The sequence below is a fragment of the Bacteroides sp. A1C1 genome (genome assembly GCF_004328515.1).
In the GTDB taxonomy this organism is placed as follows: Bacteria; Bacteroidota; Bacteroidia; order Bacteroidales; family Bacteroidaceae; genus Bacteroides; species Bacteroides uniformis.
The window spans coordinates 3575630-3633300 of sequence record NZ_CP036491.1 but is presented as its reverse complement, the minus strand read 5'-3'; the positions used below and the strand labels follow the sequence as shown (position 1 = coordinate 3633300).

Sequence of the window (57671 nt, the reverse complement as noted above, 5' to 3'; positions counted from 1 at the left end):
AAATGTACCCTTCATGCTTTTGGCTGCGGCATGCAGGTTGCGGGCACGGGAATAGTACCCCAGGCCCTGCCAATATTTCATCACTTCGTCCTCGGACGCAGCAGCCAGCGACGCCACATCCGGGAAGCGTTTTATGAAACGCAAAAAGTACTCATAACCCTGCGCCACTCTTGTCTGTTGTAAGATGATTTCAGAAATCCATATCAGATAAGGGTCCGTGGTATTTCGCCACGGAAGGTCGCGTTTGTTCTCCGCATACCAATCCAACAATGTTCCGCTAAAAATATTCATGCTGCAAAAATACTTCATTTTCAGCCTAACAAAGCTTAATGCCAAGACTTTTTTAGAAAATTGTCCGAAATATATTTTTTAGAGCCACGGAAAAGCTATATATTTGCAGTCCAAAAAATTAGGAAAACTATAGTAATAATATTTTTTTTAAAGAAAAATGACTAAAGCTGATATTGTAAACGAAATTACAAAGAACACCGGAATTGATAAGACAACCGTACTTACAACCGTTGAAGCATTCATGGACGCAGTAAAGGCATCTTTATCCAAAGATGAAAATGTTTACCTCCGCGGGTTTGGTAGTTTTGTAGTGAAGAAAAGAGCTCAGAAAACTGCACGCAACATCTCCAAGAACACTACAATAATCATTCCGGAACATAACATTCCGGCATTTAAGCCTGCAAAAACGTTCACCCTCTCAGTGAAGAAATAATAAACAATAGTATTAACCCATAAAAATTTTGAAGCTATGCCAAGCGGAAAGAAGAAAAAAAGACATAAAATGTCTACGCACAAGCGTAAAAAAAGACTAAGAAAGAACAGACATAAAAGCAAAAAGTAATTTTTAGTCTGAAGGACAAAATAAAGAACAAACTTGTGAAGCAAAATGTCTCGCGGGTTTGTTCTTTGTTTAAGTAGTAAATAGAATCATTTAAAAGCCAATTATTGTGACAAGCGAACTCGTTGTAGACGTACAGCCCAAAGAGGTATCCATTGCACTGCTTGAAGACAAGCAGCTGGTGGAACTCCAGAGCGAAGGAAGAAACATCTCCTTCTCGGTGGGCAACATGTATTTGGGACGCGTCAAAAAATTGATGCCCGGCCTGAATGCCTGCTTCGTGGACGTGGGTTACGAGAAAGATGCTTTTCTTCATTATCTGGACCTAGGTCCTCAATTTAACTCGTTAGAGAAGTACGTAAAGCAAACTTTAAGCGACAAGAAGAAGCTGAATCCCATTACCAAAGCAACCATACTTCCCGACCTTGAAAAGGACGGAACGGTTTCCAACACACTCAAGGTGGGACAAGAAGTAGTGGTGCAAATTGTCAAGGAACCTATCTCTACCAAAGGGCCGCGACTGACTTCCGAACTTTCCTTTGCCGGAAGATACCTCGTGCTGATTCCCTTCAATGACAAGGTTTCCGTATCACAAAAAATTAAATCGAGCGAAGAGCGCGCACGCCTCAAGCAACTGCTGATGAGTATCAAGCCGAAAAACTTCGGCGTCATCGTCCGCACCGTAGCCGAAGGAAAACGTGTTGCCGAACTCGACGGAGAGCTTAAAGTATTACTGAAACATTGGGAAGATGCCATTACAAAAGTACAGAAGGCCACCAAATTTCCGACACTGATTTACGAAGAAACCAGCCGTGCCGTAGGACTGTTGCGCGACTTGTTCAATCCTTCCTTCGAAAACATCCACGTGAACAACGAGGCTGTGTACCACGAAATCAAGGATTACGTAACCCTCATCGCCCCTGAACGGGCAGGAATCGTGAAGCTGTACAAAGGTCAACTCCCCATTTACGACAATTTTGGTATCACCAAACAAATCAAGTCGTCATTCGGCAAGACCATTTCATACAAAAGTGGTGCCTACCTGATTATTGAGCATACTGAGGCGCTTCACGTAGTAGACGTGAACAGCGGTAACCGCACCAAGAATGCCAACGGGCAGGAGGCCAACGCACTGGAAGTGAATCTGGGTGCAGCCGACGAACTGGCACGCCAGCTCAGACTAAGGGATATGGGTGGTATCATCGTGGTGGACTTCATCGACATGAATGAAGCCGAAAACCGACAGAAGCTTTACGAACGTATGTGTGCCAACATGCAGAAAGACAGAGCACGTCACAACATCCTGCCGCTCAGTAAATTCGGACTGATGCAGATTACACGCCAGCGTGTACGCCCGGCTATGGATGTAAATACGACGGAAACCTGCCCCACCTGCTTCGGTAAAGGCACCATCAAATCGTCCATCCTCTTTACGGACACCTTAGAGAGTAAGATTGACTACCTGGTCAACAAATTGAAGATAAAGAAATTCTCGTTACACATCCACCCGTACATCGCAGCCTACGTCAATCAGGGACTCGTCTCCCTGAAACGGAAGTGGCAGATGAAGTACGGATTCGGTATCAAGATTATTCCAAACCAGAAATTAGCATTCCTGGAATATGTATTCTACGACCTGCAAGGGGAAGAGATAGACATGAAGGAAGAAATCGAAATCAAATAAAAAAGACGGCGAAGGGTATTTATCTTCGCCGTCTTTTTTATCTCTTGCTTTGGGGGAGCTCTCCCCAAACATGCCTTCCGCTATAAAGCCAAACGATAGATTTCCCTGCAATCAGTCATGGTCAGCTTCACGTAGTTGCCAAGCAGTTCGCCTTTATTGCGCTGCAGACTGACGAGCATACGGTCTATATCGGGATGCTCGATGCCCAACTCCTTAAAGCTAACCGGCAAGCCCATGTAACGGAAAAAGTGTTTCAGGCGGGCGGTACCAGCCAAAGCCATCTCTTCCAAATCTTCGGACTTGGGTATATCAAAAACGCGGTGGGCAAACTGGGCTATCTTTGCCGGATTATGTTCTGCCATAAAAGCCATCCAGGCAGGGAAGATTACAGCTAAGCCGGCACCGTGGGCTACATTATAGATAGCACTGATTTCATGTTCCAGTGCATGGGATGCCCAGTCTTCCTCACGCCCTACCCCACAAGTTCCGTTATGCGCCACAGTGCCACACCACATAATGTTGGCACGCGCGGCATAGTTGTCCGGTTGCTGTTTCACCCGGTAAGCTTCTTTAATGATAGCTGTCAAGGTGCCTTCGCAAAGCCGGTCGCTGATTTCCACATCCGGTGTATTTGTGAAATAACGCTCCATGATGTGAGCCATCATGTCGGCAATACCACAAGCCGTCTGATAAGCTGGGAGAGTGTAGGTCAGTTCAGGATTCATGATGGAAAATACGGGACGCAAATGCTCGGGGGCACAGAGCCCCAGTTTTTGGAGTGTCTCTGTCTTGGTAATTACCGTATTGCCCGAACCTTCGCTTCCGGCAGCCGGGATAGTCAGCACCACGGCTACTTTCAACGCTTTCTCCACCTTGGCACGACCGATAAAGAAATCCCAAAAGTCACCATCATAGAGGGCTCCGGCAGCAATGGCCTTTGCCGTATCTATGACCGAACCACCTCCCACAGGAAGCATCATATCCACCTGCTCACGACAGCAAAGCTGAATACCTTCGTATACCTTCCCGTCAATGGGATTGGGCTGGACACCTCCCATTTCGCAATAAGCCACACCGGCTTCCTGCAAGGATTGCTTCACTCTATCCAGCAGACCACTCCGTACAACAGAACCGCCTCCATATACTATCATCACTTTTTGTGCACCATACTTACGCGCCAATGCACCGACTTGCACTTCAGTATTCTTGCCAAAGACAAACTCTGTAGGACTATAAAAAACAAAATTATTCATTGTATACCTTATTTAATGTATCGACTGTATCTTTCAAAGAAGCGTCCGAACGCTCCCCACTTCATCAGTCCTTTCTCAAAAACAAAAATACCCAGCAATGCACAAGAGATGCCCAGCATCACATCAATCAGATAATGGTGTCCCGAATAGACAGCCGTCCACCAGATACCGACCATAATCACCGCAAACAACGCTATCAACCACTTTTTGCTGCGGTCCATAACCGCGTAAGCCAAAGCCACCACCATATAGGCGGCATGGAGCGAGGGCACTGCTGCAAATACATTGGCATTCCTTCCGTAAATGGAGTTGAAGATGGAACATCCCAGCAATTCGTCAAAGCGCCCTAAGCCTGCCACATTGCCCGGAGTGTCGAGTATCGGCTCGAAACCATAATTCATGGCATACCAGGGCGGAGCAGCGGGATGGATGTAATAGCCGGCAAAACCGATGAGATTAACCAGCAGGAACACCATCGCAAAACGAAGATATACCTTACGGTCACCCTTCAGATAGAGCCACAACCCGAATGCAATGGGAACCGGTACCCAACAGAGGTAGAATATCCCGGCAAAGAAATCGGCAACAGGACAATGGTTCAAAGCAAAATACTCACAAGGGATAAGGACAGCACCGTCTACAGACAAGCCAAAAAGGGATTTTTCTGCCTCATAAAGTCCTTTTACATCAATGGGATTCACCTGGTAATTGGGATATACGCGCATCCAGTCATACGAAATGCCGAATATGAAAAACGGCAACAGCGCCACTGCCAACTTACGGGTTATCTGTCCGGCAAAGAACAATACCAAAAATACACCCGCCATCAGGAAATGTTCCGGACGAAGCCCGATACAGACCGCTGTCAGAATCAGGAAAAACGCTGTGATGACAATCACCAGCACCGCCTCTCTCACAGAGGGAAACAAACTATTTTTCATTCCTTGTCTTTCAGTAGTTTATAGCAATGCGCCAAGCGGGCAAATGCCGTCAAATTCGCCAATATTGCAATCACTGCCATAGGCACAATCAGTATCAGCATCGGGTCGAATAAAGTACAATCACCAAAGATACCGCAGAACATGGCACCGAGGGCAGTCAGCACAACGCGTTCGGGGCGCTGCATGAAACCCACTTTACACTCCAGCCCCAAACCTTCGGCACGGGCACGCACGTAACTCACCATCAGCGAACCTATCAGCGCAATGAATGTAATGATGGAGCCCCACAAATAGCCTTGCAGCATCAGGTAATAGAAGATGCCGAACAATGTCACGAGCTCGCTGTAACGGTCGAGTACGGAGTCGTAGAGCGCACCGAAAGTAGAACTCATTTTACCCACGCGTGCCACACGTCCGTCCATCATGTCAAACAACCCGGCAAAGAGCACAATACCGCCTCCCCAGCCTACATAGGCCAGTTCACCACTCTTGTACACCCCGGCATACACAAACAAGGCAGCCGCCACGATATTCAGCACCAGCCCCGTAGTCGTAATAAAGTTAGGCGTAATGCCAATTCTAATCATACCATGCACCACAGGATTGATAATCTTGTATATCACCTGCTGCAACCAATCTCTATAATTCATATTCGTCTTTTTTGTTCTCTAAATAATGTTTCAGAAAGCCTTTTATATTGTGATTACGATAAACGAAAAAACGTTGCAGATGGTAGTTCCAAAAAAAAGCTACCAGCACTGCTACTATTATCTTTGACAGAATAAATACATTGTCTATATAATATCCCAACAGCCCATTGACCCATGTCATGCCCGTAAGCCACTCGGTCAGTGCAAAAGTGCCCCAGGTATTCAGTATAATGCTGCCTCCCCAGACAAAGAGATATTTCACGGCAACATGCGTTTTCTTACAGTCTTCGGCATGGAACACCCATCCGTAATTAATGGCACAGTTTACAATGCCTCCTACCACGGAACCCGTGAATGTGGCATAAAGATAAAAAACAGCAAAAGCCTTTACCAGAAGGATAGTCACCAGAAAATCGACAAAGCTTGCGAATTGCGCAGAAATCTGGGCCTTGAAGAAGATCCAGACAGAATGGCGCCACGACACACCTTTGCCATTTGATTTCAACTGATTATCCATCTTGCCACAATCAAAATTATAAATCCGTAGACTCCGGACAGAATATCGTCCATCATTACCCCGATTCCACCCGGCAGACTTTCCATACGGCGAATGCCCAAGGGCTTGAATATATCAAACAAGCGGAACAAGACAAACGCTCCCAACGCATACCATACGTGTCCGGCAGGCGCTGCAAGCAAAGCAATCCACACACCGACCATTTCATCGACCACCACGCGCGAAGGGTCTTCGCCCCAAGATACCTCCAGGCGGTTGGCAGCCCAGATACCGGCAAGTGTAAATACCAAAATCAATGCTACTGTCAGCCACAAAAGGCAGACACTTGAAACCAGATAAGACAACCCGAACCAGATAAGCGTAGCCAGCAAAGCTCCCGCAGTGCCGGGTGCAAAAGGAGAAAAGCCCGAGCCAAAGCCCGTACCGATAATGACTGGGAGGAGGGAGGGTTTCTTCATCAAAAAAGTAATGAGGTGATAAATGCGATAAAAACGGTAAAGTGATAAATGCAATAAAGTAATAAAAGTGATAAAGTGGTAAAGTGCTATCACTCTATCACCTTACCACCTTATTTTTATCACCTTATCACTGTTTTTTTAATCCAGATAACTCGGTGCTGTCTCACCCACCATATTGCGGAGAGTCTCTTTCACCATGCGCCATTGCTGGAACAAATCGTGTACCGGCTCATGCTCGAAATCGTGCATCGGGCTCTTGCAGAAGAAGGACAGCCACGTCTGGATGCCGCACATACCTGCACGCAATGCCAAATCACTGAAAATAACCAAGTCGAGCGCGATGGGAGCAGCAAGAATGGAGTCACGGCACAGGAAGTTAACCTTGATTTCCATCGGATAGCCCATCCAGCCGAAAATATCGATGTTGTCCCATGCTTCCTTGTTATCCTTACGAGGAGGATAGTAGTTAATGCGTACCTTATGATAAACATCACCGTACAAGTCAGGATATTTCTCCGGTTCGAAGATATTGTCGATAACAGACAGCTTGCTGACCTCTTTTGTCTTGAAGTTCTCCGGTTGGTCGAGTACCTCGCCGTCACGGTTACCCAGAATATTCGTAGAGAACCAGCCGCTTACACCCAACATACGGGTCTTGAACATCGGAGCAAGCACCGTCTTCATCAAAGTCTGGCCACTCTTGAAGTCCTTACCGGAAATGGGCACATTCATTTTCTTGGAGAATTCCCACATGGCTGGAGTATCCACACACAGATTAGGAGCACCCATAATAAACGGAGCGCCTTCTGCAATGGCAGCGTATGCATAGCACATACTCGGAGAGATGACTTCAGTATTGTTTTCCTTCATTGCCTGTTCCAAAGCAGCGAGAGATTCGTGCTCCTTGGACAGCGGAATATATATTTCGGTACTTGCAGCCCACAGCACAGCAATACGCTCGCAGTTATTGGCTGCCTTGAAGTTACGGATATCCTCACGCAACTGCTCTGTCATTTCCCAGCGAGTAGCAGCCTTCTTAATATGCGTACCGTTCAAACGTTTTGCAAAATTGTGGTCGAATGCAGCAGGCATCGGCTTGATGGCTTGCAGTTCGTCTTTTACCAAATTCAAGTCTTTCTCTTTCAAAACCTCGGCATACATAGCAGCTTCGTAGGCGTTGTCCGGGAAAATGTCCCAACCGCCGAAAACGATATCATTCAAATCAGCCAAAGGCACTATGTCTTTGATAAGTTTTTCCTTGCCATCCTGCATGCGCATAGCAGCCATTTGTGTGATTGAGCCTATAGCTTTTGCCAAGCCCTTGCGAGCAGCTAATGTACCGGTAATCATGGTGGTTGCAACCGCACCACCTACTCCGACTACCAGCACGCCCAAGCGTCCGGTTGCCGGCTTAATGTTTTCTTTCATTGCCATTGTATTATTTAGAGTTTAAAAAATTGCTCAAATTTAGGGTATTTTACTCAATTGGGATTAGTCATTTTATCCGATTTAATGTCCTATTAGTAAGATTTAAGTTAAAATGTCATGTGTAGACTGATTCTGAGCCCGGATTTGTCTACATCCGGTAAATTTCGGTAAGTCAGACGCCATACATAATCGACACGCAACACCTTGAAAATATTTTCAATGCCTACACCTGCCTCTACGTATGGCGTATGTCCCATGGTGGTACTTCCAGCAGGAAAACGGAACAAATCCTGCTGAAAAGCCGGATTATTCTTATCACTCAAATTCCCATACAAGCCGCGGCAGGAAAGTACTTCACGCCATTTCAACTTTTTCAACAAAGGAATACGGTTGAAGAGCCAGCCGTTCAAGTAATAGGTCACATCCCAGGAAGCGTATTCATCGTTCATGAATTCCATGGCATTCATCAGTGAATAGGACTCGGGCTGTATGGTATAGGACAAGTTCGCGTTGGGAATGACGAGCAAAGGGAAAGGAACCTTGTTCCATACTTTCCCGGCCTTCAGGATAACGTCCGTATAACCGAATGCCGAGAACCAGAAACGCTTTTGAAAACCCGCTTCCGTATAGTGATAGGTATAGTCTCCTCCCAGTACCCCTTTGGCAGCCATGGTATGTGTAAGCGAAAAGACCGGAGCATCCAGCGAAACGGGGAAACGGTTCCATTGGGTCTGGAAGAATTTCTCGTTGGGAGCATAGCGCAGCTTCAATTCCAGTTCACTGGTCGAAATACTTTTTACATACGTATTATGGTCGTCCTGCTTGACGAAAGGAATCAGATGGGATGATTCATCTTTACGCAGACGCGTCGTCATCTGTACGGAAAAACCGGAATGGAACTCATTGGTATAGGTCAGTTCCGCCTTCCGCTGATAACCGATACGGTCATCCTTCTGACGTTTCAAAGCAAGAAAAACATTGTCCTGACTGGTATAAAGATAGTGTTGTCCATATTGATTGACATCTGACAAGTAACGGAGCTTCAACGAATGTATAGGAAATTCATTGGCATATTCCTTCTTCCTATGAAAAGAATACTCCAGTTCGGCGAGTCCCTTTACACGATGGTCGCGAAAACCGTATGCCATATAGCCCCTGCCGAACAAATGCGGATTGAGCCATGCCGTCGTCATACCGCCGGCACGCAAGCGCACCCCTTCCAATGTATTTCCGCTGATAGTGGTATTCATCATACCGATATAGAACAAAGGTTCTTTTTCCTTCGGAGCGGGAATATACCCCGTGAACAGCACCTTCAACACTTTCTCCGTCCAGAAATAAACGGGATAGCTGCGCAACTGGGCCATCATCTTGTCCACCGAAGTCTCTTTCTTGCTGACCTCCACCTGGCGGTTGGCATCCCAATATGCTTCCGAATAGCCGGAAGCCGATGTCTCTTCAATCACCTTTTCCGGTTTTCGGAAAGCCTGCAGAGCCTTGTCATCCGGTTCATACTGATAATTTCTGTAATACACATCCCGCTTGGCATAAATACCGTCACTATTGTCCACCAACTTGAACTCCGTAGTGATACTCTCATTGAGCAACTGCCTCGTACCGTCCTCCGCGCGGTCAAAATTCTGTTCAATCTTCATGTAGTCCACAAAGTTCAGATTTATTTTCTGAGGAAAGTTCATGACGGCACGCTTTACAAAATAGGTACTGTCCAGCATGACGTACAAATGTCCCGTAAAACCGAACGACTCGGAGTTGAAAGGGACAAATGTCAAGTCAACACAAGGCTTTCCGGCAACGGTAAGCGTATCCATCAGATAATATTTGTAGAAAGACGGCCCAAGGGAGGATAGCGGACTGACAAACTTATTGGTGAACAAGGTGATGTTGTTCTCATAAAGGTCTACATCGGTCATGGTGACACTGATAGCCTGCTCCATACCCTGCTGGGAAAGCATCTCGTCCACTCCTGCCTGCCTGCGGGCGGTGACCCACTGTTTCCGGCTATGCGGAGACTTGCGGTAATAGTCTGTGGCAAGCAACTCACGGTTGGAGATGGCCAGTACCGGCCTGCCGGTAACGGCAGAGGTATCGACATAATCCGTCAGGAACTTGAACTTACGGTAAAGCCACTTCTGTTGCTTCAAGCTGTCGAAGTTATTGATAGCAAAAGTCATCTTTTCATAGCGGTCACGTTTCCAGAAGTCGCGTTCGTCGGGCGAGTAGTCATCCCGATGCTCTATCATCTTGCGTACAAACTCCACTGCGGGATTATCCTTTTTCTTATACCGTTCACGCTTCGGCTTCACCACCACCTCATCCAGTGCATAAGTGGCTGGCGAAAGGGCTATATTGAACTTAGAAGACTTTGCAGGATGAATCAGCCGGACATATTCATTATATCCCACGGCCGAAATGACCAGCGTGGCCTCCGGGCGATAGGTCTTGAAGGAAAAACGGCCGTTATTGTCCGTCATCCCTCCCTCCGTAGTTCCTTTCAGATAAACTGACGTATAAGGCAATGGCTCCTTCGTCAACGAATCGGTGACAACGCCTTGCACCATATATTGTGCTCTCAATGGAAGAGTAACCAGCTGGATAAGCAGAAATACCCTAAAAAACAACTTCATACCTTGTTTTACCTAATTTGGATGGCAAAGGTACGGAAGAAAACTTTTTCTTAAAGTTCGGTTTTACGGAATAAATGTTCTAAAAAACTCCTTTTGTATAAAACACTTCCCGTTAAAAGCCGTTGTATAGCGAAACGACGCTCCAGAAAGCATCGGAACAACCAATATATAACCTAAACAACTTGATTATGGAATGGATTTTCAACCAGCTCAGGGAACGCCCCGAACTTGCCATTTTCCTCACTATATTCCTGGGATTCTGGCTGGGGAAACTGCGTATCGGTAAGTTTACGCTGGGCACAGTGACCAGTGTACTGCTTGTAGGCGTACTGGTAGGGCAACTGAACATAGCCGTACCGGGTCCGATAAAGTCGGTATTTTTTCTGCTTTTCCTTTTTGCCGTGGGCTATAAAGTGGGTCCCCAGTTCTTCCGCGGACTGAAAAAGGACGGATTGCCCCAAGTGGGCTTTGCCGTACTGATGTGTGTATCCGTACTGTTAGTGACCTGGCTGCTGGCCCTGATGATGGGCTACAATGCCGGTGAAGCTGCCGGACTGCTGGCCGGTTCGCAAACCATCTCCGCCGTCATCGGAGTGGCAGAAGACACCATGGCCAATATGGGACTGGACGAGGCCCAACGACAAAGTTACGTCAACATCATTCCCGTATCCTACGCCGTCACCTACATTTTCGGTACGGCAGGCTCGGCATGGGTCCTATCATCCATCGGTCCCAAGATGCTGGGCGGGCTGGAAAAGGTGAAAGCCGCCTGCAAGGAGCTGGAGGCGAAGATGGGCAGCTCTCTGGCTGACGAACCGGGATTCATGCCGGCGGCACGCCCCGTCACTTTCCGTGCCTACCGGGTCGAAAACGAGTGGTTCAAGAATGGAAAGCGGGTGATTGACCTGGAAGTCTACTTCCGGCAGCACGACAAACGTCTATTTGTGGAACGCCTCCGCAAATCCGGAGTTGTGGTGGAAGTCAGCATGAACATACAGATAGAGCCGGGAGACGAAGTAGTGCTAAGCGGACGCCGCGAATACATCATAGGCGAAGAAAGCTGGATAGGGCCGGAAGTACAAGATGCCCAGCTCCTGGATTTTCCTGCCGAAAAGTTACCGGTTACAATCACACGCAAGACGGTTGCCGGCAAGACGGTTGCAGCTATCCGAAGGGAAAAGTTCATGCACGGTGTCAGTATCCGGAGCATCAAGCGCGCCGGAATATCCATTCCCGTGCTGGCACAAACGGTAGTAGATGCCGGCGACGTCATCGAAGTGGTAGGTACCAGGCAGGAAGTGGAAGCAGCAGCCAAACGTCTAGGGTATATAGACCGTCCTACCAACCAGACGGATATGATATTCGTAGGCCTGGGTATCCTTGTCGGAGGTTTGTTCGGAGCACTTTCCGTCCATATCGGCGGCATCCCCATCAGCTTGAGCACAAGCGGCGGCGCATTGATTGCGGGCTTGTTCTTCGGCTGGCTCCGCAGTAAGCACCCCACCTTCGGGCGCATTCCCGAACCTTCACAATGGGTGTTGAACAATGTCGGTCTGAACATGTTCATCGCGGTAGTGGGCATTTCGGCAGGTCCCAGTTTCGTGCAGGGCTTCCACGACGTAGGTATCAGCCTGTTTCTGGTGGGAGCAGCAGCCACCACCCTGCCGCTGATTATCGGCTTGCTGCTGGCAAGGTATGTTTTCAAGTTCCATCCGGCACTGGCTTTGGGCGTCTGCGCAGGGGCACGTACCACTACGGCCGCTTTAGGCGCGGTGCAGGATGCCGTTGAGAGCGAAACGCCTGCTCTGGGATACACCGTGACCTATGCCGTGGGCAATACCTTATTAATAATATGGGGTGTAGTCATCGTTTTGCTAATATAAGACGATTCTGTACCAATGCTTACTAATCCAGAGCATTCAAAGAATTATTGCCGGAAATGCAAGCGACTATATACCCATTCACTAATAGCTATTCATCCGACAGCTGTCGGACGATAATTCAACAGTTGTCGGACGATGATTCAACAACTGTCGGACGAAAAGGAAACATATATCGGACGATTAATTTCAAGCAAGGAAAGAAATAGTATGCCACATGAACAAAGATTATTCACCGAATGACTGAAAACAATAAATAACGAACCTAAACTTGAGCTTATGGATACAAAACTTTTAGAAAAGAAAATGGAATCTATCAGTCCTTTCGAACTGAAGAACCGCCTGATAGACATGGCAGACGAAAGTCTGAAGAAAACCGCCCGTACCATGCTGAACGCAGGGCGCGGCAACCCCAACTGGATTGCAACCGCTCCACGCGAGGCCTTTTTCCTATTGGGAAGCTTCGGCTTGGAAGAGTGCCGTCGCATCATGGATTTGCCCGAGGGCATTGCAGGCATCCCCGAAAAAAAAGGCATTGCCTCCCACTTCGAAGCCTTCCTGAAAAAGAACAATAACGTACCGGGCGCCAAATTGCTGGAACAAACCTACAACTACCTGCTGATGCAGCATGCCGCCGACCCCGACAGCCTTGTACACGAATGGGCCGAAAGCATTGTAGGCGATCAGTATCCCGTGCCCGACCGCATCCTTCATTTTACGGAAATCCTTGTGCAAGATTACCTTTCGCAAGAGATGTGCGACAACCGTCCTCCCCGGGGTGCCTATGACCTGTTTGCCACCGAAGGTGGAACAGCCGCCATGTGCTACATCTTCGACTCCCTGCAGGAAAACTTCCTGCTGAACAAAGGGGACGGCATCGTCCTCATGGTTCCTGCCTTTACCCCCTATATTGAAATCCCACAACTCAGCCGCTACCAGTTTCGAGTGACCAAAATACATGCCAACCGCATGAATAGCGAAGGGATGCACCTCTGGCAGTACAGCGACGAAGACATAGACCGCTTGAAAAGCCCTAAAATCAAGGCCCTCTTTGTCACCAATCCCAGTAATCCGCCCAGCTACACACTCAGTCCGGATACAATGGCGCGCATCGTGAGCATCGTCAGAAATGACAACCCTAATCTGATGATTATTACAGACGACGTATACGGTACATTCAGTCCGCACTTCCGTTCGTTCATGGCAGAAATTCCCTACAATACGCTTTGCGTCTATTCATTCTCCAAATACTTCGGTGCCACCGGATGGCGCAATGCGGTCATTGCCCTGCACGAATTCAACCTGTTCGACAAGCTGATAGCCAAACTGCCGAAAGAGAAACGGGAGATTCTGCACCACCGCTACTCCACCCTCACTCTGGAACCTGAAAGACTGAAGTTTATCGACCGTATGGTTGCCGACAGCCGTCAGGTGGCACTGAACCATACCGCCGGACTGTCATTGCCACAACAGATGCAGATGGGCCTTTTCGCCGCCTTTGCCCTGCTGGACAAGGAAAACAAATACAAGCAAAAGATGCAGGAGATTATCCACCGCCGATTGCATGCCCTTTGGGAGAATACCGGTTTCACGCTGACGGAAGACCCGTTGCGCGTAGGTTATTATACAGAAATCGACATGCTGGTTTGGGCAAAGAAGTTCTATGGGGACGACTTTGTAGAATATCTGAAACGCACCTACAGCCCGCTGAACGTAGTCTTCCGCCTTGCCAAAGAAACCTCTCTGGTGCTGCTGAACGGCGGTGGTTTTGACGGCCCCGAATGGAGCGTGCGCGCCTCACTCGCCAATCTGGACGAGAAAGACTATGCAACCATCGGCCAAGGCATCAAAAAGATACTGGAGGAGTATGCAAAAGAATTCTTTAAAAATGGAAAGGCGAAAGGTAAAAATTGAAAATTGAAAGGTGAAAGGTAAAACTTTCAAATTTCAATTAAATAGTATACGGAAGCGGGTCAATCCATCGTTGTAGGTACGTAGGGAGAACGTGCAACCATGACGGCTCAAAACTTCCCGGATAAACACCAGGCCAATTCCCTGCCCGTTCGGCTTGGTGGAAAAGAAGGGACTGAAGAGTTTAGCTTCGGTCTCTTTACTTATCCCCGGACCATTGTCAACGACTTCGACAGAAGCGGGGGCAGTGGTCCTTACTATTATCTCACCTTGCTGTCCGTTTTCTCCGGCGTCCCCCTCTATACTTTCGGCGGCATTCTTGATGATATTCACAAGCACCTGCTCAAAAAGAGAAGCATCCATACGCACCATTCCCACCTCCGGGTCGCATTCCAGACGTAGCTCTATATTGCGGTCATTGCACATTCCTTCCATGAAACGCTTGCACATGGACACCAACTCATTCAGCTGGACGGGTGCCAGGGTAGGTTCGGGTATCTTTACCACATCTGCAAAACGGGTAATGAAACGGCTCATCGAGAAACAACGCTCCGTACAGACGCGCATCACGTCGCAGATGTCCTCCATATCATCTTCTGTAGAAAGTGCCTGCTCCACTGTATCGAGTGTGGAAGTGATGCCCGCAGTGGTATTGTTCACTTCATGAGCTATCATGCGGATTACCTTTTCATAGGCACGCTTCTCGGCACGCATCACTTCTTCTGTCATACGCTCTATCAAGAAAAAAGGATGTTTGAACCCTCTGTCAATAAAAGAAGAATGGGTGCATTTATAAATATTCGCGTCATTGAGACGGACCACTGCCGTCTCGTCTTTGGGAATGGACGAAAGTTCGGCAGCCAACGGGGAGTCCATCTGGTCCAGCCGCTTTGCCATCGCCTCCTCCATACGGACACCGAGCATCTTTACCGCCATCGGATTCAGTTGCGACACTTCATCGTCCATTGTCAGGATAACAACCCCCATTGGAGATGCCTGAATCAACAAATCCAAGAAGTGATTCTGCTCGCGCATGCGCAACCGTTCATTCTTGAGCTGCTCCATCATTCGGTTAAAGATATTCACAATGCGGTCTGCTTCGTACTGCCCTACCCGGCTGAGACGACTACTGAAATCCTGCTCGCGCAGCAACTCCATACCGCTGCCTATGGTGTTCATCGGCTTCACTATCTTATTATAGAATACTATCAGATAGATAAGGATAAACCCGATGATCCCCTCCAATACGTACAGATACAAAAGCGGCTTCCCACTCAGCAAATATACCAGCATTCCACCCAGACCGAGCAGAAAAAGGACAAGTATGAAGAAAAAGAATTTTATGCGCACGGGACTTGAATATTATATTTTTCTAAACGTCTGTAAAGCGCAGCGCGGCTGATGCCTAATGACACTGCCACTTGACTGAGATTCCCTTTATGCTGTTCCAACGCCTGCAAGATAGTCTGCCGCTCTATTTCATCCAAGGTCATACCTGCAAAAGAACTACCTTCGGCAGCTTTGGCCGGTTCGTCGTGACGCAGATATTGGGCATCGAAATCCGCGGCATCCAGCACCGGCTTGCCGCTGACCAGAATGGTACGCTCCACCAGATTCTTCAACTCACGAATGTTGCCCGGATAAGGCAGGCGGGAAAGGAAATTCAGAGCGTCGGCCGAGAAATCCGTACGCGGCAAGCCGTTCACCTCTGCCTGACGGTCGGCAAAGTGACGTGCCAGCAAAGGAATATCTTCACGGCGCTCCCGCAAGGAGGGCAGTTTTACGGTAATCAGGTTGATACGGTAAAAAAGGTCTTCACGGAAAGTACGTTCGGACACCATCTTGCGGAGGTCTGCATTAGTGGCGGACACAACGCGCACATCGACTTTGCGGGGACGGCTATCGCCCAGCACTTCGAATGTCTGGTCTTGAAGCACGCGCAGCAGTTTCACCTGGCAGGAAGGGTCGAGGTCACCAATCTCGTCGAGGAAGATAGTACCTTTATTTGCCATTTCAAAACGCCCTATACGGTCGGCGCTGGCATCGGTAAACGCCCCTTTCTTATGGCCGAACATCTCGCTCTCGAACAAGCTCTGCGAGATACCGCCGAGGTTCACCTTGACAAAGGGCTGCTTCACGCGTTGGCTGTTGATATGGATGGCTTCGGCAATCAGCTCCTTGCCCGTTCCGCTTTCGCCCGTAATCAGCACCGAAGCATTGGTACGGGCTATGCGAGCCACTGTGTTCAGCACTTCCATCAGCCCTTTGGACTTACCTATAATATGGCTGCGATTCAATGCGGTAGTCTGCTCTTCCGGCACCTCTTTCGGGGCGGCCGTAAGCTCAAGGGCCGTCTCGATGCGCTGCAAAAGAGCAGCATTGTTCCAAGGCTTAGTTATGAAATCGAATGCGCCGGCCTGCATACCCTGCACGGCAAGCTGGATACTTCCCCATGCCGTCATCAAAATAACGGGCACATCGGGACGGAACACCTTTACCTGCTTCAATAAGGTAAGTCCCTCTTCTCCGGTAGTGGAAAGAGTGAAGTTCATATCCATCAAAATCAAAGCGGGAGCTTCGGCCCTAACTATATCCATAGCTTCGCGAGGACCCGGAGCCGTTTTCACCTCATATCCGGCACGCTTCAGCATAAAGCTGAGGGAAGAGCGCACAGCACTATCGTCGTCTATTATCAGTATCATAAAAATTGTAGTTTGTTTCCCGCAAAAATAAGTAAAAAAGCAGAGTTATGAATGATAAGTTATAAGTTATTTACCTATAATATCGCATATACGGTACTTTTACCGGCAAATAATTCATAACTTATCACTTGCAACCCGTCGACTTATCCTCTTACCACCTCTTCAAAATCAGCTTCCAATTCCGTATCGCGTTCAAAATCCCAAAGGGTCAAGCTGCGGAGCTGATAGAAGTAATACCAATAGTAGTACAGCTCTGAAATATGCTTTTGACGGGCTTCGTCTTTAGAGTTCTGTGCATCGTTCAGGTCCAGGGTGCTGATTTTACCTATCATAAAGGTCTCTACACTAGTCTTGTAACGCTTCTCAGCAATGACATCCGCCTCTTCGGCTATGTCCAGCTGTTGCGCCTGGTTGTTGAAGTTAGCCACCAGCAAAAAGATGTCCTGGTTAAAGTCCATCTGTTCCTGACGGATTCTGGACAAGACCACTTCACGGTTGCTCTTTGCCACCCTTACCTTGCCGCGGCGCTTGCCCCAGTCAAGGATAGGAATCTTGACGCCTACCTGCACAATCTGATTGTCAAGCAAGTCCCGGTAGGCTGAAGAGAATTCATGGTTCTGCCCCGTATAGCCCACACTGGCAAAGAGGTCGATGCTGCGCAAGTTTCCGCGTGCCGTTGCCACTTCATAATCAGCTTCGAGCTGGCGGCGGCGAATGTTCTGTGCAAAGGAGTTGCGTTCCAGTGCCTTGTTCAGCACGCGGTCATAGTCCATCTTTATATCAGGAACAGTGGCGGGCAACACCGGGTTCAAGCTTTCCTGCTCGGACACCCCGAGGAAAGAACGGAGCTGGAACATTTTTGCATTCAGGTTGCTCTCTGCCTCAGTCATGTCCGCCTTGCCCTGCAATGAATTCAGTTTAAGCTGCAGCAAATCATTCTCGGATATCTGTCCCATCTTACGTTTGGCTATGGCCACTTCATAAAGGCGGTCGGCATTCGTCTTGTTCTGCATGGCGGTAGCGAGCGATTCTTTGGCCAGCAGCAACTCAAAGAAATAAGTGATGGTTTTCATCGTCACCTCTTCCGTAGCTGAAATGAACTCGGCCTTTGCCTCGGCATAGCGTACGGGCTCTATACGGCGGTTCCACTTCAAGGTATTCACTCCGAAGACCGGTTGCGTCAACTCCAGACTCACGGGGACTGACATGAACTGCTTCGCTCCTCCGGAACCCAGTTGTTTGAGATAATCCAGCGAAGAAGTCAGTGACAGCTTACCCCCCGTAAACCAAATGTTCTGGTCTACCGAAAGCTGGCCGGACAGCCCCAGTGTATTGTTGCGGACAAAGCTATAGGAGCCGTCGGAATTCTGGTAGGTACTGTAGGACTTGTTATAGTTGGGTAGTGTACCGGTGAAATTCACTTCCGGCAACAAGTCCGCACGGAATGTACGGTATTCCCAATACGCGGTTTTCAATTCATTCAATGCCACAGCAGCATCCACAGACTGCGTACGGGCCAGTACAATGGCCTCCGACAGCGTAATATTGCGTTCATGTCCCAAAGTATCATTCTGCGCCATGGTTGCCAACGGCATCAAAAAACAAACTGCAAGTAAAATATTCTTTTTCATGTTCAATCTTTAAAATTGTCGCAAACAGAAAAGCAAAGAGTGTGCCAAGTGGCCGGGAAGGTTTCATAGAGGGGTAAGTGTTCATTTTCGGACAGTGGGGATGTCCGTTAGCGGACGATATTAGGAAAACAACCGGTCTCTATCTAAAGTCTGAAAAAATCCTTCTAAAGTTCAATTATCCATGAATTAATTGATGAAAAATTTCTTTATTAAGGAAGAATTCTCTTTCTTTGTGCTGCTTTATACCTTTATTAAAAAGGATACAATACTAACATTAATTTATATAGTTATGAAGATTTCACACATTGAGCATCTGGGCATTGCCGTTAAGAGCATTGAAGAAGCCCTTCCGTACTACGAAAACGTTTTAGGTTTGAAATGCTACAACATCGAAACCGTGGAAGATCAAAAAGTTAGAACCGCTTTCCTGAAAGTGGGCGATGTAAAGATCGAATTGTTGGAACCTACTTCTCCCGAAAGCACAATTGCCAAGTTCATCGAAAAGAACAACGGTAACGGTGGCATGCATCATCTGGCATTTGCCGTTGAAGACGGAGTGGCCGGTGCGCTTGCAGAAGTCGAAGAAAAAGGTATCCGCCTTATAGACAAAGCTCCCCGCAAAGGTGCAGAAGGTCTGAACATTGCATTCCTGCATCCGAAGTCAACTCTCGGTGTCCTGACCGAGCTTTGCGAGAAACCGGAATAAGCAAGACTGTAAAATCATCAAATCATAAATTGTATAAACACTTAAAGAATATAAATTCATGAGTAATCAACTTGAAAAGATTAAAGAGCTTATAGACCGCCGCGCTGCAGCACGTCTCGGTGGTGGTGAAAAAGCGATTGCAAAGCAACACGAGAAGGGTAAATATACAGCTCGTGAGCGTATAGCCATGCTTCTTGACGAAGGCAGTTTCGAAGAAATGGACATGTTCGTAGAACATAGATGCACGAACTTCGGCATGGAAAAGAAACACTACCCCGGTGACGGTGTGGTAACCGGTTGCGGTACAATCGAGGGCCGTCTGGTTTATGTCTTCGCACAGGACTTCACAGTTTCTGCCGGTTCACTGTCCGAAACCATGTCTCTGAAAATCTGTAAGATTATGGACCAAGCCATGAAAATGGGTGCTCCGTGTATCGGTATCAACGACTCGGGCGGTGCACGTATTCAGGAAGGTATTAATGCCTTGGCTGGCTACGCTGAAATCTTCCAACGTAACATACTTGCTTCGGGTGTCATTCCGCAGATTTCCGGTATTTTCGGTCCTTGTGCCGGTGGTGCCGTTTACTCTCCTGCATTGACTGACTTTACGCTGATGATGGAAGGTACATCCTACATGTTCCTTACCGGTCCGAAGGTAGTAAAGACTGTAACCGGAGAAGACGTAAGCCAGGAAAACCTGGGTGGCGCGAGCGTTCACTCCACCAAATCTGGTGTTACTCATTTTACTGCACAGACAGAAGAAGAAGGTTTGGCTCTTATCCGCAAACTGTTGAGCTACATTCCCCAGAACAACCTGGAAGAAGCTCCCTATGTAGACTGTACAGACCCTATCGACCGTCTGGAAGATTCCCTGAACGACATCATTCCTGATAACCCGAACAAGCCGTACGATATGTACGAGGTAATTGGCGCTATCATAGATAATGGTGAGTTCCTCGAAATCCAAAAAGATTATTCAAAGAATATCATTATCGGTTTCGCACGTTTCAACGGACAGTCCGTAGGTATCGTTGCCAACCAGCCGAAGTATCTGGCAGGTGTGCTCGACAGCAACGCATCCCGCAAGGGCGCACGCTTCGTCCGTTTCTGCGACGCCTTCAATATTCCTATCGTATCATTGGTAGACGTACCGGGATTCCTTCCGGGAACCGGCCAGGAGTACAACGGCGTCATCCTGCACGGTGCCAAACTGCTGTATGCATACGGTGAAGCTACTGTACCCAAAGTTACCATCACACTGCGTAAGTCCTACGGTGGTTCGCACATCGTGATGAGCTGTAAGCAGCTGCGTGGCGACATGAATTATGCTTGGCCTACTGCTGAAATCGCTGTAATGGGTGGTGCAGGTGCTGTAGAAGTATTATATGCCCGCGAAGCCAAAGAGCAGGAAAATCCGGCTCAATTCCTGGCTGAAAAAGAGGCTGAATACACCAAGTTGTTTGCCAATCCTTATAATGCAGCTAAATATGGCTACATCGATGATGTTATCGAACCGCGTAACACACGTTTCCGCATCATCCGTGCCCTGCAACAGTTGCAAACCAAAAAATTGACTAACCCGGCTAAGAAGCATGGTAATATTCCCTTGTAATCAAGCTTTTCACACTAAAACAAGAACGATTATGAATAAAACAAAAATCGGAATATTCCTTTCATTGATGCTGGTGTTGGGCTTTTGCTCTTCTTGCAAAGAACAGAAATCGAACAACAAACTGCTGCTGAATGAAGTGCTGGTCAACAACGAGAGCAACTATCAGGATGACTACGGTGTGCACAGCGCATGGATTGAAATATTCAACAGATCATACGGCAGCGCCGACCTTGCAGGTTGCTATCTGAAATTCAGCAGCCAGCCGGGTGATACTGCCAGTTATTTCATTCCCAAAGGTGACGTTCTGACACTCATAAAACCACGTCAGCATGCACTTTTCTGGGCTGATGGAGAACCAAGACGCGGTACATTTCATACGAACTTCAAACTGGATGCCACAAATGCCAACTGGATTGGGTTGTATGATTCCGGCAAGAAATTGCTTGATCAAGTCATAGTGCCTGCCGGTACTTTAAAAGCCAACCAATCCTATGCCCGTGTCAGTGATGCAGCCGACCAATGGGAAGTAAAGGGTGGAAGCGAAGATAAATATGTCACTCCGAGTACCAACAACAAGACTATCGACAGCAATGCCAAAATGGAAAAATTCGAAGAGCATGACAGCGTAGGTATCGGTATGGCTATTTCTGCCATGAGCGTTGTATTCTGCGGGCTGATATTACTCTACATCTCCTTCAAGATTATAGGTAAAATATCAGTTAACCTCAGCAAACGCAATGCCATGAAAGCTAAAGGTATTACTGATAAACAAGAAGCAAAAGAGAAACAACTGGGGCAGGCTCCGGGAGAAGTTTTTGCTGCCATTTCAATGGCCATGCACGAATTCCAAAGCGATGTACACGATGTGGAAGACACGATACTTACCATTACCCGTGTAAAACGCAGTTACTCACCGTGGAGTTCAAAGATTTATACGTTGCGTGAGACTCCTCACAAAAAGTAAGTCACCCATAATAAAATAAAACGATGAAAGAATATAAATATAAAATTAACGGTAACATATATAAAGTTGCCATTGGAGATATTGAAGACAACATCGCTCACGTAGAAGTGAACGGTACTCCCTACAAAGTTGAAATGGAAAAAGCACCGAAGGTAGTCGTTAAACCGGTAGCACGTCCGGCAGCCACATCCGCTCCTGCTGCTCCTGCTACTCCGGTAGTAAAACCGGCCGCTGCTTCTACCGGCAAGTCAGGTGTAAAATCTCCGCTTCCCGGTGTAATCCTCGATATCAAAGTAAATGTCGGCGATACAGTAAAGAAGGGACAAGTTATCATCATTCTGGAAGCCATGAAGATGGAAAACAATATCAATGCTGATAAAGACGGTAAGATTACAGCCATCAATGTAAACAAAGGGGACTCTGTTCTCGAAGGTACTGACCTCGTAATTATTGAATAATATGGGAGAATTTATCACATTTTTAGGAAACAACCTTGCCGACTTCTGGACTTATACAGGTTTTGCCAATGCAACGGTAGGACATGTGGTAATGCTTCTGGTAGGTTTGTTTTTCATATACTTGGCTGTAGCCAAGGAATTTGAGCCGATGCTATTAATTCCTATCGGTTTCGGTATGCTGATTGGTAATATACCTTTCAATATGGAGGCTGGATTGAAAGTCGGTATCTATGAAGAAGGTTCCGTACTTAATATTCTGTACCAGGGAGTAACCTCCGGTTGGTACCCGCCACTCATATTCCTGGGGATCGGTGCCATGACGGATTTCTCCGCTTTGATATCGAACCCCAAATTAATGTTGGTTGGTGCAGCAGCCCAATTCGGTATATTCGGTGCTTATATGATTGCCCTTGCCATAGGATTTGACCCGATGCAGGCTGGTGCAATCGGTATCATTGGTGGTGCCGATGGTCCGACTGCCATCTTCCTCTCTTCCAAACTGGCTCCTAACTTAATGGGTGCCATTGCGGTATCAGCCTATTCATATATGGCATTAGTACCGGTGATACAGCCGCCTATTATGCGTTGGCTGACCAGTAAAAATGAACGTCTTATCCGTATGAAACCTCCCCGTGTGGTTTCACATACGGAAAAAGTAATGTTCCCGATTATCGGTTTGTTACTAACCACATTCCTTGTACCATCCGGTCTGCCTTTGCTGGGTATGCTGTTCTTCGGTAATTTACTGAAAGAAAGTGGAGTTACACGTCGTCTGGCAAACACAGCCAGTGGTCCGCTGATTGATACCATTACTATTCTGCTTGGTTTGACAGTAGGTGCTTCTACGCAAGCATCCGAGTTCTTAACCCTTGATTCAATCAAGATATTCGGTCTGGGCGCCTTATCATTTGTCATTGCCACAGCATCCGGCGTCATCTTCGTGAAGATTTTCAACCTCTTCCTGAAGAAGGGCAACAAGATTAATCCGTTGATCGGTAATGCCGGTGTATCTGCCGTACCCGACTCTGCACGTATCTCCCAAGTAGTAGGTCTGGAATACGATCCTACCAACTATCTGCTGATGCATGCCATGGGCCCGAACGTTGCCGGTGTAATCGGTTCCGCTGTAGCAGCAGGTATCCTGCTGGGATTCTTAATGTAATACATTTATTCATTCCGTTATCCGGATTGAATTCCGAACTATTTTAAAGCCCCTCCATCATTTTTGGAGGGGCTTTTTCGTTAATCTATCTAAAACAGATTACGATTATTTCGTAAATACATTCTTTTTAGTAACTTGCAGTCAGTTTAACCTCATATAAATAATATACTGTATGCGAAAGCTTTTTATCTCCTTATGTTTCAGTGCATGCTGTTCACTTCTGGCGGCACAGACCACAAACCCCATTCAAGAGGCGATGGCCAACTACGATTATGAAACAGCCTTGATGTTGATCGATCAAGAAACCCCGACCGTCCCCCTGCTCTACCAAAAAGGGAAAGCGCTGAAAGGACTGGGCAATAACCTTGAAGCTCTGAGCGTATTTCAAGAAGTCGTAGCTCAGGATTCTCTCAATCCCCGGGCATACATTGAAGCTGCCGAATGCTGCAAATCACTTGCCAAATATAGCGAGGCACTGGATTACTACCAGAATGCGCTCCACATAAATCCGGACAATAAATACGCACGCATCCAGTATATCAGTCTGCTGATGAACATGAAGAGATACCGTGAGTCTCTAAAGGAAAGTAACCTGCTGGCAGAAAGGGACAGTTCCGCCTATGTACTACACCTTAGAGCCGAAAGTATGGGGCAAGTCTATGACAACACAGAAATCATGCATGTGATAGATGCCTATCTGGACATACAGAAAAGATATCCCAATGATTACCTGTCTGCTGCCAAACTCGGCAACATCTATGTAGCAGGCCACCAGTATGAAGACGCCATAAACATAACGGAGAAATACCGTTCCATAGACTCCACCAACGTCCTTGTGAACCGCATCAATGCCCAAGCCTATTGCCTGAACAAAGATTACCCCAAAGCAATAGAAAGATATGAACAACTGTTACAGGAAAAAGACAGTTCTTTCCAAACCTGCTTCTACGCCGGAATCAGCTATTATGCCCTCGAAGACTTCTACCCAGCACACGACCTGCTGGAAAGGGCTCTTAAAGATGACAATACCAACATCAACGTTCTCTATTATCTGGGACGCGCCTGCTCCAAGACATCATGGAAAGAGGATGGAGTGACTTATCTGGAAACTGCCGTAAGCCTCGCCATGCCCAGCGACAGTGTCATGTCCCGCCTATATGTGGGGCTTGCGGACTGCTACAAGATGGCATTTCAATACACCGACCAGGCGAATACCCTTCTGACGCAATACGAAAAATACGACCGGCAGAAACACAAACTGCTCTACGACGCAGCCTTTATCTATTATTACTATCTGAAAGATGCGTCCAAAGCAGAGAGATACCTAACGGCCTACCTGAAAACCCGTCCGAAAAACAGCAAGGACAAAGTGCAGGAAGTAGATGCGGACGGAGTTCCCATCATCGGAGAAGACAACCGATACAATGCCGCCGAAAACTGGCTGAAGGACATCAGAGAAAAGCGCAAGAAAGAGGACTTCTTCAAGGGAAAGGTCGATACCGCCAGCGTAACCCCCATCAAATAGCCCCAATGAAAACGTTTGCATAATATAATAAGGTACAGTAACGGAGAAAGATTAACTTTCTCCGTTATTTGTTTTAAATTAGCGCAAAAATTAACCGTAAAGTTACTATCATGAAAAAAGTATTCTTAATCTTGGGAACACTCTTACTCTCCCTCAGTACGTATGCAGCTATGAATGTGAACAAAATCGACCCTCCGTTTTGGTACACCGGCATGCAGAACCCGGAACTCCAGTTGATGGTCTATGGCGAAGGCATCGGCAACGCAGCAGTATCCGTCAATTATCCCGGCGTCTCATTGAGCAGCACCGTCAAGCTGGAAAGCAACAACTACCTCCTGGTCTATCTGAAACTGGACAAGGATGTAAAACCCGGCAAATTCAACCTCACCTTCACTGAAGGAAAAAAGAAACTCGTAAAGAAATATGAACTGAAGGCACGCAACAAGAAAGGTTGCGAACATAAAGGTTTCGACGCCTCCGACGCACTGTACCTGCTGATGCCCGACCGCTTTGCCAATGGCAACCCGGGCAATGACCAGATTGCGAGCATGGCCGAGTACAAGGTAGACCGCAATGACCCCAATGCACGCCACGGCGGTGACCTTGCCGGCATCGAACAACACCTGGACTACTTCTCCGACCTCGGCGTCACAGCCCTCTGGTTTACTCCGGTACTGGAAAACAACATGACCGGCGGTTCCTATCACGGCTATGCCACCACAGACTACTACAAGGTGGACCCGCGCTTCGGTACTAACGAAGAATACAAGCTACTGATTGAAAAAGCCCATGCACGCGGCATCAAAATCGTAATGGACATGATTTTCAACCACTGCGGCGTAGAGCATGTATGGATTAAGGACATGCCCTCCAAAGACTGGTTCAACAACCCCGACCACGAAAACAACTTCGTGCAGACCTCCTTCAAACTGACCCCGCACGTAGACCCTTATACTTCCCAGTACGATGCCGACCAGATGAACGACGGCTGGTTTGTACCTTCCATGCCCGACCTCAACCAGAAGAACCCTCACGTTTACCGCTACCTGGTACAGAACAGTTTCTGGTGGATTGAATTCGCCAACATCGACGGCATCCGCATGGACACTTACCCGTATGCCGACTATGATGCCATGAGCAACTGGATGAAAGAGCTCAACGAAGAATATCCCAACTACAACACCGTGGGCGAGACCTGGGTTACCGAACCCGCCTACACCGCCTGGTGGCAGAAGGATTCCAAGCTATCAGCCCCCAAGAACAGTAACCTCAAGACCGTTATGGACTTCAGCTTCTTTGACAAGATAAACACCGCCAAGAATGAACAGACCGAAACTTGGTTCAAGGGACTGGACCGCATATACAATAACTTCGTATACGACTTCCTCTACCCCAACCCCGCTTCCGTACTGGCATTCATCGAAAACCACGACACCGACCGCTTCCTGGGCGAGGGCAACAACCTTCCGATGCTGAAGCAAGCCTCTACCCTGCTGCTTACCACCCGCCGCATTCCGCAACTCTACTACGGAACGGAAGTCATGATGAATGGCGTGAAGAGCAAGAGCGACGGCTATGTCCGCAAGGACTTCCCCGGCGGATGGACCGGTGACGCAACAAACGCACTGACCCCAGCCGGACGTACCAAGATACAGAACGAGTGCTACGACTTCTACAAGACCATCCTGAACTGGCGTAAAGGAAACGATGTGATTGCCAAAGGCAGCATGGTGCAGTTCATGGTACAGAATGGTGTTTATGCCTACGCACGCCAGTACGAAGGCAAGACGATATTCGTGATGCTGAACGGTACAGATGCAGAAACCACCGTTCCTTTGAAATTCTACAAGGAAATCCTAAAAGACAGCAAGCAGGGAAAAGATATTCTTAGCGGCAAGGCCATCACCTTCGGTGAAGAGCTGAAGATGGGCCCCAGAGAATCATTAGTGATAGAATTATAACGCGCACTCCACACAGAGAGCTCATTCTTGCAAATATCCCTTGCAGATAGCTAGCAGACACCTCGCCTGCCAGCTATCTGCAAGGGATTTTTAGTATGGAATAGGTGTCACGGGGATATGCCTTTCACCGGCCTCAAATATAGCTAATCTGTTAGTTCATAACGGTGAACACTTTGTTCCAGTATAGAGAAACAAAGTGTTCTTACGTATTGGAACGAAGTGTTTTTGCATATTGGAACGAAGTGTTCTCTTTATTGAAACAAACTGTTCAGTTAAGGGAAACAGACTGTTGTACACGTTGAAACATCCGCTTCTGAAATAACCGGCGAACTTAACCATCCCACAACACCGGCCTATATATAACAAATCAGCCCTTGCAACATCAATATTGCAAGGGCTGACACTATATTCGGATTATCTTTCGATTAGTCCAGTTGAGCCAATTTGTTCTCTGAACCAAGCACGTTGATGATTTTATGCTTGTACAGTTTTTCCATATTATCACGAGCCGGGCCCAGATACTTACGCGGGTCGAATTCTGCCGGTTTTTCAGCAAATGTCTTGCGGATAGCAGCTGTCATAGCCAGACGTGAGTCAGAGTCGATGTTGATTTTGCAAACAGCAGACTTGGCAGCCTTACGCAACTGTTCTTCGGGAATACCGATAGCAGCTTCCAATTTGCCACCATACTTGTTGATAGTATCAACTTCTTCCTGAGGAACTGAAGAAGAACCGTGAAGAACGATGGGGAATCCCGGGAGTTTCTCCATTACAGCATCCAGAACGGCAAATTCCAGAGGAGGAGGAACCAGACGACCGGTAGCAGGGTCAACGTGGCATTGTTCGGGTTTGAACTTGTATGCACCGTGAGAAGTACCGATTGAGATAGCCAGTGAATCGCAACCTGTACGGGTAGCGAAGTCAATAACTTCTTCAGGATTAGTATATGTATGGTGTTCTGCAGAAACTTCATCTTCTACACCGGCCAATACACCGAGTTCGCCTTCTACAGTTACGTCGAACTGATGAGCATAATCAACTACCTTCTTAGTCAGTGCAACGTTTTCTTCGTACGGAAGGTGTGAACCGTCAATCATTACTGAAGAGAAACCGGAGTCGATACAGCTCTTGCAAGTTTCGAATGTATCTCCATGGTCGAGGTGAAGAACAATTTCAGGATGTTTGCAACCCAATTCCTTAGCGTACTCAACAGCACCCTGAGCCATGTAACGCAACAGCGTAGCGTTGGCATACTGACGGGCACCCTTAGATACCTGAAGAATAACCGGAGACTTTGTTTCAACTGCAGCCTTGATGATAGCCTGCATCTGTTCCATATTGTTGAAGTTGAATGCCGGAATAGCATATCCACCTTTGATAGCCTTAGCAAACATCTCTCTTGTGTTTACCAGTCCTAAATCTTTGTAATTAACCATTTTGTTTAAATTTTATTGTTAGTGAATTAAAATTCTACGCAAAAGTAATCATTATCCTTTAAAGTAAAGAACTTGAGAGGAATAAAATATCCGGCTCATCCTACCAAATCCATTCTATTTTAAAGCTATTGGCTTCATTTAACAGATTATTGTAATCTCTATATTACAAACTCTTTGCATTTATCTCTGCCAGCCATACTTTTGCCATCTATACTTCTATCAACAAAAAAGCCGGAGAACATGTTTGCTCTCCGGCATCTGTTTACACATTATTATGTAATACTAATTTTTCAGATAGATGATGGTCGGCAAATGGTCACTGTAACCGTTCAGCCAAGTCCTGCCTCCATGCGTACGCAAGGGGGAACCTTTGTATTTGCCATCCTGCTGAATCAGATAATCGCGGATGAAAACTTCATTGTGATCATAGCGCAACCCTTTCTTAGCCTTCAGCAACGGTTTCGAAATGACAATCTGGTCAAACAAGTTCCACTTGCCCCGATAGAGCAATGTCCCCACTCCCTTGTCTTCCAGTGTCTCCCACCAGGGATTGTAGAATTCGCCTTTCTTCACCTGCTTCGGATATTTGCGTGCACCCAGCACCTCCATGCTTTCATCCATCGGGTCGTCATTCATATCCCCCATCACTATGAGCTTCAGCTTCTTGTCGCTACGCATCAGAGAGTCCTTCAAGGCCTTTACCTGCCTGGCTGCATGCACACGCACCGGTGACTTTGCCCCACGGGAGGGCCAGTGGTTCACTATCACGCAGACACGCTCTCCCGCCAGTTGCCCGTCCACAATCAGGAAGCCGCGCGTCAAGTGCACCGTATCCCCCTCAAAAGGAGTGGAAAGCACCAACTTTGAGTGGGTAACGCTGAACTGCTTCGGGTCGTACAACAAGGCACAGTCGATGCCCCGTCTGTCCGGTCCTTCATAATGCACGAACTCATAATTGGAAATGGCCGGCTGCTTCACGAGGTCTTCCAGCACCCGGCTGTTCTCCACCTCTGCCACACCGATGAATGCCGGACCTTCCGGCACTAAATCACGCGAAAGGGAACCCAACACTTTGGAAAGGTTCTGCAGTTTAGACTCATACTTCTTTGCCGTCCATTGGTAACTGCCGTCGGGCAGGAACTCATGGTCGTTCTTACCGGCATCATGAACCGTATCGAACAGGTTTTCAAGATTATAGAACGCAACGCTATACAGTTTCCGTTCCGCATTTTGTGCCCCCAGCGTTGCCACGCACAGCCAGAAAGAGCATAAGACAAGTAGTTTCCTCATAAATTCACAAGATTATTAAGTACTGCAAAAGTCAGAAATAAAATGCGATAAACCTACTAAATGAAAATAAATCTGATTTTATTTTGTAGAGTCTCCAACTTGCACTATCTTTGCGCTCTGAAAAGAAGACCATTACACTATTTATTACCAAAATAGTAACAGAATATAAATTTTTAAAAGAAAATATCAAAATGAAAAAAGGTATTCATCCCGAAAATTACCGTCCGGTAGTATTTAAAGATATGTCAAATGGTGATGTATTCTTGTCTCGTTCCACTTGCAACACGAAAGAGACTATCGAATTCGAAGGTGAAACTTATCCGCTGGTAAAGCTGGAAATCTCCAGCACTTCTCACCCGTTCTACACTGGTAAGTCCAAGCTGGTTGACACCGCCGGTCGTGTTGATAAGTTCATGAGCCGCTACGGTAACCGTAAGAAATAATCAGTTTCAAGCAAACTGAAAAAAGGGAATCTTTCACTGAAAGGTTCCCTTTTTTGTTTCCGCCTCCCACTGCAGGACCGATAAATAGGGAATCTCCTATCACAGAATAGGGAAAAAAACGAGAAAGGAGAAAAACACTTCCCTATTTTTGTATCATCAAAACCGAAAACATATACTAATCATGAAACGACTCGCCACCCTATTCATCCTGACAATCCTTGTCGCAACGGCAGGATTTGCCAAGCCTAAAAAGTACAAAGATTTAAGCGGAAACATCGCTGTCAAAGGAGAATTGACAAAAGAGTACCGGCAATCTCCCGCCGGTACACCGGTCATTATCCGCCGGGTTGTCAAAATGAAGAATCCCGGTGAAAGCAGCAACAACATTTGCTATGCTGTCGAAATGAACGGCATACAAGAGACCATTCCTTTGAATGAGATGGGGCACATTGCCATATCCGCTCCGCAAACCGACCGGGAATTCTGGCAGCAGATATACTTGAAAAACCATCTTTACGAATATTTCAGCGACCGCGGCTACAAGCACAAACTGCGCCAGGAAATCGACGAAGAGTGCCTGGAGTATCTCGACAAACTGAATGAGATAGCCTATCAGGAAGATTACATCGTTTCGTACGTGCAGGGAGTGTTCTCCAAGTTGAACGCCACCACCATTGACAGCAATCGCGGGGAGAGTCTGAACATACGTATCATCCAGTCGCCCGAACCAGATGCCTTCATGCTTCCCAACGGCTCCATGGTTATCAGTACGGGCCTCCTCTGCACTCTTGATTCCGAAGACGAACTGGCCGCCGTCATCGCATGTGAGCTGGGACATTTCGTCCTCGACCATCAGGTAAACAACATTTACCGTGCCGAGCGGCGTGCCAAGCGTGCAGCTTTTTGGGCAGATGTCTTTGCCACTACCGCCAGTGCAGCCCTCGATGTGGCCTACTGGGACGATAATGAAGATGCTTATGCCGTCAGTCTGGTGGCAGATATCGGAGCCATCGCTTCCCTTTTGAGCATTCCGGCAACGGACCGGTTGGGGATGAAATACAAAACTTCCCAGGAAATCTCTTCAGACCGCCTTGCGCGCCAACTTCTGGCATTCAAGGGATATAATCCCGACGGAATCGCATCGGCCCTCGGTAAAATTATAGGGTATTACAACCTGCACCAACGCAACAAGGACATTCCTCGCTACGGCAGCATCGGCAACCTGCAAAAGCGTATAGAAAAGGCCGGTGAATCCCATAGCCTGAGTGCCCGCCCCTACCTACGGACCACCAGCGATGTCGTTTCTTTCAACGCAAGTATGAACTACGCCAACAAGCGCTATAAGGAAACTGCCCGGCTGATACGCAAGAACATTGACAACAGACTAGCCACAGACAATGACTACATCATCCTGGTAAAAGCGGAAATGGCACTGTCTAATACGGAAGAAGTGAACAACCGCTGCCTCGCCATGCTTGATAAAGCCCAGGAGATGGCAGGAACAAGCCCCAATCTGGACATATATAAACAAAAAATACTATTATTGATGCGCATGAACAAACAAGCCCAAGCCGCCGATATACTGAAAGAATATATCACCTTGCTTTCGGCCTACGAAGGCCAGGGCATAGAAGGAACCGAAAAGGAATGGACCAATAAAGAGATAGGTTGGGCAAACCAAATGCTGGACAGGATAAGCAGAATATAGAGAAAGGAATAACTAAGAATGAAGAATTTGACTGCGCGATGATGCCGCATGACAAATTCTTCATTCTTCTTATTTTAGTTATTCATTCAAATTACTGTTTGCGGAACGGCGGCTTCACAACCACAGCTTTCAGCTTACGTCCCCGCATGTCAATGCAGATTTCCGTACCGACTTTGCTGTACTCGGGTCTGATATACCCCATTCCGATACCAATCTTGCGGGTAGGCGACATAGTTCCGGAGGTAACCACACCGATGGCAGTACCGTCTGTACTATACAGCTCGTAACCATGACGGGGGATACCGCGGTCTATCATTTCAAATCCCACCAACTTACGGGTAGTGCCTTCCGCTTTCTGTTTTTCCAGCATCGGGCGATTGGTGAAGTTCTTTCCCTCCACAAACTTGGTAATCCATCCTAAACCCGCTTCAATGGGCGAAGTGGTGTCATCCAAATCATTGCCATACAAACAGAAGCCCATTTCCAGACGAAGCGTATCGCGCGCACCCAGACCAACTGGCTTAATGCCGAACTCCGCGCCTGCCTCGAACACGGCATCCCAAATCTTCATGGCAGCCTCCGGATAGAAGTAAAGCTCAAAACCACCCGCACCGGTATATCCGGTATTGGAGATAATGACATCCTTTTCTCCGGCAAACTCACCGTGGGTAAAAGTATAGTAAGGAAGGTCGGAAAGATTAATGGAAGTCAGCTTCTGCAAAGCCTGAATAGCCTTCGGTCCTTGCACAGCAAGCTGTGCCATGTGCTCGGAAGCATTTTCCAATTCAGCGCCTTCCGTGTTATGAGACACACACCAGTTCCAGTCTTTCTCAATGTTCGACGCATTCACGACAAGCAGGTATTTCTCCGGCTCATAATGATAGACCAGAAGGTCGTCCACAATGCCTCCATTTTCATTTGGGAAGCAGGTATACTGTACTTTCCCCGGTGTGAGGGCAGCTATGTTATTGGAAGTCACTTTCTGCAGAAAGTCCAAAGCATGGGGACCTTTCACCCAAAATTCTCCCATGTGTGAGACGTCGAATACACCGACACCCTGACATACTGTAAGATGCTCGTCAATGATGCCGGAATACTCGATAGGCATATTATATCCCGCAAACTCGTGCATCTTGGCACCCAGCGAGATGTGTTTTTCGGTAAACGGAGTGGTTTTCATGGAACTATTAGAGTTATGAGTTATGAATTATCTATTTGCTTGCTACGAGCTCGGCAATCTTGACGATGACGTTCATGGCTTTCTCCATGTTCTGGATAGGCACGAACTCATAGCGGCCGTGGAAGTTCAAGCCACCGGCAAAGATATTGGGACAAGGCAGGCCCTTGAAAGAGAGCTGGGCACCGTCCGTACCTCCGCGAATGGCTTTTACACGAGGCTCTACACCTACCGCCTTCATGGCGGCAAAAGCGGTGTCGATGATATGCATCACCGGTTCAATCTGCTCGCGCATATTATAGTATTGGTCGCGAAGTTCCAGAGTAGCGGTACCCGGACCGTATTCTTCATTGATTTTTGCCACAAGACGTTCCATCTCCTTCTTGCGCTCTTCAAAGCGGGTGCGGTCGTGGTCACGGATAATGTAAGAGACTGTTGTCTGCTCCACCTCGCCGGTAATGCCTATCAGATGATAGAAACCTTCGTAACCTTCGGTATGCTCCGGAGCCTCGTCAGCCGGAAGCATGGACATGAAACGGTTGGCAACGCGGATAGAGTTAATCATCTTATTCTTGGCATAGCCCGGATGCACATTCCGTCCCTTGAAGCTTATCTTGGCAGAGGCCGCATTGAAGTTCTCGAATTCAAGTTCACCCACTTCTCCGCCATCCATGGTATAGGCCCATTCGCAACCGAACTGCGCTACATTGAACTTATGGGCGCCCAAACCGATTTCCTCATCCGGATTAAAGCCGATACGAATTTTACCGTGCTTGATTCCGGGGTGCTCCTTCAGATATACCACCGCCGATACAATTTCGGCAATACCGGCTTTATCATCGGCACCAAGCAAGGTCTTGCCGTCGGTCACAATCAAATCTTCCCCTTGATGGTCGAGCAGTTCGGGGAACTGGGCAGGAGAAAGAACCACATTCTCTTCGGCGCAAAGAACAATGTCCTTACCGTCATAATTCTGCACGATACGCGGAGAAACATTCTTGCCACTCATATCGGGGCTTGTATCCATGTGGGCAATAAAGCCGATGACGGGCAACGGCTTGTCTGTATTGGCAGGAAGAGTGGCGAACAGATAACCATTTTCGTCCAACGTGATTTCTTCCAGACCCAAAGATTCCAATTCTTCTTTCAGATACCGGGCAAACACCATTTGCCCCGGAGTACTCGGAGTAATCTCAGTCTCTTCACTGGACTGAGTATCGAAGCTTACGTACTTTAAAAAACGTTCTACTAAAGTCATGATGAATAATGATTAGTGATTAATGGTTAGTGATTAATGGTCAGTGATTAGTAATTGGCGAAAAGCATTATCCGAATGGCATTAATCATTAATCACTAATCATTAACCACTATTTTGTGCTGTAAAGATAAAAAAAGGGGCGTGAACTGCCAAGCAATTCACGCCCCTTTTTTATTCCTTAAGGACAAAATGTCAATCAAAAATGGCTGCTACCATCAAAACAATGCGTACATATCTTACACTTAGGCAATCCGATAGCTTCAACCAGAGTTTCCAACGTATTGAACTTCAAGGATGAAAGTCCGAAACGCTCGCGGATAACGTCCACCATCTTTTCGTATTCGGGTGAGCCGGTAGTGGCATACTTATCGAGATTCTTATTCTCGTCACCCTCCAGTTCCTTGATGACACGACGGGTAATCAGTTCCATGTCGCTTTTGGAAGCCGTGAATCCTACAAACGGGCAGCTATATATCAATGGAGGACAAGCAATCCGGATATGCACCTCCTTGGCACCATACTCATACAGCACCTTCACATTGTCGTGCAACTGAGTCCCCCGGACAATAGAGTCATCACAGAACAGCAGACGCTTACCCTCGAGCATGGCACGATTGGGAATCAGCTTCATCTTTGCCACCAGCGAACGCAATTCCTGCTTGCTGGGAGTAAAACTACGAGGCCAAGTCGGAGTATATTTGGAAATGGCACGATGATAAGGAACTCCTTTACCTTCGGCATACCCAAGCGCCATACCTACACCCGAATCAGGAATACCGCAGGCACAATCCACCTCTGATTTATCTGTCTGTGCCATCTTGAAACCAGAGGCAAAACGCACTTCCTCCACATTCTTACCTTCGTAGCAGGAAGTGGGGAAACCGTAATATACCCATAGGAAGGAACAAATCTGCATTCCCTCATCAGGCTTGCGCATCTGTTCCACACCATCGGCACGCAGGCGAACAATCTCTCCGGGTCCCAAATAACGGTCTATCTCATAACCAAGATTCGGAAAGCTGCTCGACTCACTTGTGGCGGCATACGCTCCGTCTTTCTTGCCAATCACAATCGGAGTACGTCCCCAGCGGTCGCGAGCGGCAATGATGCCGTCTTCCGTCAATAACAGCATGGAGCAGGAACCTTTGATATGCTTATACACATTTTCAATTCCTTCGACAAATGTCTTTCCTTGTATAATAAGGAGGGCGATAAGTTCCGTCTGATTGGTTTTGCCCGAACTGAGTTCGGCGAAGTGCATGTTTTGGGCCAACAGTTTTGTTTCCAGTTCTTGCAGATTTACTATTTTGGCTACCGTTACAATGGCAAAGCGACCAAGGTGGGAGTTGAGGATAAGGGGTTGAGGGTCTGTATCGCTGATGATTCCTATTCCGGAATTTCCTTTGAACTTGTCCAGTTCATCCTCAAACTTCGTGCGGAAATAAGTGCTTTCCAGATTGTGAATGGAACGGGTAAACTGCTCCGTTTCTGCATCGTATGTAGCCAACCCACCACGTTTTGTCCCTAAATGTGAATTATAATCTGTGCCGTAAAACAAATCCGCCACACAGCTTGTTGCTTTGGCGACTGTTCCGAAAAAACCTCCCATAAGTTCTGTTTTGTTATTGGTTTCTAAAATTAACGGATGCAAAGGTATGAAGAATTTGCGAAATTCGGGCAGATTTGAAATGAATAAAAAAGGCAATATATTTCTTGCCCACAATAGAAGTTATATTATTGGAAACATATACTTTTGTGATCGAAACCAAACAACTGTATAATGGGAGAAACCGCAAATATTATAATAGCCGATACTCTTCAAGGTCTGGGGACGGACGCATACAGTGGCTATCTTGCACACGCCCTCTGTCTGTCAGGAATCTGCCGATTGAAGTACAATGGAGAGGAGCGCGAGCTACGTGCCGGCGACCTGATGATTGTCCGCAAAGGAAAACTGGTAGAGAAAATTCAACCTTCAGAAGATTTTCGCGTAAAGGTCATCTATATCGCATCGGGCTTTGTGGTGCTGAGTACACCACAGAACAACTACGGCATGAAAGGGCAACTTTCCCTATTTCTCAATCCTATCATGTCCCTGACTACCGAACAGCAAGAGCTATGTCTCCGGGATTTTGAACAAGTGGAATACAGACTCCGGAATACAGACCATCATTTCCATCGCGATATGCTTATCGCCTCCACACAGATGTTGATACTCGACTTCTTCGATTTCCACTCCCATCTATATGGCGAGGACAATATCTCTGTACAAAATGCTTCCATCATGAGCCGTTTCCTCAACATGCTGGAGAACGGAACTTTCCGCGAGCATCGTGAAGTGACCTATTATGCCGACTGCCTATGTGTCACCTCCAAATATCTTTCGGAAGTTTCCAAGAAAGTAAGCGGTTATACAGCAAACTACTGGATAAACCGTTATACCACACTCGACATCTCGCGTTTGCTGCGCGACAAATCACTAACGTTCGTCCGTATTTCCGATATGTTCGGTTTTTCCTCTCCTGCTTATTTTAGCCGTTACGTACAACAACATCTGGGTGTAAATCCGACAAAATACAGAGGTTAATGATTATAGTTTTTGATTGTTTGCCCGTTTCAGATCTATTAGCGAAATATGCTCATTACGATAGCGGGCATTGGGGTTCTTCTCCGTTCCGTCAGGAAAAGAGCCATCTTCCTGCTTTATGAACTGAATAGCCTTCTGCGGACAATTCTGTATGCAGGCAAAACAGAACTCGCAGTCACCGGACGTCTTCACTCCTCTCGACGTCAGCTCATAATTGCCGCGCGGACAAACGTAGGTGCAGATGCCACAGTCAATACAAGCATCAGTCACGGTAAAGAACTTCTCGCTTTTCATCAGGAAGCCCACCTCGGGGTCGAGTCCACTCCGCTGCATAAAACCTTGGTGCTGTTGCCGTTCCTCCTCCGTCACCGGTTCGTGCCAATGCTGCCGACTGTTGATATCTGCCGTTATCTTCTGCAAGTTCTCGGGGATGTGCTTGTCTATCTTGAGTTGCTCGTTCATGTCGAAGTTGGGTAGCCAGTTATCCACCATGATGATAGTGTTGATATAGTCGAACGCATTGTCGGCTTTACGGGATATACGGTCCCAAATCTCTACCGCATCGCACTTCCTTGCACCATAGGTGAGGACAGCAAACTTGTATTCTGCCTTCAGTTTTGCTTTCTGAATGAACTGCCGTACCATATAGGGAGGCATATGACCGTAGATGGGATAAACGATGCCGATTTCATCTGCCTCAAATTCATACTTCCCCCGTTTCACCATCTGAGGGATACTCAACAATTCTGCGTTCTCTCCAGCCAACTGACGGGCGATGTAAAGACTGTTACCCGTTCCGGTAAAATAAAAGATGATACGCTTACTCCTTTTTGTTTCGCAGGATGCCAACGAGAGTAGGCCGGAAGATGCGATAGCACCGCTCATCACGGCAAATCCCATACGCTTTAAAGCCTCCCGACGACTGATTTTCTTATCCGTATTCATATCTCTGATTTTTAATGATTATGCAATCTGTTATCTGAGTGCAAAAATAAAGGTTTCCCCAAAGAACGGACTTACCAAAAACTCGGGTCTTGATGCTATTTTTACGGTATAAGAATGAGCTTACCCTAACACAAAAAAAGCCCCGCAAAGATTGGACTTCTGCGGGGCCTCACTAATGCCTAATAAAAACTCTTTCTACCCTAAATTATCTCCACTTCTTCACAGCTTTCTTGTCAGCCGGAGTCGCTTCAATCAAGCTCAATGCAAAACCACCGCTACGCGCTTCCTTCACGGACATTTTGGTCTTGCTGGTTACGATACCCTTCTTTATCTGATAAGAAGTAGGGTTCTCCTTGTAATCAGCATCTTTACCGTCGGCATAGAGAGTGGCTACGTATTGCTTGCCCGGTTCAAGGAAGTCGAGCGTAAAGTTGGCTGTACGTGCATTCTCGTCTGTAATACCTCCAACAAACCAGTTGCCGGTTCCTTTTGCCTTACGGGCCACGGTAATGTAATCACCCGGTTCTGCTTCAATGTACTTGCTGTCGTCCCAGTCTACTGCCACATCCTTGATGAATTGGAAAGCATCCATGTGCTTTTCGTAGTTCTCAACCAAGTCGGCAGCCATCTGCAACGGGCTGTATAAAGTTACATACAGAGCGAGTTGCTTAGCAAGTGTAGTCTGCACTTGTCCGTGGGGCAAATCGCCCATAAAGTCAAGTTTGGTATCGAAGATACCCGGTGTATAATCCATCGGACCGCCAATCAAGCGGTTGAATGGAAGCAATGTGGTATGGAACGGTTTGCTACCGCCGAATGCCTCATATTCAGTTCCTCGTGCAGATTCGTTGCCAATCAAGTTAGGATAAGTACGGCACAAACCGGTAGGGCGTACAGCTTCGTGCGCATTTACACAAATTTTGTAGTCGGCTGCCTTCTTCACGGCATAGAGGTAGTGGTTGTTCAGCCATTGCCCATAATGATGTTCACCACGGGGAATCATATTACCTACATATCCGCTCTTCACGGCATTGTAGCCATTATCCACCATAAACTGATAGGCCTTGTCCATGTGACGTTCGTAGTTGCGCACCGAACCGGATGTCTCATGATGCATCATCAGCTTCACGCCTTTGCTCTTGGCATATTCATTCAGCATCTTCACGTCGAAATCGGGATAAGGGGTCACAAAATCGAATACATAATCCTTGGATTTGCCAAACCAGTCTTCCCAGCCTTCATTCCAGCCTTCTACCAATACTTGGTCCAGACCGTGCTCAGCTGCGAAGTCGATGTACTTTTTTACATTTTCGTTAGTGGCACCGTGACGGCCGTTGGGCTTCATTTTGGAGTAGTCCACTTCACCCAGTTTGATGGAGGGAAGGTCGTCTGTATATGCCCAGGTGCTCTTACCTGCAATCATTTCCCACCATACACCTACGTATTTCACGGGCTTAATCCAGGAAACGTCCTCGTAAGCACAAGGTTCGTTCAAGTTCAGCGTGATTTTAGAGGCAAGGATGTCACGAGCATCGTCGCTTACGATAACCGTACGCCACGGTGACGTGCAGGGAGCTTGCAGATAACCTTTATCGCCTACTGCATCGGGAGTAAGCCAAGATTCAAAAACAAAATTCTTATCATCCAGATTCAAGTGCATGCAAGAGTAATCCACTAAAGCAGCTTCGTGCAAGTTGATGTACAAACCATCAGCAGTCTTCATCTGCAAAGAAGTCTGAACACCGGTGGGCGAAAACGGGGTTTGCGAAGAGTTAGGCGTAATGGCCCCTTTCATCAGCCCGCGAATTTCAGAAAGTTTGGATTCTGTGTAATCATATTCCTGCGTATCGTAGTCGCCCGGAATCCAGAAGGCTGTATGGTCGCCAGTCATGGCAAACTGAGTACGCTCCTCCTTAATCACGAAATAGTTCAAGTTCTTCTGCAAAGGGAACTCATAACGGAAGCCCATACCATCGTCGAACAAACGGAAGCGGATAATGATGTTCCTATCCTGCGCCTTTTGGTTGAGCGTCACAGCCAGCTCATTATAGTGGTTACGGATTTGCTTTACTTCACCCCATACCGGTTCCCAAGTCTCGTCGAAAGTGGAAGTCTTTGCATCCTCCATCGTGAAGCCATTCATCAGACCGGGGTCGTTCTTCAGTTCGAGTCCTAATTTGGAAGGGTTAATCACCGGCTTTCCTTTGTAAGAAAGTTCGTAAACGGGTTCGCCTTGCGCATTTACCGAAAAATTCAATTGAAGTTGTCCGTTGGGAGAGGTAATACTCTCTGCCATTGCTACGCCGCTCACCAACAAAACGAGCAGGAAGCAGGCTAATTTTGTACAGATTGCTTTCATGTTTCTCATGCTATATTTATAAAATTATGTTCCAGATGCAAATATAGGCAGGAAAGAAATACACTCTGACGCAATTAAACTAAAATGATAGATGATTTGTCGGCAAACGTTTGCATGAAAACCAACTTCCCTTGAACAATATCCTGCCTACAAACAAAATAGAAGGAGAAGTATCGCTACGAAAACTTCGCCCTCCATATTTTTACAACTTTAATCGTGCACTGGAATTATCCCAAAGGATTTTCACCTTGGTCCCCGTCATTGCCTCCCGAAGGATTGGAGTTATCCCCTCCACCATTGCTACTTCCATCCGTATAGTCCGTATCGGGAACCACCATCTTGGTGACGCTCATATTGCCCAACATTTGACTAAAAGCTTTCCCCGGAAAAAACAGAATACGTTTACGGACAATGTTACTGGCCGAAACGCCAGCCTCCGTATCAGCACTCTTCCCTACAAAAGAAGGGCGGAACAATCCGAAATCACCTAAACGAACAGTCTTTCCATCGTCTATTTCTTCCGACATGATGTCCACCAGTCCTGTAGCCACTAAGTCCACCGTCTTTCTGTGAATACCAAGAATACGGCTCACTTTGGCACACAACTTATCAAAATCCAATTCACCCGCTCCTACGGATTTAGCTACATACTTTACATTTTTGTCCTTGTCAAAACCAAAGATTCTCTTTGCCACTACATACTGAAGTCCCATAATTTTTAATGTTTTAGAAAGTTAATATAATAATGTAATAAATAGGCCGAAGCCTTTTCCTCTCTTTCAAGAAGTGGAGATCCATCGTGAGGCCTCAACGATAAACTTTCATTCTCTTGAATTCGATGTTGCAAAGTTAGGGTGTGAATGACGGGAATACAAGGAAATGACATCTACAACCAATTTCGTTAAAACTCTAAAAAACAACAAATTAAGAACAGCCCTTCTCTACAAGTGAAGAAAGAAAGGCAGGAAGAGAATGAGAAGGAATGGATACAATCTCTACAGCCAATGAAAATAAATCGCTGATTATCAAGACAAGGTTCTAGAGAGGTCTCTACAATATGGCATTTGAACGGTTAAGACCTCAATTTCAAGAGTGGCTCAAGTTTCACAAGTTATTACCGTATCCAAAAATACAGACAAACCAGTCATCCTTCCAAAGCCCCTTCTACTCGTTTACTAAAATCTCCCGGACATTTTACTAAATCTCCGGCAACGATTTACTAAATCTTCCTCCAAGATTTAGTAAATCGCTTCTGCCCCATCACGAACTATCCGGAACCAAGATTGGCAATCACTCATATCAAATATCAAAATTATATACATCCCACCAATAACTACTTCCCCCAGTACAGAATCGCTTTATGAAATTTCGGGCTATGATTTACTGAAATTCCTTTGTCTTCACTACCTTTGCAGCCAAAACCAACCCCAGAAAACCTATGACTAGATTACTGATAGCTATATTCCTTGGCGGCGGTACCGGCAGCGTACTGCGCTACTGCGTGCAGATGATGCTCCACGAGCGCATAGTCCCCTACTCTTTCCCATGGGCTACATTCACAGTCAATATCCTCGGAAGTTTCCTCATCGGGCTATTCTATACCTTATCCGCCCGTTTCAACCTTTCTACTGAGGTACGGCTGTTGCTGACTACCGGTCTGTGCGGAGGATTCACCACCTTCTCCACTTTCAGCAATGACGGACTGATTCTGATAAAGCAAGAATTCTACGGAATGTTTGCCTTATATACCTTATTAAGTATCACATTAGGAGTCCTGGCAGCCTTCGCCGGCGGCGCCTTCGGACGCTGTATATAACCCAAACACCCCTATGAAACCCAGCAAGCCTTTTGTCATGCCTCCCGTACGCATCATCCCTCCTACCTTAGAGGGACAAAGTGAAAGTTCCAAATCATTGGAAGAATGGCTGAATACGGAAGAAACTGTCAGAGACCTTCACTTCGGTAAACGGACAGAGGAACACATGGAGTATTCCTACAAAAGCATCACCAACTGTACTTTCAGTCATATCCAATTCAGCGCCTGCAAACTGAAATCCTGCCATTTCACTGATGTACGTTTTGAACATTGCGACCTTTCCAACATCTCATTTGCCGAAAGTTCTCTGTTCAGAGTGGAATTCATATCCTGCAAACTGGTGGGAACCAATCTGCCGGAAACAATATTGAACCATCTGACAATGAAGGACTGCAATGCCAGATACCTCAATCTTTCCATGAGTAAAATCAATCAAGCCCGCTTCACCTCTTGTGACTTGCGCAACAGCGACGTCAACGACTGCAAACTTGCCTCCATCGCCTTTGAAAACTGTGAGCTGGTAGAATCCGAGTTTTCACACACCCCTCTAAGAGGAATCGACTTGAGCGACTCGCACATAGGAGGTATACGCCTCAACCTGCCCGACATACGGGGAGCCATCGTCAATACTTCCCAAGCCATGGAGTTGACTGCTCTTTTAGGCATTACAATAAAGGATTAAAAACGAAAAACAATTCCTTGTTTTCATTTGTTAGTAAGATAGTTTATAATTAAAATTGACTGAATATGAAAATAGAGAAGATTATCGGACGTGAAATCCTCGATTCAAGAGGTAACCCAACTGTAGAAGTAGACGTAACCTTGGAATCCGGCTTCATAGGCCGTGCATCTGTCCCGTCAGGAGCATCCACGGGAGAACACGAAGCATTGGAACTGCGTGACGGTGACAAAAAACGTTACGGAGGCAAAGGTGTCCTGAAAGCCGTGGACAATATCAATAATATCATTGCTCCCAAGCTCATCGGTATGTCCGCCCTCGACCAGATGGGTATCGACCATGCCATGCTTGCACTGGACGGAACCAAAACGAAAGCCAATCTGGGTGCCAATGCCATCCTCGGCGTATCTCTTGCTGTAGCCAAGGCTGCCGCCGCTTACCTTGACATCCCACTCTACCGATATATCGGTGGTACAAATACCTATGTGATGCCTGTACCGATGATGAACATCATCAACGGCGGTTCGCATAGTGACGCTCCCATTGCTTTCCAGGAATTCATGATACGCCCCGTAGGTGCCACTTCCTTCCGCGAAGGTTTGCGTATGGGTGCCGAAGTGTTCCACGCACTGAAGAAAGTCCTGAAAGACCGTGGCCTCAGCACAGCAGTAGGCGATGAAGGAGGTTTTGCTCCTAATCTGGAGGGTACAGAAGATGCCTTGAACTCCATCATTGCCGCCATCAAGGCTGCCGGATACGAACCGGGCAAAGATGTAATGATTGCCATGGACTGCGCTTCTTCCGAGTTCTACCATGATGGCATCTACGATTATACCAAATTCGAAGGTGAAAAAGGCAAGAAACGTACTGCCGACGAACAGATTGACTATCTGGAAGAGTTAATCAACAAGTATCCCATCGACTCTATCGAAGACGGCATGAGCGAGAACGACTGGGACGGCTGGAAAAAACTGACCGACCGTATCGGCAACCGTTGCCAGTTGGTAGGAGACGATTTGTTCGTCACCAATGTGGACTTCCTTGCAATGGGCATCGAAAAAGGCTGTGCCAACTCCATATTGATTAAAGTAAACCAGATAGGTTCGCTGACCGAAACACTGAATGCCATCGAAATGGCACACCGCCACGGATATACTACCGTAACTTCCCATCGTTCCGGTGAAACGGAAGATGCGACTATCGCAGACATAGCCGTAGCTACCAACAGCGGACAAATCAAGACCGGTTCGCTGAGCCGCTCAGACCGTATGGCAAAGTACAACCAACTGCTTCGCATCGAAGAAGAACTGGGAAGCAATGCGGTGTATGGATATAAGAAAGTTATAAGTAATAAGTGATGAGTTATTTGCCGGAAGGCGGGGCTTATAAAGAAGAAAGCAGAAGGGGCGAACCGTCACGGTCCGCCCCTTCTCTTTTTAACCTTAAATCAACAATCAATCTACTACCTTAAAGAAAACTTCTTCTCCACTTTGGCTATCCGGTGCCACCCAAAGAGCAAAGTCTCCGGCTTCCACCGTCTTCACCATATCTATATTCCAGAAAGCAAGTTCACTTATCGGAAGTTCAAACGATACATTTTTCTTCTCACCCGGCTTCAATGTGACGCGAGCAAAGCGTTTCAGCTCTTTCACCGGACGGGTCACCGAAGCAAACTTGTCCTGCACGTAAAGCTGGGCTACCTCGGTACCTTCATACTTTCCGGTATTCTCAAGATCGAAAGTCACAGTCAGCACATCTTCCTTCTTCAGATTGGCAGACGAGAGTTTCACATTATCATATTTGAACGTCGTATACGACAGACCGTAGCCAAACGGATACAGCGGATCGAAACCTGCATCCATATAGAAAGAAGTACATCCCAACGAAGTCTGCCCCGCTTCCAACGGAATGTCATTCAGCAAAACCTCATTCCGCGTAGCCGGACGTCCGGAACTGTTATGAGCATAATAAACCGGTATCTGTCCTACCATCTTCGGGAAAGTCACCGGAGTCTTGCCACTTGGCACAGCCTTACCCCACAGCAAGTCGACCAATGCCGGTCCTCCCATGGTTCCGGGATGGAACGAATAAAGTACAGCTGACGAGAGTTCGACTTCCTTTCCTATGGTCAACGGACGCCCTGCCATTACGACAGTAACCACCGGTTTTCCTGTTTTCGCCAAAGCGGCAATCAGTTCGCTTTGCGCACCTTGCAGGTTCAGGTCGGCCAGGCAATGCGCCTCTCCTGAAAGAATAGCCTCTTCGCCTACAAACGCCAAAATAACATCAGCACGTGCAGCGGCAGCAGCGGCTTTGGCAACACCTGCCATATTCTTGTCACGGCTATAAGTCAGACCCGGCTCGTATATCACCTGCACTTTGTCCCCCACCAGTTCCTTGATAGCCTTCAACGGTGTCACGGTTTTTGTCTTGTCACCATCAAATACCCAGGTACCCAATTGGTCATAAGGTGCATTTGCCATCGGACCTACCACAGCAACCGCCTTTACCGAAGATTGCAAAGGCAATGTCTCCTTTTCGTTCTTCAACAAGATGGCCGATTCCACAGCAGCTTGCTTGGCAGCCTCCAGATGAGAAGGAGCATAAAGTTCCTCTATCCGTTTCTCATCCACATAAGGATTATCAAACAGTCCCAACCGGAATTTGATACGCAGAATATTCCGCACGGCATCGTCTATAGCAGACTTCTTGACCTTACCTTCTTTTATCAATTCCGGCAATTCCTTGACAAACGTATAGCTGACCATCTCCATATCCACACCAGCATTCACCGCCTTCATTGCTGCCTCTTTAGAATCGGCAGCAAAGCCATGTGCCATCATTTCGGCTACCGAAGCCCAGTCTGACACTACTATTCCATCAAATCCCCATTCACCACGAAGCACATCTTTCAAAATAAAAGTGTTTCCGGTAGACGGTGCTCCGTCATTGTCATTAAACGAAGTCATGAAAGTGGCTGCTCCTGCCTTGGCCACAGCTTCAAAAGGAGGAAGGTATACATCCCTCAAACGACGCTCCGGAATGAAAGTGGAATTATAATCACGCCCGCCCTCGGCAGCACCATAACCTACAAAATGTTTAGGACATGCGGCTATGGAAGTCGGACTGTTCAGCGAATCTCCTTGGAAACCTTCGACCATAGCAACACCCATCACTGAAGTCAAATAAGTATCTTCGCCACATCCTTCGGCCATACGCCCCCAACGGGGATCGCGAGCCACATCTATCATCGGCGCAAATGTCCAGCGGATACCCACGGCAGAAGCCTCCACAGCCGCTACCCGTGCACCATCCTTAGCCACCTGCGGGTTGAAAGATGCCGCTTGTCCCAAAGGAATAGGGAATATGGTCTTGAAACCGTGGATCACATCACGCGCCATCAGCAAGGGGATGCCCAAGCGGGACTCCTCCATTGCCACACGCTGCAAGGCATTGACACGCACCGGATCTACTTCATTCAGGATAGACCCGACTTCACCTTTCTTTATCAATCCGCTCATATCCTCTATGTTACCATAAGAAGAAATCTGGTTCATCTGCCCAATTTTTTCTTCCAATGTCATACGGGACAACAGCGCTTCTATTTTCTGCTCGATGACTGCGTCATTTTTTGTATCCTGCACTTGAGTACAAGATATAAAAGGAAGCAGCAACAAACAAGCAGAGAGCATTTTCATTGTTTTCATCTTTAATCTATTACTTGAAATGGAATATTTGCTGTTGAGACAAAGCCCGTATTATCAAGTACATATACGTACAAACGATATTCTCCGGGAACTTTAATTGTAGTCTCATACACATTTTTATCTGACATAGCCACCTCACCGACTCTTTCCGGACGCGGTTCATAAGAACCTCCAAAGCCCAGCACTGTAGCTTCTTTAAGCACTTCCCAAACATAAGTCAGAGAATCATTTTCCTTGTCTATGGCCGCAACCTCTGCTTTCAATGAAGCACCTGCCTTGATGCGGACATTATCAATAGCACTCTTCCCATTGACAGTCATCATACCCAGAATTACCGGAGCCGTTTCATCCAGTTCCTTACCAGTCCACACTCTTTGCATAGCCTCTACCATAGGAGTCTTTTCTCCTTTCAGAGGCAGCATATCCACCGTGTCTTCTACAAACATACTGAACCAGGTAGGCGTACGTTCTTCTTTTTGTCCCCACAAGAATACAAAAGAGCCCAAGCAACGGGGATTGGCAGAAATATATTGCGTATAACGCTCTTCGTACACCTGCCGTTTTTCTTCACTGGTCTGCTCTATGGGTGCTTTCCACTCGGTAGAAGCTGTTTCCCACCAACCGGTCGGTCCCCACTCGGTAATCATAAATGCACCCTTGTAGTCCGACTTGTCAACAACCATCTGCACCTCTCCCATCGGACCATATACATTGATGCCCACATAATCGAGAGATGGAGCATACTTTGCCACAGAATCCAATGCCGACGGATTGTAGGAAATCACTGTCGAAACCAGATGACGCTTGTCTATCGACTTAATCAGCTGTGCCAGTTCTTCCACAAAATTCCATGCAGCAGCTATATTGGCATTTCCCAACTCAATTTCATTGCCAATACCCCAAGCCAGCAAACTCGTATCATTCTTGAACGTTTCTGCCAACAAGCGGACTTCTTCGCGCATCTTGTTCTTATATTCATCATCGTAATAGCGTATGGAGTCTTTGGTCATGCCTATTCCCTGCATTACGTACATGTTGTGCTCCGAAGCCAATGCCAGGTTTTTCTTTATCTCCTCCACATTACCTCCCCAGGTTCTGAAGGCATTGGCACCACTCTGGGCGGCAATGTCCAACCGATATGTGCCGCCTACGCCTTTAATATAGGTTTCTTTTCCGTCGATATAGAGCGCATAACTATCACCCATTCCTATTATCTTAATGCCGTTCTCTACAGAAGGAGAGCAAGCAAAAAAGAAAAGAGAGAACAAACAACAAACCTTATTAAATATTTTTTCCATTCTCCTAAATTTTAATGACTACTTTTTCTGAAACACACGTATATAATCTATAACACATGTAACAGGTAGTGCAGACTCATCAACTCCCTGCATACCACCCCAGCTACCTCCCCAGGCAAGGTTAAAAATAATATAATATGGTTTATCATATGGCCAATTGACCACCCCTTTATTATCATTATCATAAGTGAGTTGAACTTTACCATCCACATAAGTGGTAATATTTTGTGCAGTCCATTCTATGGCGTAAGTATGGAATTCTCCTTCAGCTTTCTCAATCGTCATAGCATGAGTCACTTGTGTGCCGTTAGTATGATTATGTCCTTCAGCATGAAGACTGGAAGACACTTCATTAGGTACCACACCTACTTCTTCCATAATATCTATTTCGCCACATTTTGGCCATCCCTCCTTATTCCAATCTACATTACAAGGCATCATCCAAAATGCCGGCCAAGTCCCCTTACCCTTAGGCAACATCATGCGAGCTTCAATGTATCCATACTGCCAGCCCTCCGATTCATGGGCATAGACACGACCGGAATATATCTTTCCATCATCTCCTTTAAAACAATGAATACGCAACTTCCCATCTGACAATTCTGTCACCCGCTTGCCATTGACTACTCCATCCACATAATTTTGGAGTTCATTGTTTACCCAACCTGCATTCTGCACTTCATGTCTCCAATGAGTGGCATTGAGCTCTGTACCTTCAGTAAACTCATCATGCCAAACTAATTCATATCCTTCACGTTCTGGTATGGCAGTAATTCCAGCACCCTCTTGAATGACAAAAAACATTCGTTTTTGTCCCTCTCCTGTCACCGCTATTGTAGCCGTACGGCTTGTCAAACTAGTATTGGCGGTATAAGCAACAATCACGCGTGCTTTATCGCGACTCACAGTCACCCAATCCGCATCAGATTGGACAGTCCAATCATCACTTTCATACACCGTCACCTCAGCATTACCTGCTCCTGAAGTACAAAGTACCTCTTGTACAGAAAATCTGATTCCACCTTTCTGCTTTACCTGCACATATTCACTTTGGGTGCCGGAAGTCACAGTTATCCTTCCATAACGCTCGGCATCCTTGTTCTCCTTTACGGTTACTTTAATTACTCCTTCCTTGCTTTCCCCATTTTCCAGAGTAAGGCTTATCCATCCATCTGTAGAATGAGCAGTCCATCCCTCGCTTGTCGTTGTTACCTTTATCTCATAAGTGTCTTCTAAAGCCATAGCATCCAAGACTGACGGTAATACAGACAGCTTCACTTCATTCGGAGTTTCGGGTATATCCGGTGTTCCAGAAGGTATTGAACCTTCATCTCCACCACCACAGGCCAGTAACAAGCCAGCCATACATAAAAGAGAAAATAGAGACATATTTTTCATTATATGTATTTTAGACAAAAGCCACTTCTCTCCGGTAAGTTCATGCCAGAAAGAAGTAGCTTTCGTATACAGTTAATTACTTCTTAATTATAGTGATATTAGCAATTACGAAATCAACACCAGCTTCACAACCACCAAAATCATAAATCAATTTTACAGGAGACGCAGCACCTTTAGCAAACTTACAATCTGCAAACTTAATAACCTGCAATTTTCCAGCCTTCAATTGAACATCATTCTTATAAAAGGCCTGATTATCATCGTCATCTATTTGACAAAGTTTCACTGTCACACGGCTATCTGCAGTTGCCATTACCACACAAGAGAAATCAAACACATCATCAGCTGAAAAACCAAGTGATGTTGTATTAAACACATTCTGTGCCTGCCACTCTGCAGCAGTAGCAGAGTTAGACGTAATAGTATATATACGACCATTAGCCTCGAATCCAGGATCACCAATCTGAGCCCAGCCTGCATCTGCCCACCAGAAAGACATTTCAAAAGCTTGAGTATCGTCTATGGCTTTCCAAATATTATCAGCTGAATTATAATCCAACGGAATGACATTTGCATCATTATGCTCTGTTATAAAAAAGTTCTTAACAGTAAATACTGTACCTTCTGGTGCACCCGCAAAGTCAAAAGCCACTTTGAGATTTCCATCAAATCCGACACAGCCAGTTAAGGCTATTACATTATTTCCCTTATGTAACGGGAATATATTTTCGGTAAAGAACGTACCATCATCACCTTCTTTCTGTGGCTTGACCGTCGCACCAACGCCATCCACACTCGAATTAATCACAACAGAGAAGTCGTAAGTCTTACCTGCCGACAGTACGATACCCGTATTTTCAACCTGCATCTGCGCCTGCCATCTCTCAGAACCACAGCCATTCATTGTAAAAGTAATGCCCGTTGCCACATCTCCTTCATTGTCCGGATCTGCTATCTGAGTCCAACTGCCATCTGCAAACCAAAAACGAAGCGTTGCTGACGTACCCTCAAAGAGATTTGTTCCTGCCGTAAAACCAAGCCATTCAGTCGGATCATCTGTAGGAGCATTAGGATCTACCCAATTTTCAGTTACTTCGATATTATGAGAAAGTACCTTTTGATCGCAAGCAGAAAATGCATACAAATAAACCGGATAACTACCTTTCTTCTTAAATTGGCAAGTGATGGAAGCGCCAACGGCAAACTCTTCCAATTTCTTACCATCAGTACTGATAAAATAACGAATATCATCCAAGTCTTGTGAAGAGTTAGTAATAGTATAAGTATTATCCGCTCCTTCACTAACTGTCAGCGACAAAGCATCTTGAGAAACGACAGAGCCTCCCAAACTATGGTCATCACTGTCCATTGGGGCACAAGACGATATCCCCATAATAGCCATGCTCAATGCAAAAAAGCCATATAATAGATTCTTTTTCATAATGATTCCTTTATTGATAGATGATTAATAACCTTCATTCTGTTTCAATTCAAATTCAGTTCCCTTAGTAGCATCAATATCACCTTGCGGAATAGCCACGTATTTATTGTGAGATTTCCAAGTACGCGCACTATTTATTCCCGGTACATTGTCTACGTTCAACACCTCTGTGATACCCCAACGAACTACATCATAATAACGGTGTCCTTCACCAACAAATTCATAATGATTCTCATTGATAATATTCTGTTTGTTCACTGCAACACGGTGGTTAGTATCACCAAACGCGCGGTCACGAACCATATCTAAGCATTGCTGTGCAGAAATACCTTTCTGTTCAGCCACACCTTCCACTCCTACAAGTTCAGCATATGCCAATAAAGTCTCGGCATAACGGAAAATACGCAAATTATTACAATAATTTAAAGCTATAGTACCCGTCGGTTTATGATAACCCTTGCGAGCCGCATATTTTGCCAACCAGAATCCCGTATCCTGAAAACGAATAACATAAGAACCACCTGACGCAATTTCCACTTTGTCACCCACATTACCACCAGTACCTTTACCACGATAATCACGGATAGAGGCCTCGCGACGAGTATCACCAGCAGCAAACATTTCATAGGTTTCTTCACGCACCGGTCCAAATCCCCATCCATCTTCGTAAGTATTAGTAGGATCACTCAAAGTACTTGGTGAAATGTAAGCCGGAAGATTGGTACCACCAGTAGCCCACTGATTTCCCCAGTCCTTACCTTCACCAATGTGATTGGCTTCAAAAATAGATTCTTTGTTGAATTCGCCTTCATCTACCCAAATATCAGCATACTTAGAAGTCAATTCAAACTCACCACTGGCAATAATCTCAGCCAATCCACTGGCTGCTTCCGCATATTTAGCATTATCTTTCTGATACATGACAACACGAGCTTTCAACATCAAGGCAGCAGCAAGACTAGCACGTCCGCTATTCGCTCCACCATTTGTAGAATACTTCACTCCAGCTTCTTTAAAGCTAGCGATAGAAGCGTCCACATCCTTGATAATTTGAGCATATACCTCATCCGGACTCAGTTGCGGACCAACATAGGGAGGTTCATACAATGTTTCCTGGAAAGGCACAGAACCAAAACTTCTCCACAACATATAGAGATAATAGGCACGCAGGAAAAATCCTTCACCACGGTACTGTGAAATAAGTTTCAACTCTGCAGGGTTGTTTGTCGTAGCAGTCTCACAAAGTCCCAAAGCACTATTTACTCGAGTAATGCCAGAAGTATAAATATTCCAAGTACCATGCAATGTGCTATTACCCGTAGTAGTAAACATCGACACATTCAAGTTCATACCTGACATACCATCTTGAGCATCACCACCACCTTTCCAAAGATCATCGCTTTGAATGTCACCAATATAAACAGATGATTCATAAGAACCGCCTGCGTATGAATCCAACAAGAGGATTTGATAAGCTGCTGCTAGACCAGAGTTAATATTCATCGGGTCACCCGCTGCTCCAGCAGCCCCCTTTGACGCCGGATCAGGATTTAAGAAACTATCGCCGCAAGAGGTCAAGGTCATGCCTGATGCCAAAACTGCCGCTACTATATAGAATTTAAACTTGTTCATAATCTGATTAATTTTAATGTTTAGAATGTGATGTTAGCTCCTACTGTGATTGTACGAGATTGTGGATAGATACCCTTGTCTACACCCAACGTGGTATAACCACCAGATGCCAGTTCAGGATCAAATCCTTCATAACCGGTAATGGTAATCAAGTTCTCAGCTCCCACATAAAGACGCAAGCGCTGAATAGAAGCTTTGCGAGTAAGAGTTGCAGGAAGCGTATAACCAATCTGAGCATTCTTCAAACGGAGATAAGAACCGTCGTGAATATAAAGGTCAGAAGAAGTCCAGTTTCCATTAGGATTGGCAGAAGTCATCCGAGGAATACGATTCGAAGTACCCTCCCCATGCCAACGGTCCATAATCCAAGAAGGACGGTTCATAGCTGGAACATCACCACGTTGCGCAAAATCAAATACATCATTACCCAAAGTCCCTTGGAAAGAAAGACTCAAATCGAAGCCTTTCCACTCTGCACCAAGCGAGAAACCGAAGGTCCAATCAGGCATACCTTTACCAATTTTAGTACGGTCTTGGTCATTGATAACACCATCACTAGTAACATCCACGAAACGAACATCACCTGGTTGTGCATTAGGTTGCAAGAGCTCGCCATCTTTATTCACATAACTGTTCACTTCATCCCAATTCTGGAAAATACCATCTGTCTTACGACCGTAAAAATAAGGCCATACCTCTCCGTTCTTGGCATGTACATAATCACCTACACCAGAAGCACCTGCACTCTCGTAATTCTGTTCACCAGAAGCATTACCCAAATCCAACAGTTTGTTTTTCGAATAAGACCAGTTAGTATTAACCCAATAAGAGAAATCTTTGATATTATCCTTCCAGCCGAGTTCCATTTCAATACCCCAGTTCTCCATAGAGCCTAAATTACCCCAAGGTTTGCTTTGACCAATATAAGTAGGAACCGGCATTTCTGCTAACATATCCGTTGTCTTTTTATAGTAATAGTCAAATCCAAAACTCAAACGCTGATTGAGGAAACGCATGTCTATACCAAAGTCTGTTTGTGTGGAGGTTTCCCATTTGATATCAGGATTAGCAGCAGCAGCCGGAGAAGTACCATATATCATCGCGCCACCATTTTCACCAGGTTTCGTAAAATCATTCATATTAGGTTTATAACTTCCACCAAAATAATAGTTTTGGCCACCACTCATCAAGGCACGATAACGGAAATCACCGATAGACTCATTACCATTCTGCCCCCATGAAAAACGGAATTTCAAAACATCAAACCACTCAGGTTTCATTTTTGCCAAATAAGGTTCATTCCAAACATTCCAACCTAATGAGAAGGACGGAAATACACCCCACTTATTGTTGGCACCGAAATGTGAAGAACCATCACGACGAACTGTCACCTGTAACATATAACGTTCAGCAAAGTTATAATCTATACGTCCGAAATAAGAGGCAATAGAAGTATGAGTTGCATCACCTATTCCACCCCATAAAATAGATTCTGTTTCAGCAGCTGTAGCAGATCCGATATTAGCATGAATAGGATTCAAATCAAACAAATCAAAATCTTTACCACCAATATTACGTGAACGATAGCGAGCAGCAGATTGTCCCAATACAACAGAAACATTATGCTTTTCAGCGAAAGTCTGATTATAAGAGAAATAATTTTCTGTCTGCCAACGCATACCACGGTTCATCTCACTTTGAACCCAGCTAGCGTCTGTATGGGTCATTGTACCCAGATAATCGGGATAGCCATAACCATCATACCCCCAGAAAGCCAAATCCACACCATAACTAGAACGGAATTTTAAGCCGGGGAGAATATTCAGCTCAGCATAAAATGTACCCACTATTTTATCTGAATTATTACGTCCCAATGTCGGTCTATTTAATTGTGCAACCGGATTGGTCAATTCTTGGAAACCTGAAGGTGGCAAAGAAAGCACTTTACCATCTTTCACAATAGCATTGGGATAGCTAGCAAGGATTGACTCTCCTTCTTCCTCAGAAGCATAAACCGGAACTAATGGAGAAAATGCAATAGCACTACCTAAAATAGAACCATACTCAGAGTTAGCTTCAACACTGGTTGAATGGTCACGAGTATAACCAAGGTTTACACCTACCGTAACTGCATTCAGATATTTACGATCTTCAACCTCGAATACTTTATAAGTAGAGTTACTACGAACAGACAAACGTTCATAATTGGAACGTCCATAATTACCGCCAACAATACCTTCTTGATTGAAATAACCCAAAGAAAGAAAATACGTCATTTTGTCATTACCACCATTAATACTCAGCTGGTGTTGTTGAACTGGAGCATCGTAGTTGAAAACTTCATCCTGCCAATCTGTATCTACCATATTATTAGCAATATCCGCTGCTGAATAACGAGGAGCATTACCATCATTTATCTGCATTTCATTCATGATAGTCATATATTCATGAGCGTTCAACACGGCTTTCTTTTTCCAAGGATTCTGCCAGCCATAACTGAAGTCATAGCTCACGGTAGTCTTTCCCTTACTACCAGACTTTGTGGTCACCAGAACCACACCGTTAGCGGCACGGGCACCATAGATAGCTGCAGAAGCAGCATCTTTCAAAATTTCAATGGATGCAATATCAGTAGGATTCAAATAATTAATTCCACCACCGACAGGCATGCCATCCACAATATATAACGGATCAGAATTATTAACCGTACCAATACCACGAATACGCACCTTAGAATCAGAATTAGGCTGACCGGATGATTGTGTGATCTGCACACCAGAAACTTTACCTTTTAAAGCATCTTCCACACGCGAAGGCTTCGTCAAATTCAATTCATCAGCTCCAACCTTGCTGATAGCAGCCGTCACAACAGATTTCTTCTGTACGCCGTAGCCCACAACAACCACTTCATCTAGTGTCTCAGTGTCTTCCTGAAGAATAATTTTTAAAGACCTCTGGCCTTTTACCGCTACTTCTTGCGATTTAAAACCAATATAAGTAACAGAAAGTGTTGCGTCGGCAGGAACCGACAATGTAAAATTACCGTCCAAATCAGTAATTCCACCATTGGTAGTACCTTTAACTACCACATTTACTCCAGGCAACGGTTCATTATCCGAACCGCTTACCACTGTACCTTTTACCTGTATATCTTGGGCATATACAGAAGCCAAGGTAAAGCTTAACAGAAATAAAACTGATAATAACTTTTTCATAAGTTTTACTAAATTAAGATTAACGTTTCTCGGTTTTGTTCTCAATCGAACGATGCAAACATACAGAATAAGGTAATAAAACAAATAAGAAACAATCATTCTTAAATACGTCAAATACAAAACTCAAATACGTTATCAATACGTCATTAACAAATAACTTATTAATAATCAATAGTTAATATATACTTTTAAGTATTACGTCACAACATGTTATAGAACACAAAAGGGAGGAATATTAAATTCCTCCCTTCCATGCACTTCCTTCTTTTAAAGGAAGTTAATATCTAAAGACTACAGTTTATTGCTTAAATAATCCGTCAAACTATCCTCTCTCTCTAAAGCGAACTTCTTACGAAGACGATAACGGATTGTTTCAACTCCACGAACCGAAATGTTCAATAGAGGAGCTATTTCTTTCGTGGAAAGATTCATCTTTAGATAAGCGCACATCATGCGTTCGTTGTGGGAAAGTTCCGGATGCTTGGCATGAAGACGTTTCATAAAATTGTTATGTATCAAGTCAAACTGGTCTTCAATACGCTTCAAGACCTCATCACTCTGTATATTACCGTCTATTTTATTATTGATAAGTATAAGTTGCTGTTTCCCTTCACGAGCCCCCTCACCCTTCAGCAAGGCGGATACTTTAAGTATCTCCGACTTGATTTCAGTCAGCATTTCATTCTTACGGACAAAGTTTATCATCAGATTGGCCATTTCCTGGCTCTTATGTTGCAAATCGTATTCCAATTTTTCTTTCTCCAGCTGCATAATCTGCTTTTCCTGACGAGCCTTCTCCTCTTCGTACTCCCTTTCCATATCGTGCAACTCCTTGTCCTTCTCGACCACCGCCTGCTGTTTCTTCCGCTTCACACGGACATCATCCCAGCGATAGACATACCATAAGGCAAGCAAAGCCAAGATGATATAACAAACGTATGCAACAGCACTGCGATACCACGGTGGAAGTATACGGAAGGCGATTGTATCCGATGATGTCGTACCGTCAGGAAAGACCGCTTTAACTTCAAACGTATATTCCCCTTCCGACAAGCTGCTATACTCCTTGGTGCGTACCGTTGTGAAATCGGACCAGCCTCCCTTATTCAAACGATATTGAAAACGGATATCATCCCCTACCGAAAAAAAAGAAAGGGCATAGTCAAAACGAACGGAATTCATGGAATAAGCTATCACCGGAACCGGCTTCTCTCCTAAAAAGTTTGCGGTATATACCAATGAATCCTTGGGATAAGACAGATACATGTTCCTTATATATAAGGAGTGGCTACGATCTTGACGCTCTCTTACGGCCGGGATACTGAATAAAGCGAAACCTCCTTCATTAGGAACCACCATCAGCGAATCTGAAAGAGGAATAATCGTTTCAAAACCGGGTACCAGTTCAATCAGCGATTGCTGGATGGGATTAATGCTTGTATTCGCCCCCCGCTTATAGGTACCCAGATTGGCAATACAGATTTCGTGAGGGCTCAAACTAATCAACTTATCGTGATACTCCAAGATACGCGAATAGGCCGCGGTGCCATTCAAAAGGTTGTTCATATCCGGACAAGGCTCCATGACATCTTTATGAGGATTATGCTTATAGATTCCCCGGGGAGTGGCAAAATACACCCGGTCTTCTATCTTCGCTATATACATATCACGCCCTACCGGGAAACCATCCTTCGCGCTATATTCCTTTATACGGACAGCTTTTGTCAAATCATTATCCAAATCCACACGGGTAACATGATCTGTATTGTACACCCAAATCACCTTATCGCTTTCCTGCTCAAAAAGACGGCAAGAATCGTTCATACCCTCAATCTTGCCAACCACCTGCCATTCTCCATTCTTTTTCCCAACCAAATAAATACCGTTATATACCCCAACATACATAAGGTCCGTACGTCCTGCCACAAGTTGGCAACACCAGGCGCCGGCAATATCCGTCACGCGTTTTACGGAAGTGCCATTGATAAGGAAAATACCACGGTCGTGCAGACAGAAGAGTTCATCACCTATACGGCAAAGGTTCCAGACCTGTCCGCTGGATTGGGGCATCGGACGGATATCCGGCAAATCGCCATTCATCTGTACCGGATAAGAGGTGTAATACAAACCACGATTGGTACCTAAATAAAGATAGCCGCCTTCTACGGCCGCCGTATATCCCGTGCCGTAGGAATAGGGATAGGAATAGAGATTCGTAAAAGGAGAACTCAGACAGACGTAGTCAATGCCGCTATCCAGACCGGCCCAGAGGTTTCCGGTCGTATCGAAGGAGACAGAAAGCACCGTATTGTTACGCAAGCCGTTGTTCTCATTGAAATATTTC

Annotated in this window: 43 protein-coding genes (2 of these 43 running past the window's edge); 17 read left to right on the top strand and 26 right to left on the bottom strand. The window is 46.1% G+C overall.

Translation table 11 applies throughout. The features are described from left to right. On the bottom strand, positions 1–291 hold the beginning of the coding sequence (gene mutY, locus EYA81_RS14935; protein ID WP_117867022.1) for an A/G-specific adenine glycosylase. 750 nt of this gene lie to the left of the window's left edge; only the first 291 of its 1041 coding nucleotides appear in the window; the start codon lies at positions 289–291; its stop codon lies off the left edge, out of view. A 157-nt stretch (positions 292–448) separates the two neighbouring features. On the opposite strand from mutY, the gene EYA81_RS14930 reads away from it, so the two are divergent. After that, the gene (locus tag EYA81_RS14930; RefSeq protein ID WP_005826750.1) at positions 449–724 is read left to right on the top strand and encodes an HU family DNA-binding protein; all 276 of its coding nucleotides are present in this window, start codon (positions 449–451) and stop codon (positions 722–724) included. Positions 725–959: 235 nt separating this feature from the next. Next, a complete protein-coding gene (locus tag EYA81_RS14925) occupies positions 960–2534 on the top strand; it encodes an Rne/Rng family ribonuclease (protein ID WP_005826752.1) in 1575 nt (524 codons plus the stop codon). Between the two features lie 80 nt (positions 2535–2614). On the opposite strand, the gene EYA81_RS14920 is transcribed toward EYA81_RS14925, so the two are convergent. From EYA81_RS14920 to EYA81_RS14890, 7 genes are all read right to left on the bottom strand, one after another. Further along, positions 2615–3787 carry an iron-containing alcohol dehydrogenase gene (locus EYA81_RS14920; RefSeq protein WP_009036796.1) on the bottom strand — a complete coding sequence of 391 codons (1173 nt, stop codon included), beginning with the start codon at positions 3785–3787 and terminating at the stop codon, positions 2615–2617. An 8-nt stretch (positions 3788–3795) separates the two neighbouring features. Further along, complete coding sequence (locus EYA81_RS14915) at positions 3796–4728, bottom strand: phosphatase PAP2 family protein (protein WP_009036795.1); 933 nt, start codon at positions 4726–4728, stop codon at positions 3796–3798. Further along, a complete protein-coding gene (locus tag EYA81_RS14910; RefSeq protein WP_005826758.1) occupies positions 4725–5378 on the bottom strand; it encodes a CDP-alcohol phosphatidyltransferase family protein in 654 nt (217 codons plus the stop codon). Before EYA81_RS14910 ends, EYA81_RS14915 begins: the two co-directional genes overlap by 4 nt. Further along, a complete protein-coding gene (locus EYA81_RS14905) occupies positions 5368–5895 on the bottom strand; it encodes a GtrA family protein (protein WP_005826761.1) in 528 nt (175 codons plus the stop codon). The genes EYA81_RS14910 and EYA81_RS14905 overlap by 11 nt, the downstream gene beginning before the upstream one ends. Beyond that, complete coding sequence (locus EYA81_RS14900) at positions 5880–6353, bottom strand: phosphatidylglycerophosphatase A (protein WP_034523126.1); 474 nt, start codon at positions 6351–6353, stop codon at positions 5880–5882. Before EYA81_RS14900 ends, EYA81_RS14905 begins: the two co-directional genes overlap by 16 nt. Positions 6354–6491: 138 nt before the next feature. Then, the gene (locus EYA81_RS14895; RefSeq protein WP_005835961.1) at positions 6492–7781 is read right to left on the bottom strand and encodes an inositol-3-phosphate synthase; all 1290 of its coding nucleotides are present in this window, start codon (positions 7779–7781) and stop codon (positions 6492–6494) included. A 107-nt stretch (positions 7782–7888) separates the two neighbouring features. Further along, on the bottom strand, positions 7889–10426 hold the full coding sequence (locus EYA81_RS14890) for a DUF5686 and carboxypeptidase-like regulatory domain-containing protein (RefSeq protein ID WP_117713582.1): 2538 nt from the start codon (positions 10424–10426) through the stop codon (positions 7889–7891). A gap of 188 nt (positions 10427–10614) precedes the next feature. Between EYA81_RS14890 and aspT the strand changes: the two genes are divergently transcribed. Together aspT and aspD are read left to right on the top strand one after the other, a co-directional pair. Beyond that, a complete protein-coding gene (gene aspT, locus EYA81_RS14885; RefSeq protein ID WP_119979490.1) occupies positions 10615–12309 on the top strand; it encodes an aspartate-alanine antiporter in 1695 nt (564 codons plus the stop codon). Between the two features lie 276 nt (positions 12310–12585). Beyond that, positions 12586–14220, top strand: coding sequence for an aspartate 4-decarboxylase (aspD, locus tag EYA81_RS14880; RefSeq protein WP_117965497.1), 1635 nt, complete (start codon positions 12586–12588; stop codon positions 14218–14220). A gap of 33 nt (positions 14221–14253) precedes the next feature. Here the strand turns inward: aspD and EYA81_RS14875 are convergent, their stop codons facing one another. The 3 genes from EYA81_RS14875 to EYA81_RS14865 all read right to left on the bottom strand — a co-directional run bounded on the left by EYA81_RS14875 (position 14254) and on the right by EYA81_RS14865 (position 18550). Then, the gene (locus EYA81_RS14875) at positions 14254–15567 is read right to left on the bottom strand and encodes a PAS domain-containing sensor histidine kinase (protein ID WP_057088064.1); all 1314 of its coding nucleotides are present in this window, start codon (positions 15565–15567) and stop codon (positions 14254–14256) included. Further along, on the bottom strand, positions 15558–16919 hold the full coding sequence (locus EYA81_RS14870) for a sigma-54 dependent transcriptional regulator (protein ID WP_057088062.1): 1362 nt from the start codon (positions 16917–16919) through the stop codon (positions 15558–15560). Before EYA81_RS14870 ends, EYA81_RS14875 begins: the two co-directional genes overlap by 10 nt. A gap of 143 nt (positions 16920–17062) precedes the next feature. Then, positions 17063–18550, bottom strand: coding sequence for a TolC family protein (locus EYA81_RS14865; RefSeq protein WP_131225969.1), 1488 nt, complete (start codon positions 18548–18550; stop codon positions 17063–17065). Positions 18551–18839: 289 nt separating this feature from the next. Between EYA81_RS14865 and mce the strand changes: the two genes are divergently transcribed. The 7 genes from mce to EYA81_RS14830 all read left to right on the top strand — a co-directional run bounded on the left by mce (position 18840) and on the right by EYA81_RS14830 (position 26938). After that, on the top strand, positions 18840–19256 hold the full coding sequence (mce, locus tag EYA81_RS14860) for a methylmalonyl-CoA epimerase (protein WP_009036790.1): 417 nt from the start codon (positions 18840–18842) through the stop codon (positions 19254–19256). A gap of 58 nt (positions 19257–19314) precedes the next feature. Continuing rightward, the gene (locus EYA81_RS14855; protein ID WP_117965501.1) at positions 19315–20868 is read left to right on the top strand and encodes an acyl-CoA carboxylase subunit beta; all 1554 of its coding nucleotides are present in this window, start codon (positions 19315–19317) and stop codon (positions 20866–20868) included. Between the two features lie 31 nt (positions 20869–20899). After that, on the top strand, positions 20900–21832 hold the full coding sequence (locus EYA81_RS14850; protein WP_008663742.1) for an OadG family transporter subunit: 933 nt from the start codon (positions 20900–20902) through the stop codon (positions 21830–21832). A gap of 23 nt (positions 21833–21855) precedes the next feature. Beyond that, positions 21856–22290, top strand: a complete 435-nt coding sequence (locus tag EYA81_RS14845; protein WP_117965503.1) for a biotin/lipoyl-containing protein — start codon at positions 21856–21858, stop codon at positions 22288–22290. A 1-nt stretch (position 22291) separates the two neighbouring features. Next, the gene (locus tag EYA81_RS14840; protein ID WP_005826789.1) at positions 22292–23452 is read left to right on the top strand and encodes a sodium ion-translocating decarboxylase subunit beta; all 1161 of its coding nucleotides are present in this window, start codon (positions 22292–22294) and stop codon (positions 23450–23452) included. Between the two features lie 172 nt (positions 23453–23624). Then, a complete protein-coding gene (locus EYA81_RS14835) occupies positions 23625–24977 on the top strand; it encodes a lipopolysaccharide assembly protein LapB (protein WP_005826790.1) in 1353 nt (450 codons plus the stop codon). Positions 24978–25087: 110 nt separating this feature from the next. Next, the gene (locus EYA81_RS14830; protein ID WP_131225967.1) at positions 25088–26938 is read left to right on the top strand and encodes a glycoside hydrolase family 13 protein; all 1851 of its coding nucleotides are present in this window, start codon (positions 25088–25090) and stop codon (positions 26936–26938) included. A 425-nt stretch (positions 26939–27363) separates the two neighbouring features. Here EYA81_RS14830 and EYA81_RS14825 read toward each other — a convergent pair whose 3' ends face one another. Further along, positions 27364–28374, bottom strand: a complete 1011-nt coding sequence (locus EYA81_RS14825) for a class II fructose-bisphosphate aldolase (RefSeq protein WP_005826798.1) — start codon at positions 28372–28374, stop codon at positions 27364–27366. Between the two features lie 282 nt (positions 28375–28656). After that, a complete protein-coding gene (locus tag EYA81_RS14820) occupies positions 28657–29664 on the bottom strand; it encodes an endonuclease/exonuclease/phosphatase family protein (protein WP_131225965.1) in 1008 nt (335 codons plus the stop codon). Between the two features lie 191 nt (positions 29665–29855). Here EYA81_RS14820 and EYA81_RS14815 point away from each other — a divergent pair, with 191 nt between their 5' ends. Next, complete coding sequence (locus EYA81_RS14815) at positions 29856–30107, top strand: type B 50S ribosomal protein L31 (protein WP_005835945.1); 252 nt, start codon at positions 29856–29858, stop codon at positions 30105–30107. A 181-nt stretch (positions 30108–30288) separates the two neighbouring features. Beyond that, a complete protein-coding gene (locus tag EYA81_RS14810) occupies positions 30289–31815 on the top strand; it encodes a M48 family metallopeptidase (protein WP_044467724.1) in 1527 nt (508 codons plus the stop codon). Positions 31816–31906: 91 nt separating this feature from the next. Here EYA81_RS14810 and gcvT read toward each other — a convergent pair whose 3' ends face one another. The 3 genes from gcvT to EYA81_RS14795 all read right to left on the bottom strand — a co-directional run bounded on the left by gcvT (position 31907) and on the right by EYA81_RS14795 (position 35859). Next, a complete protein-coding gene (gcvT, locus tag EYA81_RS14805) occupies positions 31907–32995 on the bottom strand; it encodes a glycine cleavage system aminomethyltransferase GcvT (RefSeq protein ID WP_005835943.1) in 1089 nt (362 codons plus the stop codon). A gap of 31 nt (positions 32996–33026) precedes the next feature. After that, positions 33027–34250: a peptidase T gene (gene pepT, locus EYA81_RS14800; RefSeq protein ID WP_022402057.1), complete on the bottom strand. Its 1224-nt coding sequence runs from the start codon at positions 34248–34250 to the stop codon at positions 33027–33029. 196 nt (positions 34251–34446) lie between these two features. After that, positions 34447–35859, bottom strand: a complete 1413-nt coding sequence (locus tag EYA81_RS14795) for an amidophosphoribosyltransferase (protein ID WP_005826808.1) — start codon at positions 35857–35859, stop codon at positions 34447–34449. 171 nt (positions 35860–36030) lie between these two features. On the opposite strand from EYA81_RS14795, the gene EYA81_RS14790 reads away from it, so the two are divergent. Continuing rightward, complete coding sequence (locus EYA81_RS14790) at positions 36031–36837, top strand: helix-turn-helix domain-containing protein (protein WP_005826809.1); 807 nt, start codon at positions 36031–36033, stop codon at positions 36835–36837. A 3-nt stretch (positions 36838–36840) separates the two neighbouring features. Here EYA81_RS14790 and EYA81_RS14785 read toward each other — a convergent pair whose 3' ends face one another. The 3 genes from EYA81_RS14785 to EYA81_RS14775 all read right to left on the bottom strand — a co-directional run bounded on the left by EYA81_RS14785 (position 36841) and on the right by EYA81_RS14775 (position 40854). After that, positions 36841–37782 (bottom strand): EFR1 family ferrodoxin, encoded by a 942-nt coding sequence (locus EYA81_RS14785; protein ID WP_022402055.1) that lies wholly within the window; start codon positions 37780–37782, stop codon positions 36841–36843. Between the two features lie 205 nt (positions 37783–37987). Next, the gene (locus EYA81_RS14780; RefSeq protein ID WP_057088054.1) at positions 37988–40150 is read right to left on the bottom strand and encodes a glycoside hydrolase family 97 protein; all 2163 of its coding nucleotides are present in this window, start codon (positions 40148–40150) and stop codon (positions 37988–37990) included. Positions 40151–40368: 218 nt separating this feature from the next. Continuing rightward, positions 40369–40854 (bottom strand): DsbA family protein, encoded by a 486-nt coding sequence (locus tag EYA81_RS14775; protein ID WP_022402053.1) that lies wholly within the window; start codon positions 40852–40854, stop codon positions 40369–40371. 725 nt (positions 40855–41579) lie between these two features. Here EYA81_RS14775 and crcB point away from each other — a divergent pair. The 3 genes from crcB to eno all read left to right on the top strand — a co-directional run bounded on the left by crcB (position 41580) and on the right by eno (position 43994). Then, on the top strand, positions 41580–41957 hold the full coding sequence (crcB, locus tag EYA81_RS14770; RefSeq protein WP_005826820.1) for a fluoride efflux transporter CrcB: 378 nt from the start codon (positions 41580–41582) through the stop codon (positions 41955–41957). A 13-nt stretch (positions 41958–41970) separates the two neighbouring features. Next, positions 41971–42639: a pentapeptide repeat-containing protein gene (locus EYA81_RS14765; RefSeq protein ID WP_016273353.1), complete on the top strand. Its 669-nt coding sequence runs from the start codon at positions 41971–41973 to the stop codon at positions 42637–42639. A 65-nt stretch (positions 42640–42704) separates the two neighbouring features. After that, on the top strand, positions 42705–43994 hold the full coding sequence (eno, locus tag EYA81_RS14760; RefSeq protein ID WP_022402052.1) for a phosphopyruvate hydratase: 1290 nt from the start codon (positions 42705–42707) through the stop codon (positions 43992–43994). Between the two features lie 96 nt (positions 43995–44090). Here eno and bglX read toward each other — a convergent pair whose 3' ends face one another. From bglX to EYA81_RS14725, 7 genes are all read right to left on the bottom strand, one after another. After that, on the bottom strand, positions 44091–46343 hold the full coding sequence (bglX, locus tag EYA81_RS14755) for a beta-glucosidase BglX (protein ID WP_057097658.1): 2253 nt from the start codon (positions 46341–46343) through the stop codon (positions 44091–44093). A gap of 2 nt (positions 46344–46345) precedes the next feature. Continuing rightward, positions 46346–47641, bottom strand: a complete 1296-nt coding sequence (locus EYA81_RS14750) for a glycoside hydrolase family 2 TIM barrel-domain containing protein (protein ID WP_118264258.1) — start codon at positions 47639–47641, stop codon at positions 46346–46348. Positions 47642–47659: 18 nt separating this feature from the next. Next, positions 47660–49039 (bottom strand): family 16 glycosylhydrolase, encoded by a 1380-nt coding sequence (locus tag EYA81_RS14745; RefSeq protein WP_117688802.1) that lies wholly within the window; start codon positions 49037–49039, stop codon positions 47660–47662. Between the two features lie 76 nt (positions 49040–49115). After that, a complete protein-coding gene (locus tag EYA81_RS14740; RefSeq protein WP_022402047.1) occupies positions 49116–50480 on the bottom strand; it encodes a hypothetical protein in 1365 nt (454 codons plus the stop codon). Positions 50481–50504: 24 nt separating this feature from the next. Further along, the gene (locus tag EYA81_RS14735) at positions 50505–52112 is read right to left on the bottom strand and encodes a RagB/SusD family nutrient uptake outer membrane protein (RefSeq protein ID WP_117713576.1); all 1608 of its coding nucleotides are present in this window, start codon (positions 52110–52112) and stop codon (positions 50505–50507) included. A 20-nt stretch (positions 52113–52132) separates the two neighbouring features. Continuing rightward, on the bottom strand, positions 52133–55327 hold the full coding sequence (locus EYA81_RS14730) for a TonB-dependent receptor (protein ID WP_117713575.1): 3195 nt from the start codon (positions 55325–55327) through the stop codon (positions 52133–52135). A 291-nt stretch (positions 55328–55618) separates the two neighbouring features. Beyond that, a protein-coding gene (locus tag EYA81_RS14725; RefSeq protein WP_119962059.1) for a triple tyrosine motif-containing protein crosses the window boundary here: on the bottom strand, positions 55619–57671 show its 3' portion. The gene runs 839 nt beyond the window's last position; the window shows 2053 of its 2892 coding nt (coding positions 840–2892); the start codon falls outside the window, past its right edge — the gene reads right to left on this strand; it ends in the stop codon at positions 55619–55621.

Bases quoted from the DNA above. Each gene is read 5' to 3' on its own strand.
- EYA81_RS14930 (WP_005826750.1), top strand. From the start codon at position 449: ATGACTAAAGCTGATATTGTAAACGAAATTACAAAGAACACCGGAATT.
- EYA81_RS14920 (WP_009036796.1), bottom strand. From the start codon at position 3,787: ATGAATAATTTTGTTTTTTATAGTCCTACAGAGTTTGTCTTTGGCAAG.
- EYA81_RS14915 (WP_009036795.1), bottom strand. From the start codon at position 4,728: ATGAAAAATAGTTTGTTTCCCTCTGTGAGAGAGGCGGTGCTGGTGATT.
- EYA81_RS14910 (WP_005826758.1), bottom strand. From the start codon at position 5,378: ATGAATTATAGAGATTGGTTGCAGCAGGTGATATACAAGATTATCAAT.
- EYA81_RS14905 (WP_005826761.1), bottom strand. From the start codon at position 5,895: ATGGATAATCAGTTGAAATCAAATGGCAAAGGTGTGTCGTGGCGCCAT.
- EYA81_RS14900 (WP_034523126.1), bottom strand. From the start codon at position 6,353: ATGAAGAAACCCTCCCTCCTCCCAGTCATTATCGGTACGGGCTTTGGC.
- EYA81_RS14895 (WP_005835961.1), bottom strand. From the start codon at position 7,781: ATGAAAGAAAACATTAAGCCGGCAACCGGACGCTTGGGCGTGCTGGTA.
- EYA81_RS14890 (WP_117713582.1), bottom strand. From the start codon at position 10,426: ATGAAGTTGTTTTTTAGGGTATTTCTGCTTATCCAGCTGGTTACTCTT.
- aspT (WP_119979490.1), top strand. From the start codon at position 10,615: ATGGAATGGATTTTCAACCAGCTCAGGGAACGCCCCGAACTTGCCATT.
- aspD (WP_117965497.1), top strand. From the start codon at position 12,586: ATGGATACAAAACTTTTAGAAAAGAAAATGGAATCTATCAGTCCTTTC.
- EYA81_RS14870 (WP_057088062.1), bottom strand. From the start codon at position 16,919: ATGATACTGATAATAGACGACGATAGTGCTGTGCGCTCTTCCCTCAGC.
- EYA81_RS14865 (WP_131225969.1), bottom strand. From the start codon at position 18,550: ATGAAAAAGAATATTTTACTTGCAGTTTGTTTTTTGATGCCGTTGGCA.
- mce (WP_009036790.1), top strand. From the start codon at position 18,840: ATGAAGATTTCACACATTGAGCATCTGGGCATTGCCGTTAAGAGCATT.
- EYA81_RS14855 (WP_117965501.1), top strand. From the start codon at position 19,315: ATGAGTAATCAACTTGAAAAGATTAAAGAGCTTATAGACCGCCGCGCT.
- EYA81_RS14850 (WP_008663742.1), top strand. From the start codon at position 20,900: ATGAATAAAACAAAAATCGGAATATTCCTTTCATTGATGCTGGTGTTG.
- EYA81_RS14845 (WP_117965503.1), top strand. From the start codon at position 21,856: ATGAAAGAATATAAATATAAAATTAACGGTAACATATATAAAGTTGCC.
- EYA81_RS14840 (WP_005826789.1), top strand. From the start codon at position 22,292: ATGGGAGAATTTATCACATTTTTAGGAAACAACCTTGCCGACTTCTGG.
- EYA81_RS14835 (WP_005826790.1), top strand. From the start codon at position 23,625: ATGCGAAAGCTTTTTATCTCCTTATGTTTCAGTGCATGCTGTTCACTT.
- EYA81_RS14830 (WP_131225967.1), top strand. From the start codon at position 25,088: ATGAAAAAAGTATTCTTAATCTTGGGAACACTCTTACTCTCCCTCAGT.
- EYA81_RS14825 (WP_005826798.1), bottom strand. From the start codon at position 28,374: ATGGTTAATTACAAAGATTTAGGACTGGTAAACACAAGAGAGATGTTT.
- EYA81_RS14820 (WP_131225965.1), bottom strand. From the start codon at position 29,664: ATGAGGAAACTACTTGTCTTATGCTCTTTCTGGCTGTGCGTGGCAACG.
- EYA81_RS14815 (WP_005835945.1), top strand. From the start codon at position 29,856: ATGAAAAAAGGTATTCATCCCGAAAATTACCGTCCGGTAGTATTTAAA.
- EYA81_RS14810 (WP_044467724.1), top strand. From the start codon at position 30,289: ATGAAACGACTCGCCACCCTATTCATCCTGACAATCCTTGTCGCAACG.
- gcvT (WP_005835943.1), bottom strand. From the start codon at position 32,995: ATGAAAACCACTCCGTTTACCGAAAAACACATCTCGCTGGGTGCCAAG.
- pepT (WP_022402057.1), bottom strand. From the start codon at position 34,250: ATGACTTTAGTAGAACGTTTTTTAAAGTACGTAAGCTTCGATACTCAG.
- EYA81_RS14795 (WP_005826808.1), bottom strand. From the start codon at position 35,859: ATGGGAGGTTTTTTCGGAACAGTCGCCAAAGCAACAAGCTGTGTGGCG.
- EYA81_RS14790 (WP_005826809.1), top strand. From the start codon at position 36,031: ATGGGAGAAACCGCAAATATTATAATAGCCGATACTCTTCAAGGTCTG.
- EYA81_RS14785 (WP_022402055.1), bottom strand. From the start codon at position 37,782: ATGAATACGGATAAGAAAATCAGTCGTCGGGAGGCTTTAAAGCGTATG.
- EYA81_RS14780 (WP_057088054.1), bottom strand. From the start codon at position 40,150: ATGAGAAACATGAAAGCAATCTGTACAAAATTAGCCTGCTTCCTGCTC.
- EYA81_RS14775 (WP_022402053.1), bottom strand. From the start codon at position 40,854: ATGGGACTTCAGTATGTAGTGGCAAAGAGAATCTTTGGTTTTGACAAG.
- crcB (WP_005826820.1), top strand. From the start codon at position 41,580: ATGACTAGATTACTGATAGCTATATTCCTTGGCGGCGGTACCGGCAGC.
- EYA81_RS14765 (WP_016273353.1), top strand. From the start codon at position 41,971: ATGAAACCCAGCAAGCCTTTTGTCATGCCTCCCGTACGCATCATCCCT.
- eno (WP_022402052.1), top strand. From the start codon at position 42,705: ATGAAAATAGAGAAGATTATCGGACGTGAAATCCTCGATTCAAGAGGT.
- bglX (WP_057097658.1), bottom strand. From the start codon at position 46,343: ATGAAAACAATGAAAATGCTCTCTGCTTGTTTGTTGCTGCTTCCTTTT.
- EYA81_RS14750 (WP_118264258.1), bottom strand. From the start codon at position 47,641: ATGGAAAAAATATTTAATAAGGTTTGTTGTTTGTTCTCTCTTTTCTTT.
- EYA81_RS14745 (WP_117688802.1), bottom strand. From the start codon at position 49,039: ATGAAAAATATGTCTCTATTTTCTCTTTTATGTATGGCTGGCTTGTTA.
- EYA81_RS14740 (WP_022402047.1), bottom strand. From the start codon at position 50,480: ATGAAAAAGAATCTATTATATGGCTTTTTTGCATTGAGCATGGCTATT.
- EYA81_RS14735 (WP_117713576.1), bottom strand. From the start codon at position 52,112: ATGAACAAGTTTAAATTCTATATAGTAGCGGCAGTTTTGGCATCAGGC.
- EYA81_RS14730 (WP_117713575.1), bottom strand. From the start codon at position 55,327: ATGAAAAAGTTATTATCAGTTTTATTTCTGTTAAGCTTTACCTTGGCT.